This window comes from uncultured Phocaeicola sp. (genome assembly GCF_948499155.1).
Lineage (GTDB): Bacteria > Bacteroidota > Bacteroidia > Bacteroidales > Bacteroidaceae > Phocaeicola > Phocaeicola faecalis.
Genome location: NZ_CAOOSE010000027.1, coordinates 1 through 51924, shown reverse-complemented (window position 1 = coordinate 51924; position 51924 = coordinate 1). Strand labels below are relative to the sequence as shown.

At 42.3% G+C, this 51924-nt stretch carries 37 protein-coding genes and 1 pseudogene; 15 read left to right on the top strand and 23 right to left on the bottom strand.

Annotation, left to right across the window (positions count from 1 at the left end; genetic code table 11):
• The 6 genes from QYT14_RS15660 to QYT14_RS15635 form a co-directional block, all read left to right on the top strand.
• A partial coding sequence (locus QYT14_RS15660; protein ID WP_347280231.1) for a Fic family protein occupies positions 1-283 on the top strand: 283 nt, incomplete at its 5' end.
• A gap of 79 nt (positions 284-362) precedes the next feature.
• Positions 363-2405 carry a methionine--tRNA ligase gene (metG, locus tag QYT14_RS15655; RefSeq protein ID WP_237040719.1) on the top strand — a complete coding sequence of 681 codons (2043 nt, stop codon included), beginning with the start codon at positions 363-365 and terminating at the stop codon, positions 2403-2405.
• A gap of 81 nt (positions 2406-2486) precedes the next feature.
• The gene (locus QYT14_RS15650) at positions 2487-3941 is read left to right on the top strand and encodes a lipopolysaccharide biosynthesis protein (RefSeq protein ID WP_237040720.1); all 1455 of its coding nucleotides are present in this window, start codon (positions 2487-2489) and stop codon (positions 3939-3941) included.
• Complete coding sequence (locus tag QYT14_RS15645) at positions 3928-4884, top strand: glycosyltransferase (protein WP_237040721.1); 957 nt, start codon at positions 3928-3930, stop codon at positions 4882-4884. Before QYT14_RS15650 ends, QYT14_RS15645 begins: the two co-directional genes overlap by 14 nt.
• A gap of 9 nt (positions 4885-4893) precedes the next feature.
• Complete coding sequence (locus QYT14_RS15640; protein ID WP_288325577.1) at positions 4894-5883, top strand: glycosyltransferase family 8 protein; 990 nt, start codon at positions 4894-4896, stop codon at positions 5881-5883.
• Between the two features lie 9 nt (positions 5884-5892).
• On the top strand, positions 5893-7095 hold the full coding sequence (locus QYT14_RS15635; RefSeq protein WP_288325576.1) for a glycosyltransferase family 4 protein: 1203 nt from the start codon (positions 5893-5895) through the stop codon (positions 7093-7095).
• Positions 7096-7184: 89 nt separating this feature from the next.
• On the opposite strand, the gene wecB is transcribed toward QYT14_RS15635, so the two are convergent.
• The gene (gene wecB / locus QYT14_RS15630; RefSeq protein ID WP_288325575.1) at positions 7185-8312 is read right to left on the bottom strand and encodes a UDP-N-acetylglucosamine 2-epimerase (non-hydrolyzing); all 1128 of its coding nucleotides are present in this window, start codon (positions 8310-8312) and stop codon (positions 7185-7187) included.
• A gap of 31 nt (positions 8313-8343) precedes the next feature.
• Entirely contained in the window at positions 8344-9546 is a 1203-nt protein-coding gene (wecC, locus tag QYT14_RS15625) for a UDP-N-acetyl-D-mannosamine dehydrogenase (RefSeq protein ID WP_237040725.1), read from the bottom strand.
• A 122-nt stretch (positions 9547-9668) separates the two neighbouring features.
• On the opposite strand from wecC, the gene QYT14_RS15620 reads away from it, so the two are divergent.
• The 3 genes from QYT14_RS15620 to QYT14_RS15610 are packed head-to-tail and all read left to right on the top strand — an operon-like array spanning position 9669 to position 12771.
• Complete coding sequence (locus QYT14_RS15620; protein WP_288325574.1) at positions 9669-10751, top strand: glycosyltransferase family 4 protein; 1083 nt, start codon at positions 9669-9671, stop codon at positions 10749-10751.
• A 12-nt stretch (positions 10752-10763) separates the two neighbouring features.
• The gene (locus QYT14_RS15615) at positions 10764-12026 is read left to right on the top strand and encodes a glycosyltransferase family 4 protein (protein ID WP_237040727.1); all 1263 of its coding nucleotides are present in this window, start codon (positions 10764-10766) and stop codon (positions 12024-12026) included.
• Entirely contained in the window at positions 12019-12771 is a 753-nt protein-coding gene (locus QYT14_RS15610) for a glycosyltransferase family 2 protein (protein ID WP_288325573.1), read from the top strand. The genes QYT14_RS15615 and QYT14_RS15610 overlap by 8 nt, the downstream gene beginning before the upstream one ends.
• Positions 12772-12809: 38 nt before the next feature.
• On the opposite strand, the gene QYT14_RS15605 is transcribed toward QYT14_RS15610, so the two are convergent.
• A complete protein-coding gene (locus tag QYT14_RS15605) occupies positions 12810-15296 on the bottom strand; it encodes a YfhO family protein (RefSeq protein ID WP_288325572.1) in 2487 nt (828 codons plus the stop codon).
• An 83-nt stretch (positions 15297-15379) separates the two neighbouring features.
• On the opposite strand from QYT14_RS15605, the gene QYT14_RS15600 reads away from it, so the two are divergent.
• The gene (locus tag QYT14_RS15600; RefSeq protein ID WP_237040729.1) at positions 15380-16075 is read left to right on the top strand and encodes a 5'-methylthioadenosine/adenosylhomocysteine nucleosidase; all 696 of its coding nucleotides are present in this window, start codon (positions 15380-15382) and stop codon (positions 16073-16075) included.
• A 13-nt stretch (positions 16076-16088) separates the two neighbouring features.
• Positions 16089-16568, top strand: coding sequence for an S-ribosylhomocysteine lyase (locus QYT14_RS15595; RefSeq protein WP_288325571.1), 480 nt, complete (start codon positions 16089-16091; stop codon positions 16566-16568).
• Positions 16569-16670: 102 nt separating this feature from the next.
• Here QYT14_RS15595 and rpsO read toward each other — a convergent pair whose 3' ends face one another.
• Positions 16671-16940: a 30S ribosomal protein S15 gene (gene rpsO, locus QYT14_RS15590; RefSeq protein WP_005943869.1), complete on the bottom strand. Its 270-nt coding sequence runs from the start codon at positions 16938-16940 to the stop codon at positions 16671-16673.
• Positions 16941-17611: 671 nt separating this feature from the next.
• On the opposite strand from rpsO, the pseudogene QYT14_RS15585 reads away from it, so the two are divergent.
• Positions 17612-18469, top strand: a pseudogene (locus tag QYT14_RS15585) (DNA-binding response regulator); the annotation flags it as partial.
• Here the strand turns inward: QYT14_RS15585 and QYT14_RS15580 are convergent.
• From QYT14_RS15580 to QYT14_RS15520, 13 genes are all read right to left on the bottom strand, one after another.
• Complete coding sequence (locus tag QYT14_RS15580; RefSeq protein WP_289307068.1) at positions 18470-19414, bottom strand: DUF5106 domain-containing protein; 945 nt, start codon at positions 19412-19414, stop codon at positions 18470-18472.
• 241 nt (positions 19415-19655) lie between these two features.
• A complete protein-coding gene (locus QYT14_RS15575; protein ID WP_288325568.1) occupies positions 19656-21812 on the bottom strand; it encodes a hypothetical protein in 2157 nt (718 codons plus the stop codon).
• 19 nt (positions 21813-21831) lie between these two features.
• Positions 21832-22863, bottom strand: a complete 1032-nt coding sequence (locus tag QYT14_RS15570) for a FimB/Mfa2 family fimbrial subunit (protein WP_288325567.1) — start codon at positions 22861-22863, stop codon at positions 21832-21834.
• Positions 22864-22894: 31 nt separating this feature from the next.
• Positions 22895-23953 carry a FimB/Mfa2 family fimbrial subunit gene (locus QYT14_RS15565; RefSeq protein ID WP_289307190.1) on the bottom strand — a complete coding sequence of 353 codons (1059 nt, stop codon included), beginning with the start codon at positions 23951-23953 and terminating at the stop codon, positions 22895-22897.
• A gap of 276 nt (positions 23954-24229) precedes the next feature.
• Complete coding sequence (locus QYT14_RS15560) at positions 24230-24547, bottom strand: hypothetical protein (protein WP_237040367.1); 318 nt, start codon at positions 24545-24547, stop codon at positions 24230-24232.
• Positions 24548-24562: 15 nt separating this feature from the next.
• Positions 24563-24832: a hypothetical protein gene (locus QYT14_RS15555; protein ID WP_237040368.1), complete on the bottom strand. Its 270-nt coding sequence runs from the start codon at positions 24830-24832 to the stop codon at positions 24563-24565.
• Positions 24833-24857: 25 nt separating this feature from the next.
• A complete protein-coding gene (locus QYT14_RS15550; RefSeq protein ID WP_288326326.1) occupies positions 24858-27815 on the bottom strand; it encodes a hypothetical protein in 2958 nt (985 codons plus the stop codon).
• A gap of 21 nt (positions 27816-27836) precedes the next feature.
• Entirely contained in the window at positions 27837-28886 is a 1050-nt protein-coding gene (locus QYT14_RS15545; protein ID WP_288326327.1) for a fimbrillin family protein, read from the bottom strand.
• Between the two features lie 26 nt (positions 28887-28912).
• Complete coding sequence (locus QYT14_RS15540; protein WP_288325566.1) at positions 28913-29971, bottom strand: FimB/Mfa2 family fimbrial subunit; 1059 nt, start codon at positions 29969-29971, stop codon at positions 28913-28915.
• A gap of 100 nt (positions 29972-30071) precedes the next feature.
• Complete coding sequence (locus QYT14_RS15535; RefSeq protein ID WP_288325565.1) at positions 30072-31796, bottom strand: fimbria major subunit; 1725 nt, start codon at positions 31794-31796, stop codon at positions 30072-30074.
• Between the two features lie 708 nt (positions 31797-32504).
• Positions 32505-32840 (bottom strand): hypothetical protein, encoded by a 336-nt coding sequence (locus tag QYT14_RS15530; protein WP_288325564.1) that lies wholly within the window; start codon positions 32838-32840, stop codon positions 32505-32507.
• A 187-nt stretch (positions 32841-33027) separates the two neighbouring features.
• Complete coding sequence (locus QYT14_RS15525) at positions 33028-34494, bottom strand: DUF3868 domain-containing protein (protein ID WP_288325563.1); 1467 nt, start codon at positions 34492-34494, stop codon at positions 33028-33030.
• A gap of 13 nt (positions 34495-34507) precedes the next feature.
• Complete coding sequence (locus tag QYT14_RS15520) at positions 34508-35077, bottom strand: DUF3575 domain-containing protein (protein WP_288325562.1); 570 nt, start codon at positions 35075-35077, stop codon at positions 34508-34510.
• Positions 35078-35509: 432 nt separating this feature from the next.
• On the opposite strand from QYT14_RS15520, the gene QYT14_RS15515 reads away from it, so the two are divergent.
• The 3 genes from QYT14_RS15515 (at position 35510) to typA (ending at position 42548) form a co-directional block, all read left to right on the top strand.
• On the top strand, positions 35510-36115 hold the full coding sequence (locus tag QYT14_RS15515; protein ID WP_288325561.1) for a DUF5033 domain-containing protein: 606 nt from the start codon (positions 35510-35512) through the stop codon (positions 36113-36115).
• A 470-nt stretch (positions 36116-36585) separates the two neighbouring features.
• Complete coding sequence (locus QYT14_RS15510) at positions 36586-40680, top strand: two-component regulator propeller domain-containing protein (RefSeq protein WP_288325600.1); 4095 nt, start codon at positions 36586-36588, stop codon at positions 40678-40680.
• 65 nt (positions 40681-40745) lie between these two features.
• Entirely contained in the window at positions 40746-42548 is a 1803-nt protein-coding gene (gene typA / locus QYT14_RS15505; RefSeq protein ID WP_237040540.1) for a translational GTPase TypA, read from the top strand.
• Between the two features lie 60 nt (positions 42549-42608).
• Here the strand turns inward: typA and QYT14_RS15500 are convergent, their stop codons facing one another.
• The 6 genes from QYT14_RS15500 to QYT14_RS15475 all read right to left on the bottom strand — a co-directional run bounded on the left by QYT14_RS15500 (position 42609) and on the right by QYT14_RS15475 (position 51799).
• Positions 42609-44177 carry an arylsulfatase gene (locus tag QYT14_RS15500; RefSeq protein WP_237040541.1) on the bottom strand — a complete coding sequence of 523 codons (1569 nt, stop codon included), beginning with the start codon at positions 44175-44177 and terminating at the stop codon, positions 42609-42611.
• A 67-nt stretch (positions 44178-44244) separates the two neighbouring features.
• On the bottom strand, positions 44245-45885 hold the full coding sequence (locus QYT14_RS15495; protein ID WP_288325560.1) for a RagB/SusD family nutrient uptake outer membrane protein: 1641 nt from the start codon (positions 45883-45885) through the stop codon (positions 44245-44247).
• A 6-nt stretch (positions 45886-45891) separates the two neighbouring features.
• A complete protein-coding gene (locus tag QYT14_RS15490; protein ID WP_288325559.1) occupies positions 45892-49188 on the bottom strand; it encodes a TonB-dependent receptor in 3297 nt (1098 codons plus the stop codon).
• 101 nt (positions 49189-49289) lie between these two features.
• Entirely contained in the window at positions 49290-50324 is a 1035-nt protein-coding gene (locus tag QYT14_RS15485) for a FecR family protein (protein ID WP_288325558.1), read from the bottom strand.
• A gap of 44 nt (positions 50325-50368) precedes the next feature.
• Entirely contained in the window at positions 50369-50929 is a 561-nt protein-coding gene (locus QYT14_RS15480) for an RNA polymerase sigma-70 factor (protein ID WP_288325557.1), read from the bottom strand.
• A 213-nt stretch (positions 50930-51142) separates the two neighbouring features.
• A complete protein-coding gene (locus QYT14_RS15475) occupies positions 51143-51799 on the bottom strand; it encodes a nitroreductase (RefSeq protein WP_288325556.1) in 657 nt (218 codons plus the stop codon).
• Positions 51800-51924 lie beyond the last annotated feature (125 nt).

Below are 51924 nucleotides of genomic sequence, written 5' to 3'. Positions count from 1 at the left end.
AAGTAATGTTGCAAGTAATGTTGCAAGTAATGTTGCAAGTAATGTTGCAAGTAATGTTGCAAGTAATAGTACCAAACAAAGATTAAGTCAAGACGAACTATATAATTTGATTTGCAATAACTGCAAAGACTATACTTCATTGGAAGAATTAGCTCAAAGAGTCAATAAAAACAGCAAATATCTGCAAAATCATATACTAAAAGATATGATTAGCAATAATCTAATAGAAAGACTATATCCCGAAAGCCCCAGACATCCCAACCAAAAATACAGAAAGAAATAGCCTCATATTCCATTTACTTCACTAAAAATCATTACCTTTGCACCTTACTATCAGAAATAACAAAAAGCACATACATAATATGGAAAAGAAATTCAAAAGAACCACCGTCACCTCGGCACTGCCTTATGCCAACGGTCCGGTGCACATTGGCCATTTGGCAGGTGTATATGTTCCTGCAGATATCTATGTACGCTATCTTCGCCTGAAAAAAGAAGACGTACTGTTCATCGGAGGTTCAGATGAACATGGGGTGCCCATCACCATCCGTGCCAAAAAAGAAGGAATTACCCCTCAGGATGTGGTCGACCGCTATCATACACTGATTAAAGACTCTTTTAAAGAATTCGGAATTTCTTTCGATGTTTACTCCCGCACTTCATCAAAGACACATCACGAACTGGCTTCCGAGTTCTTCAAAACACTGTATGACAAAGGGGAATTCATCGAAAAGACATCTGAACAATATTACGATGAAGAGGCTCACCAGTTTTTGGCCGACCGATACATCACAGGTGAATGTCCCCATTGCCACGCAGAAGGTGCATACGGCGACCAATGCGAAAAGTGCGGTACTTCATTGTCACCCACCGATTTGATTAATCCGAAAAGTGCCATCAGCGGCAGTAAGCCTGTGATGCGTGAAACCAAACACTGGTATTTGCCGTTGGATAAGCACGAAGGCTGGTTGCGCAAATGGATTCTGGAAGACCACAAAGAATGGCGTCCCAACGTGTACGGACAGTGCAAGAGCTGGCTGGACATGGGCTTGCAGCCACGCGCCGTAAGCCGTGACCTGGATTGGGGTATCCCCGTTCCCGTAGAAGGAGCGGAAGGAAAAGTGCTTTATGTATGGTTTGACGCTCCTATCGGATATATTTCAAATACAAAGGAATTACTGCCCGACAGTTGGGAAACATGGTGGAAAGACCCCGAAACACGTCTGGTTCATTTCATCGGAAAAGACAATATCGTGTTCCATTGCATCGTATTCCCGGCTATGTTGAAAGCGGAAGGCAGTTACATTTTGCCTGATAATGTGCCAAGCAACGAATTCCTGAACTTGGAAGGAGATAAAATTTCCACTTCCCGCAATTGGGCTGTATGGCTGCACGAATATTTGCAGGACTTCCCCGGAAAGCAGGATGTGCTTCGCTATGTGCTGACCGCCAATGCTCCCGAAACGAAGGACAATGACTTCACATGGAAAGACTTTCAGGCACGCAACAACAATGAATTGGTAGCCGTGTACGGAAACTTTGTGAACCGTGCTTTAGTACTGACTCAGAAATACTTTAACGGATGCGTTCCCGCCTGCGGAGAGTTGACAGAATATGACAAGGATACACTGAAGGAATTTGCAGATGTAAAAGCGGAAGTAGAAAAACTGCTGAATGTCTTCAAGTTCCGCGATGCTCAGAAAGAAGCAATGAATCTGGCACGCATCGGTAACAAATATCTGGCAGACACCGAACCGTGGAAACTTGCCAAAACTGATATGCCGCGTGTAGCCACTATCCTGAATATAGCATTGCAACTGGTAGCTAATCTGGCTATTGCATTCGAACCGTTCCTGCCGTTCAGCAGCGAAAAACTTCGTAAGATGTTGAATATGGATACCTTTGAATGGGAGCAGTTGGGACGTACCGACCTCTTGGCAGAAGGCCATCAATTGAACAAGGCTGAATTGCTGTTCGAGAAGATAGAAGACGAAACAATTCAGGCACAGGTAGACAAATTGCTGGCTACTAAAAAAGAGAATGAGGCTGCAAGCTACAAAGCTAATCCTATCAAACCGACTATCTCTTTTGAAGAGTTCGAGAAGTTGGATATCCGTGTAGGAACCGTACTGGAATGTGAAGCAGTTCCCAAGATGAAGAAACTGCTGAAGTTCAAGATTGCCGACGGGCTGGAGAACCGTACCATTGTCAGCGGTATCGCCCAGCACTACGCCCCGGAAGAACTGGTAGGAAAACAAGTGTTGTTCATTGCAAACCTGGCTCCACGCCAGTTCAAGAATGGTCTGGTAAGCGAAGGCATGATTCTAAGCGCCGAAAACTTTGATGGTTCACTGGCTGTCACCTCTCTGTTGAAAGAGGTAAAACCCGGAAGTGAAGTAAAATAATACCCACCGAAATACAGAAAAGGCTGAAAGCAACCGAAACGTCCGCTTTCAGCCTGACTGTTTTTATAATCCATTTATAAGATGGCAGAACAATCCTTAAAAGAAAAGACAGCAAAGGGCCTCTTCTGGGGCGGACTGAGCAACGGCATACAGCAGTTGTTGAATCTTTTTTTCGGGATATTCCTTGCACGAATCCTTAACGCCGAGGACTATGGTATGGTGGGGATGCTTACCATATTTTCTGCTATAGCAGCAGTTTTACAAGAAGGCGGTTTTATCTCCGCACTAACCAATCGGAAAGATACCACCCACAAAGATTACAATGCTGTATTCTGGTTTAGCACTTTATGCAGCATCACTCTTTACATTATACTTTTTCTAAGTGCTCCATATATTGCCGACTTCTACAATATCCCCGAACTCACCCCGCTGGCACGTTACTCTTTCTTAGGCTTTATTATTGCCAGCCTCAGCATTGCACCACGCGCCCTACTTTTCAAACATTTAAAAACCAAAGAGAATGCCATTATTTACCTTACTGCTCTAATAATCTCCGGACTCATAAGTATCATAATGGCCCTTAACGGATTTGCATATTGGGGAATTGCAACACAGTCTTTGGTATATGTTACTATCATCACTATACTCAATTTCTATTTTGCCAAATGGAAACCGACATTGGACTTTGATTTTACGCCTATAAAAGAAATGTTCGGTTTCAGCAATAAACTATTGATTACCAACATATTCAATATTATCAACAATAATCTTTTCTCTGTACTATTAGGAAAATTTTATAATGAAAATGAAGTCGGAAACTACACTCAAGCCAATAAGTGGAACGGAATGGGGCATACCACTGTTACAGGAATGATAAACTCAATCGCACAGCCTGTTTTAACAGGAATCTCGGATGATGCAACACGCCAGCTGGCGGTTTTCCGTAAACTGCTCCGTTTTACGGCTTTTGTTTCTTTCCCGGCCATGTTAGGATTAAGCTTTGTTTCCAAAGAGTTTATTCTCATTACCATTACAGACAAATGGTTGGCAAGCGCCAATATCCTTCAATTACTTTGCATTTGGGGAGCATTTATTCCTATTTGCTCTCTCTTCTCCAATTTAATAATCAGCCGTGGCCGCTCTTCTATTTATATGATTAACACCATAACACTAAGCATCCTACAACTAATTACTGCATGTATAATCTATCCTTACGGCATAAACTGGATGTTACGCATATTCGTATCAATCAATATATTATGGCTCTTTGTATGGTTCTTCTTTGCACGTCGTGAAATATCTTTAACGCTCAAAGATATGATAAAAGATATTTCCCCTTATCTCCTTTTATCAGTGGCATTAATAATATTAGCCTATTACATAACTTTGCCCATTACGAATATCTATTTAAACTTTATAGCCAAAATCATAATAGTAGCAGGAGGATATGGGCTGGTATTATGGAAAATGAAATCAGTTATTTTCAGAGAATGTATTAATTTTATCTTAAGAAAAAGACAAGATGGCAACATATAATGAAAAGATACAAAAAGTATCTATTGCAATGTGTACATATAATGGAGAAAAATATCTTCGTGAGCAGTTGGATTCCATTGTCGCACAAACTTATCCCATCTATGAATTGATAATTCAAGATGACCAAAGCACGGACGGCACTATTACTATAATCAAAGAATATGCAGCTCATTATTCTTATATCCGATGGAAAATTAATGAAAAGAATTTAGGATATAATACGAATTTCCGCACAGCCATTCAGGATGCCAAAGGAGATTTAATCGCCATTGCCGATCAGGATGATATCTGGTATCCCAATAAATTAGAAGAACTGGTAAAGTGCATCGGCAGACATTCAATGTCATACGCGTATTCCACAACCTCTGTACAAAATACAGTAAGCAACATAAAGCAGGCAATCAACTACAACAATACGCTGGAACGTCTATTATTTACGAATGTTATTCCCGGACACGCCATGTTACTGCAAAGAGAATTCATAGAACAGATTCCGTGTTGGAATGACCATATTTTCTACGATTGGTGGTTGGCCGTAAATGCTTATCTGTTTAATGGAGCCGTTCAATGTGAACAAATACTCACTTATCACCGCCTCCATCAAGAGTCAGTGATGGCAGGCTATAAGAATAAAGCCAATAAAAAATATCTCCCCTATTTAAAGGGGTATACTAATTTCCAAAAACTTCAAAAAGGAGAGAACTGGCAATGGTTCTACCAATATATATATAATACGGCTCAAAATAAAAAAGGTTTAGAAGTTGCCCATCGTGTAGCAGGCTTGATGCTGAAACGAGGAATACCTTCATTCATATCTTTGTGTTGGCTTTCTTTAAAGTACAAGCATCTATTGATGCCAAGATTGTCAATCAATCTATTCCGTTCTTTCTTTTATCCATGCTTTGCCTTTTATAACAATCATCTATTTGACTCACGTAAATAAGAAGATTTTATGGAAAACAAAAAAAATCATATCGCTTTAGCTGCTGATTCAAATTATATAATACCTGTCACAGCTGTTTTACAATCTCTTTTCGACAATAACGAAGGGGAAAACATATCTATTTATCTGCTTTATCTGGAAAACACACTGAAAGAAGCCGATTTAGAGTTTTTGGCAAACTTCACCCGACAACGAAAAGGAACTTTTAACGGACTCCAAATTAGACAGGAACAAATTGAGGGTTTTCCTGAAACAAGACACGGAAAAGCTACTCTACTCAGGCTTTGCCTGCCTGAGTTATTGCCCGAACTAGATAAAATATTATATTTAGACGGTGATATCATTGTCAATGACAATTTATCATCATTATTCAATCTAGACATTTCCAACTATTATATAGCGGCAGCCAAAGACTCTGCAAGTGCTTACAATATAAATTATCAAGTATCTATGGGGATAGAAAAGACTCATGCATACTATAATGCCGGCATTCTATTATTAAACCTAAAGGCTTTAAGAGAAATAGATTTAGTCACTCTAATGAATGAGTTTGTACAAAAAAACTACAAACTGATAGGAGCACCCGATCAGGACTTTCTTAATTATATAAGTCAAAAAAAGACTCTATATATTCCTCCTAAATACAATATGAATTATCTTCTGGAAAAAGATATTGCTGCAAAAATATGGAGTAAAGAGGAAATAAAAGAAGCAAAGAAATCTCCGGTTATCGTTCATTATATCGGCCCGGTAAAACCTTGGTCCATCCTCTCTACCCATCCCCAAAGAAAGCTATGGTGGAGATATATAAGAAAAACATGTTTTGCCAACTATCGTCCTAAAGATGCAACGCTTCAGAACTATCTATATAGAAGTTATCTATTGCTTACACAACCCATTGAGCGGAAATTCTCATTAAGCGCAAAACAAAAAATAGGAAAGCTAATACCCTCTGCACTAAAAAAGAGGTTTAAAAGGTCATTACAAAAAAATATATAGGATACATCTATGAAAGTACTATTCACATTTGGCGGCATACCGCATTATCTCAGCTCTATGCTCAACAAGCTATGCGAAAAAGGTGTTGAAATTGTAGTGGTCACCCCACAAAAAGGAAATGCCACTATCGGGAAAGGAGTTAAAATGGTGGAGGGAGGGATGTACAAACACCTCACTGCGCTTGAGAAAAAAATGTTCTACGGTAAAAGTGGCTATCCTTCACTACCTGCAATCATCCGGGAAGAGAAACCGGATATTCTTGTGATGGGCTGGCCATACTTTCTGCAAGTATTCTTCCAACCACAACTAAGAAAAACCATAAAAAGGTGTGGCACCCGGCTCGTCATTCGGGAAATTCCCTTTCAAACGCCTCCTTACGGCAAGATAAAAGAATATTTCCGGAAGAATCCGATGATTGACGAAAGTATGCGTTTACTTAGCAGCGGCGCAGGGTTTTATCTACGCCAATGGCTAACAGCCAAAATACGCAAATATTGTTATGCCAAGGCAACAGGAACATTAAACTATTCCACTGCCGCCTATGATATATTACCTTCATACGGGGTAAAAAGGGAACAGATACATGTCACCTATAATGCCACCGACACGGAAGCTCTGCTGAAAGAAAAGAAAACCGTACAAACATCATCTCCTCTATTGCCGCCTTCAAGCAGAAGACTGCTCCACATTGGACGTTTGGTAAAATGGAAGCGGGTGGACTTACTCATCAATGCATTCGGCAAAATACTTCCCGACTTTCCTGATGCAGAACTCGTTATAGTGGGTGACGGCCCTGAGTCGGACAATCTGAAACAGCAGTCGGCCCTTCTCAAGCTAAACGACTCTATCCGCTTTATCGGTGCCGTATACGACCCTAAAACCTTAGGCGCCTACATGAACGAATCGACTGTTTATGTCTTAGCCGGCATGGGAGGTCTTTCTATAAACGATGCCATGACTTATGGAATGCCGATACTCTGCTCGGTGTGCGACAGCACAGAACGCGATTTGGTGACTGAAGGAGAAAATGGTTTCTTCTTTAAGGATGGTGATGTAAACAGTCTGGCAGAAAAAATCAACCAACTGTTTTCTTCGCCCGAACTATGCAAGCAGATGGGAAAAGAATCGGAACGAGTGATACAAGAAAAAATCAATCTCAATACCGTAAGCGAACGCTATCTGAAAGCTTTTCAAGACTTTATGGCACAATAAATCCAATCCGCCAATCTAAAATAAAAGCTCCATCAGTGCAGATAATATTTCAAACTGATGGAGCTTTTATTATAGCACACACCGGCCAATCATATCAAAGCTTTTACAATCCGCTCGCAAGCATGTCCGTCGCCATACGGATTATGCGTCTCAGACATTTGCTTATAGAGTTCTTTATCACGAAGCAGTTCTGTTACATTGTCTACAATAGCAGCAGCATCCGTTCCCACCAGTCTCACAGTACCGGCCTCTACCGCTTCGGGACGTTCAGTGGTATTACGCATCACTAATACGGGCTTTCCCAATGATGGCGCCTCTTCTTGCACCCCCCCACTATCCGTAAGCACTAAAAAAGAATGTTGCATGGCATAGATAAACGGCAAATAATCTAATGGAGAAATCAAATAAACGTTCTCCACGCCGGAAAGCAACTCATACACCGGTTTCTGTACATTCGGATTCAAGTGTACCGGATAAACAAAGTCCATATCCGGGTGCAGCTCTGCCAGTTCCTTGATGGCTTTACAGATATGCAAGAAGCCTTCTCCGAAGTTCTCACGCCTGTGCCCGGTCACCAGAATATACTGCCGTTCACCAATGGCATATCCTTTATTTTGAAGCTCCAGCTGAATCTCTTCTCTCATTCCCGGTTTCTTATCAATGATATCTACAGCCATAAGCAAAGCATCGATAACCGTATTGCCGGTTACATATATCTTTTCCTTGTTTATATTTTCTGCCAACAGATTCTGTTCAGACTTCCCCGTCGGAGCAAAATAATAGGTACAAATACGGTCTGTCACTTGCCGGTTCATCTCTTCCGGCCACGGCGAAAGCATGTCATAAGTACGCAACCCCGCTTCCACATGGCCTACGGCAATCTGCTGATAGAATGCGGCAAGAGACGCAGCCATAGAGGTAGTGGTATCGCCATGAACCAGCACAGTGTCGGGATGAAATTCTTTCAACACATCCCGCAATCCAAGTAATACCTTTGAAGTGATATCATATAAATCCTGGTCAGGTGCCATTATATTTAAATCATAATCCGGAACAATGCCAAATACCTCCAACACCTGATCCAACATCTGGCGATGTTGGGCAGTCACACAAACTTTTGTCTCAAAGTGCTCCGAATCCTTCTGCAAAGCTTTGACCAACGGAGCCATCTTTATAGCTTCAGGACGAGTTCCGAAGACCAATAAAATCTTTTTCATTTTCGCATTAACTAGTTGAATAATAATCCCGTTACTTTCTGACTCCGCAGAAATCCAATTCAAGTTTTCCTTCTTCTTCAGGCATCCCTACAAACACACTATGCCTAACCAGCCATACGATGATATCCGCCTTATGATAAGCCTCCTTATAGTCTGTCAGATGAAAACTGGGATGCGATGTAATATTAGGTTCTACTATCAACACATCAGCTCTGGACTCAGAGACGATGCGTGAAGCAATATATTTTGCAGGAGACTCGCGCAAATCATCAATATTGGGTTTGAAAGCCAATCCCATACATGCCACCACCGGTTCGCGCTCATTCTTTTCAACGAAGTTCTGACATGTTTCCAATACCTTATTGGCACACCAATCCGCCTTATAGTCGTTGGTTTCACGGGCACGCTTGATTAATTGCGCTTGTTCCGGATAATCGGATACAATAAACCACGGATCGACGGCAATACAATGACCACCGACACCACAACCGGGCTGCAAGATATTTACACGCGGATGTTTATTGGCCAATTCTATCAGCTCCCAAACATTGATTCCCGCCTTGTCACAAATCATAGACAACTCATTTGCAAAAGCTATTTGAGAGTCACGGGATGAGTTCTCTGTCAATTTGCACATTTCGGCTGTGCGGGCATTCGTCTTATGCAACTTTCCCTGTACGAAAGCAGCATAAAACTCAACCGCCTTATCGGTAGACGCCGGAGTGATACCGCCAATCACCCGGTCATTATGTACCAACTCATAAAGTGTATTTCCGGGCAAAACCCGTTCAGGACAGTAAGCAATGTATATCTTATCTTTCAACTCGGGACGTTCTTTATAAATAAGTTCCGCCATACGTTCCGTCGTATAAACAGGAGAAGTAGATTCTATCACAAACAAGTTGCCCTCTTGCAAATAAGGTATCACAGACCGTGTTGCAGCCTCCACATAAGTGATATCGGCACGGTGATTCTGCTTAAAAGGAGTAGGTACAACAATAAAAAAAGCGTCAGCAGCCTCGGGTTTGGATACGGCTCTGAAATGTCCGTCACGTACAACATCGTTTACAATTTTCCCCAAGTCCGGCTCTACAATATGTATTTTCCCCTGATTAATAGTTTCCACTACTGTAGGATTCACATCTACACCAACCACCTCATATCCATGAGCAGCTGCTACGGCAGCCGTAGGCAGGCCGATATAACCTAACCCTAAAAATACGACTTTCTTCATTATTAATTCTCCTTGTTTAGTATGTTGCGCAAAAATACAAATAATCTACGACTTTGTACGATGTTTCGCTGAAAACCACTACTTTTGCCCATATAATCAATACATGGATATTGCAAATTAATATGAAAATATATTATTATCATACCCGCCCCATCAAACCGGCACTTCAAGAATGGGAACAGTACCGGCATCCGGGACATATCTTATACGGATTGCCATTATTCAAAAAGAATGGCATCGACTGCATTCTCCACCGCTACAAAGCGATAAACGGCCGTTTAAAATTGGCCTTATACACAGCCAAAGAGATTCTATGCTGCAAGGAACACTACGATGCAATATATGGCACTTCTTTCAGAGGACTGGAGCTGATTATCTTTCTACGTGCACTCGGGCTATACCGGAAGCCTATCGCCATTTGGCATCACACAGCCGTAAGCCGTTCCTCAAATAAACTTAGGGAAGCAGTATCGCGTTTTTTCTATACCGGAATTGATAAAATGTACTTTTTCAGTCAAAAGCTAATAAAAGATTCTCTTCTGTCTCTGAAAGCTTCACCCCTAAAAATGGAATTAATCCATTGGGGCCCGGATTTAGCTTTTTATGACCATCTACTGGCAGAGATACCCGACCGGAAAACACTGGGTTTTGTCTCTACAGGAAAGGAAAACAGAGATGTAAGTACCCTCTTACAGGCTTTTGTAGCGACAGAAGAAGAATTTGATTTATATATCTCCCCCCAATGTGGACATATCAACTACAAAGAGATTATTGAAAGTTTCTCCCTCTCCGAATCGGTTCATATCCATTACACCGGCGGCATCATCCCTTACGAGCTGGCAAAAATGGTAGCCTGTAAGAGTTGCATCGTTATCTGTTGCCTCGACTTTCCTTACACAGTGGGGCTGACCACCCTGGTAGAAGCATTCGCACTCGGTCTTCCTGTCATTTGTTCCCGTAATCCCAATTTCGAAGTTGACATTGACAAAGAGGGAATCGGCATCACTGTAGAATACGGTGACGTACAAGGATGGATAAATGCCATCCGCTACATGGCAGACCATCCCGAAGAGGCACGAAAAATGGGAGCCAATGCACGCAAGCTGGCGGAAGAACGCTTCAATCTCGAAATCTTTTCGCGCGAGATAGCAGAAAGCTTATCAGAGATATCAAACATTTCTTCTAAAAAACGTACCTTTGCATAAACGTTAATGCACATGAGAGTACTTATCATCAATACGTCTGAGCGAACAGGAGGCGCCGCCATTGCAGCCCACCGCCTGATGGAAGCCCTGAGAAACAATGGGATAAAAGCCAAAATGCTCGTCCGCGACAAACAGACCGACCGGATTAGCGTGGTTCAACTGAAGAAATCATGGTGGAAAGTATGGCAATTCATTTGGGAACGCATCGTCATCTGGAAAGCGAACCATTTTAAAAAGCATAATCTTTTTGCCGTAGACATTGCCAACACAGGTACAAACATTTCCGCACTCCCCGAGTTCAATCAGGCAGATGTGATTCATTTGCACTGGATTAATCAAGGTATGCTCTCGCTGACAGATATACGCCGCATCATAGAGTCGGGTAAACCCATCGTGTGGACTATGCATGACATGTGGCCTTTCACCGGCATTTGCCATTATGCAGGCGATTGCGACAAATATACCCACGAATGCCATCACTGTCCTCTATTGTTTAAAGGAGGAAAGAAAGACCTTTCCTATCGCATTTTTGAGAAGAAAAGGAAACTGTTTGACGGGGCAAACATCACATTCGTGGCATGCAGCCGTTGGCTGGAAGCCATGGCAAAACAAAGCGAACTGCTGAAAGGGCAAACCATCACCAATATCCCCAATGCCATCAATACCAACTTGTTCAGACCGCGCAGCAAGCAGCAGGCACGAGAAAAATGCCATCTGCCGCAAGACAGGAAGTTATTGCTCTTTGGCTCGGTGAAAATCACCGACAAGCGGAAAGGCATTGACTATCTGGTAGAAGCATGCAAGATTCTTGCCTCTCAAGACCCCGGGTTAAGTAAACAATTGGGTGTCGTAGTGTTCGGTAAACAAGCCGAGCAGTATGCCTCCTTATTTCCTTTCCCCATTTATCCGATGAACTATGTGAGCAACGAAAAGGAACTGGTGGATATCTATAATGCTGTCGACCTCTACGTCACTCCTTCCTTACAGGACAATCTTCCCAACACCATTGTAGAAGCAATGGCATGCGGCATCCCCTGTGTCGGCTTTCATGTAGGAGGCATCCCCCAAATGATAGACCATCTGCACAATGGGTATGTGGCCGAATACCAATCGGCTAAAGACCTCGCCAATGGTATCCGTTGGACATTGACCGAAGGCGAATACGACAGCTTGAGCGAGGAAGCTTGCCGAAAAGCACTCTCCAGCTATTCCGAGAGCACTATTTCAATGAGATATATCGATATCTATAATAAGATTACAGGAAGCCATGCATAATATTCATCCTCATCCCAAGTTCTCCATCATCACCGTGACCTATAATGCGGAGAAAGTGCTGGAAGACACGATACAAAGCATTGTCACCCAATCTTATAAGAACGTAGAATATATTATCGTGGACGGAGGCTCCACCGACGGCACATTGGCTATCGTCAACAAATACAGGGAGCACATACATACCGTTGTCAGCGAACCCGACAAAGGTTTATATGATGCCATGAATAAAGGCATCAAACTGGCAACAGGAGACTACCTTTGTTTTCTGAATGCCGGAGACGGACTTCATGAAGATGATACACTTTTACAAATCGCTCATTCCCTGACCGGAACGATACTGCCGGATGTAATTTATGGCGAAACAGACATAGTGGACAGTGAAGGGCATTTCCTTTACAAACGCCGTCTCTCTGCTCCCGAAACGCTCCATTGGAAGAGTTTCAAGAAAGGCATGCTGGTCTGCCATCAGGCCTTCTTTGCACGCAGAGAACTGGCCTTAGAAGAACCATACGATTTACACTACCGCTTTTCGGCAGACTTTGACTGGTGCATCCGCATCATGAAGAAGGCGAAAGTATTGCATAATACACATCTCACCCTCATTGACTATCTGAGCGAAGGAATGACCACCCGAAACCATAAAGCCTCACTGAAAGAGCGTTTCCGCATCATGGTGAAGCATTACGGACTGGTCAGCACCGTGCTGCACCATGCTTGGTTTGTGGTGCGTCTGGCTTATAAATAAAAGCGATGGGCTCTGATTAAATACAACAAGGAAAATAATCAGGAGCGACATAAAGCTTTTCCCCGCAAAACCAGCAATAGCAACACCGCTACTGCCAATAATCCCAAAGCAATAAAAGCAATTGTTTCTGTCGTATGCAGCGACTTCGGGTCGAACTTAAACTCAACCGTATGTTTTCCTGCCGGCACATTCATAGCACGCAGAATATAGTCCGCCCTGCCGTGAGGTGCCTCAACCCCATCAATATAAGCCTGCCAACCCGGATAATAGATTTCGGAGAAAACAACAACGCCCCCCTTCTCCGAGTCAACCTCATACTTCAAGTCATTCGGTTCGTAAGCCACCAACGTAACGGAGCTCAACGAGTCAGGAGCCGCAGTCTGCTTTACCAGCTCTGCAAACTTCTTGTCGACCACCGCCACCTTTGCAGGTGCCACTTTATGTAAAGCGTCTATTTCCTCGTTCGCATTATTTACATACTGCACCTCGTCCACAAACCACGCATTACCCAATGTATAAGGATTTTGCAACGGCATAGTCTTCCCCCCCTGCAAAGGGAAAATGAAATAGCGCGTATTCAGCATATTCAGCACCGGGAAAGCAGACGCATCCACCTTTGCCATATCGCCACCGGCCTCAGACACGGCCTTGAACAGATTGCTCATTTCAGGACTGATATGTTCCTCTATCATCTCCTGATAACGACGCAACTTCGCAGCATGATAACCGCCTATGCTCTTATGCCAGTAAGAAGTATTATTCTCGTTAAATGTATTCGAAGCCAAATTCAGTACCCGATAGTCCAATGTCTTATCCTCCAAAATAGCCTTATCCGTATCGGTCGGCCGGAAGCCTTCCGTCCGGGCTGTTTGAGGCACAAACTGCGCATCATACAGATAACGCTTGTTCACATCCCACATCTCCACCAGACAAAGCAGCAACAATACACCAATCGTCAGCTTTGCTTTCAACTTACCCATTCCATAAAGCCACAGCAACGCAGCCCCGATTGCCACCACAAAGAAACTGCGCCAAGCATCCGAAGTGAAAATACTCACACGAATCTCTTCCAAATTGGCTATCAGTGGAGCCAACTGGTCAGCCGGGATGCTCTGCAAAGCCTGCATTTCCATGCTCGACACATAAGAAGGGAAGAAAAAACGCGGAGCCAGTGCAAACAGCAAAGCCACACCGCCTGTGAGTCCGAAGCTGATATAAAACGCCCTCGCCTGTTCTTTCACTATTTGCGGACGTGCAATAATCTGCTTTAACGCCAGCATTGCCAACAACGGAATTGTAAATTCGGCAATTACCAAAATAGAAGATACCGCACGAAACTTATCATACATCGGAATATAATCAAGGAAAAAATCCGTAAATCCCATAAAATTCTTTCCCCAAGAAAGGAGCACAGACAATACCGTTGCAGCTAAAAGTGCCCATTTCATCGGGCCTTTTACGATAAACAAGCCCAAAATAAACAGAAACATTACAAACGCCCCCACATATACCGGACCTGACGTTCCGGGCTGCTCGCCCCAATATTGTCCAAGCTGGTTGTAAATGCTTCCATACATCGGATTAGCCTTTTCCATTGCCTTCTCATTAGCAGCAAGAGGCACTGACGCACCACCTTTCACATTAGGCACCAGCAAAGAAAATGTTTCACCGATACCATAGCTCCATTGCGTAATATAGTCGCGTTCCAATCCACTTTTAGTCTGATTATGCGTATCCGGCTTTACCAATTCGCTCTTTCCACGCATCGTCTCCTTACTATATTCATAGGTATGATAAAGATTGGACAGATTGATACATACTCCCAATACACCCGCTACCACCAACACACCTGTCGCCTTGAAAAAACGAGGAAGTTCTTTCTTTTGATAAGCAGAAATTCCGAAAGCCACTGCCATAAACAACATCACAAACAAGAAATAATAACTCATCTGCACATGGTTCGACACAATTTGTAAAGCAACGAATATGGCTGTCAGCAAGCCGCCCGACAGGTATTTCCCCCTGTAGACCAGCACCATACCGGCAATGGTAGGCGGAATATAAGCCAATGTTACAAATTTCCAGATGTGACCGGCCGCAATAATAATGAAGAAATAAGAAGAAAAAGCCCATATAATCGCTCCCAATGAAGCAAGCCACACCGAGAAGTCAAAAGCGCGCAACAGAATATAGAAACCCAGCATCATCACAAACACATACCACACATAAGCGGGCAAATACAAATGATACAGACTCTCCACCCCTTTCAGCATATCAGTGGAATGGTAGCTGGGAGCCATCTGATAGGTAGGCATACCGCCAAAAATCGAATTCGTCCAGCGCGTACGCTCTCCTGTACGTTCCAAGTACTCTTTCGATTCCTCGCCGGCACCTATTCCCGCCACCGCATCATGCTGCGACAGAACACGTCCCTCGGTCACAGCCGGGAAAAAGTAAACAAACGAGATGACGGCAAATAAGATAATCACTACGATATCAGGTAGTATTCTTTTAAATAAGTTCATAAGTATATCTGTTTATTAACGCTGCAAAGATACGATATACTCTGATAAATTGCGTACATTTGCATCTGAAATAAAGTTGAATTATGAAAATAGGAATTATAACTGCAATGAGTGCCGAGCAAAAACAGGTGGAACAACTGCTCGACAACAAGAAAGAATATGCCGAAGGGCCGTTCCTGTATACAGAAGGAACAATTCAAAACAACACGATTATCCTGATGAAATGCGGTATCGGAAAAGTGAATGCCGCCGCCGGCACGGTAGAACTAATCCGCAACTTCCACCCCGATTGCATTATCAGCACCGGTGTGGCAGGAGGTATAGACAATTGCCTGAAAGTGATGGATGTAGTTGCCAGCCGCCAAATCGTCTACCATGACGTGTGGTGCGGCGAAGGAAATGCCTACGGACAAATCCAAGGACTTCCCGCCCTGTTTGAAGGCAACGAAACATTGTTCAACTGCGCCATGTCATTAGACACAGAAACAGCCATCCACGGCGGACTCATCTGCAGCGGAGACAAATTTATCACCGACCGCCAAGAACTCAATACCATCAAGTCAGCCTTCCCCGAAGGACTGGCCGTAGATATGGAATCAGGAGCCATTGCCCAGATTTGTTATATATATAAGGTACCGTTTATCAGTTTCCGCATTATCAGTGACACTCCGGGTGCCGACAATCATTGGGAACAATACACCAACTTTTGGGACACCATTGCCGACCGTTCATTCGAGGTAACTCGCATTTTCCTCCATTCATTACCAGCAAACTTATAATAAAAACAGAAATATGAAAACAATACCCAGTTTTACCATTGACCACATCCGTCTTCTGCGCGGCATCTACGTCTCAAGAAAAGACCAAGTAGGAGGCGACACCGTCACCACTTTCGATATCCGCATGAAAGAACCCAACCGCGAGCCGGCCTTAGGTCAGGGAGCACTGCACACCATCGAACATTTGGCCGCCACTTTCCTGCGCAACCACCCAGTATGGGGCGACAAGATAGTCTATTGGGGTCCGATGGGCTGTCTCACAGGCAATTATTTGCTGATGAAAGGCGACTTAGAATCAAAAGACATCGTAGAACTGATGCAAGAAACCTTCCGTTTCGTTGCTGAGTTTGAAGGCGAAGTGCCGGGTACCGCTCCCAAAGACTGCGGTAACTGCCTGCTGCACGACCTGCCTATGGCCAAATGGGAATCAGCACGCTATCTGCATGAAGTGCTCGAAAAGATGACCGATGAAAATCTGCATTATCCACTGTAAAAAGAACCGGAAGATATGCCCCCATTGGATAAAACGCCAATAAAAAAGCCGCTTCTCTTTTCAGAGTAGCGGCTTTTCTTAAGTCCTTTCCTAAAGAATGGATTACTTACGCAATCCAAGTGCCTTAACGATAGCACGGTATCTTTCGATATCGCGATCCTTCAAGTAGTTCAGCAACGCACGGCGCTTACCTACCAAAGTTGTCAAAGCTCTTTCAGTGCTATAATCTTTTCTGTTGAGCTTCAGGTGCTCAGTCAGGTGAGAAATACGGTATGAAAACAAAGCAATCTGCGCTTCTGCTGAGCCAGTATCAGTGTTAGACTTTCCGTACTTTTCAAAGATTTCTTGTTTTTTAGCTGCGTCTAAATACATAATTTTTAGATTTGTTGATATATAATTTATTCGTTTCGCGGGTGCAAAGATAGACATTATCTTTTATACCACAATGAATTAAGCAATTTATTTTTTATTTAATGCTCAGGTGCGAAAACACATTGCAGCCTCCTTTTCTTTATCGTCTTCGCTACTTGAATGAGACTACAAAGGTATTTTTTATCAAATACATAGGTATTTTAATCAAAAATATAGGTATATCATTCATTTTTTCTCTAAAAAGTTTGGTTTTCTATTTTTTATTCGTATCTTTGTATCGAAGAAATAAACGATGTATTTCTTCAATTATACTAAAGCCCCTTCATATCATTTTTTATTATAGAACCATCCTGAAGAATAAGCGATTCTCTGGATGGTTCACTTTTTTCCAAAAGTATTGCTTTCCCAACAAGAAAAACCGTATCTTTGTTCAGTCAAAACAAAATTCGACTCATAGGGGCATGATTTTCATCTATCTTTCGACAAGCAGTGCATGGAATCCCAACACTTGGGCTATCCTATGCGGTATATTGACAATATTCCTTGTCATAGTGCTGCTTATTGTCTATTTTATTTTCAGACGGCTCCATATTGACCTCGCTATTTTACGTGCAGCACTCCAAAAGCGGCCCTCCCCACCAATCATATCCCCGATTCCTGATTTGCCACCCCAGACTGAAACCGCCGATTCGGTCCAAACTCCGGTTTCCACAGTCGAAACAAAGAAACAGTACACCTTATTAATTATAGAAGACCATCTGGAGATACGTCTGTATCTGAAACTGATATTCGGTAACGAATACAACTTGCTGATGGCCGAGAACGGTGAAGAAGGCTTCAAAAAAGCGTGCGAAGAAATACCCGATTTAATCATTACCGATATCATGATGCCGGTAATGGACGGTTTCAAATGCTGCCAGTTGGTAAAAGAAAACCTTACCACCTGCCACATCCCCGTCATTCTGCTGACCGCCCTCACCGAAGAGGCGAATGTAATGAAAGGAATCGAGCTGGGTGCCGACGATTACATCCAGAAACCTTTCAACCCCAACATACTGCGCACTAAAGTCAAACGTCTCATCAAGAGCCGCGCAGAATTGAAGGAAATATATACCCGACTTCTTACTCCCGGTCCCGAGTCGGAATCATCATCGGAAGAGAAAACAGAAGAAGCCGGAATTCGGTTCCCCGAAGATCCGTTCATCATGGAAATAGTGAGAATTATCAATGAAAACATGAAAAACCCCGATTTCAACGTGAAAAAGCTGGCAGACATCATGGTCATCAGCCAACCTACCCTCTACCGTCGGGTGAAGATGATTACTAATTTCACCATCAGCGAATTTATTCGGGGCGTTCGTCTGAAACGTGCTGCCGAGTTGTTGCGCAGCCGGCGTTACACCGTTCAAGATATAGCCGAAATGGTGGGATACAGCGACCTTGCTACGTTCCGCAAACACTTTGTCGATTTCTATGGTACCACTCCGTCCACCTTCAGCAACAAAATGCTGATGGAAAAGCCGGAATAATTACTTGCTAAGCACTTGTGCCAAATATTGCTCCACTTGTTCCACCGGCGCATCCTTCAGCAATACTTTTTTATCTTTATCAAGCAAATAAAGGGTCGGCATAGCTTTCAAGTCATACAGTTCCCTGTTCAGTACAGTCAATTCCTTATCATAACCGTTTATCCACTTGGAGGGAATCATGTCCTGATGATTCTCCCATACCTCATGCTCTTCATCAGGATAAAAAGCCAGAATCCTGACCTGCTTCATAATCTCCTCATCAGTGAGCACAGGAGATGATTTCATGTGGGCCAACACCTCTGCACACCCATGACAATCAGGGTTATAAAACAACAGCAACGTATAAGGGGTGCGTAAATCATGCATACGCCGTTGTGCTCCCGAAGCCAGTGTATAGACAAAATCGGCAGCAACACCGCCCACCCGGTTCATGTTAATCAGCTTCAAGTCATAGCGTGCACGGCTCTGTGCCGCCTCATCCGCCGATGCATAAGCAGTAACGAAACGGCACACCGGCTCAAACAGCTCTTCATTTCTCATGGGAGAATTAGGGTCGAAAAGATACTTACGCAATGTTTCGACAAAATAGTCCAGCATTTTCGGTTCTGCAGATGCACTCTGCAAAGTGCGGGTCACACAAGAATCCGCCATTGCCTGTGGCACACGTGTCAGCAAATCAATATAATTGGCCATTGCCTGCTCCGTGACGTCGGGCACATGGATATAAGCCGTATCTTTAAACTCAAACTTATCCCAATAGTGATTCACCACAAAATGCAGCCTGTCTTCGGCAGACTGTAGCATAACAGGCACTTCGGGCAATGTAAAAGCCAATGTTTTCTTCTCACCGGCTTTGTCGGCGTTCCCATTTTCCTGCTTTTTCCCTCCGCATGAAGCAAGAAGAACCAGCAGCAGGGCTATGAATGTAAATCGATGCATCTTCATTATTGATTCGTCTGCAAAAGTTAGAACAAAGATAGTGTTTTTTGCCCGATATCCGATTGATTTCCAATCGTTTTCGAGCTTTGTTTCAGCAACTTATGTATCCGGAAAGACTGAACACCTTTCCGGATACTATGTCGACAGTTACGTTCGAGCCTTGACATCCTTTTAATTAGATAATACATTCACTTTCTCAGACTTTCAAGACCAAGAGAGTTTCATTATTCAACTTACGAAGAGGTTATCACCATTGATGATGTGTATAAACCGCTCTCACTCTCATCTTTTGGTTTCTATCAGGAGTAGAAGCAAAGCCGCTTCCATTCCAGTATCTCGTTTCCTTCTTAGCACCACTCAATACAGACGAAGTCCAATAATTACTACCACGGTATATAGGTTCAAATGGCCCCCACTCTTCCTTATGTTGATAATTTAGCATGGCTTGCATCGTTGCTTCATCAGGTAATGCATAATATAAAACCTCAGCACCTTGCCCATTGGTAGGTTTCTCTCCTTTTCTATAGCAATAATAAGCAGCACTTGAAGGTTTATTTATTTGTAAATAAGAAGTATTAAGACCTTCTTTTTCCTTTCCTACCCTGTCACCATAACTATATTTTGCACTAAGTCCGTACTTATCTATTAAATTAGACAATTCATCACCTTGCCATCCCCATTCAAAGCCATCTTTTGTATTATCATCTTCTCCAAACTCTTCAAAACGCTCCATAAAAACAATTTGCTCTATCCCATTATAAGTAACTTTTATAGGAATAGGTACATATTGTCTAACAATAATTTCTTGAGTTTTAGAATCTTTCTCCAATATAATCTTCATTTCTCTATAAAGTTTACTTCCTTCCAGAGATTTCTCCGTAAATGCTCCATCCGGATCCAAAGGCCCACTTCCATAAAATAAAGGTTGAATATGGAACATAAGTTTTCCATTTTTCCCAACCGTAAAGTTATTTAGGGTTGGATTTGTCCATCCTGTCCCAGAATCATCTGTAGCAAACTCTATCCACGAAGTACCTTGATTACCTACCTGTACGTTTTTTACTTTCCAACCATCACCCATCACAGCAAACGTACCGACAATATCATGTGCATCAAAATCAAACTTATCTTTCACAAAACCCCAGTCTCTTACATCCATATCGACGCGCCAACTCAAATCGTTCGGATTTACTACCAGCTTTCCATCTTCCACTTTTCCATCTTCCTTGGCACCACCAAAACCTTTTAAGTTCAAGGTCAATTTATAATAGTGATTCCCTTCCACATCAAAGTTAGATTTATCGTCCTTTCCCAAGAAGAAGCGATAGACAATCTTACCGCTAACCTTTACCGCCTGTGTAGCTGCATCGCGGTATGCATAGTCAGCATCAATTTCCACATAAGAATATTTATAGTTTTTCTCTCTGTTCTTGGCGTCATCCACAGAGCTACATCCGGCAGGATACTTTATTCTAGCTTCCGTATTTCCACTATTATTATCTCCCTGCATATTTTCAAACAGGTAAAGAGGCTGAAAATTTTCGGGTATACCGCTTGCATCAGCATGTTCGCCTACATGAGAACCTTGAGTGACCGCCCCCATATTTAAAGTCTGTTCTTGACTGACTTCAAGACTCTCACTTATATTTTCTATCGCATTCAGCGATGTAACCGCACATTGACTGGGCACATTGCGCAAACGAATCTTGGTCGGAGTAATCGTCACGCCCGGGTATAATCCTGCACCATCCAACTTCACTGAAAGCATGGCGCGGGTACGTTTCAAGTCGATATCAAACCGCTTACAATTCAAAGCACCATTAGGGTCATTATGCTGGGTATCATTTTTAATAGTAGACATACCATACATCATGCAATAACCATCCTTCAACTTCTCCTCACCTTCTTCCTTTATTGCATTCCACTGATTAATAGTAGTGTTATACAAATCTTGTCCATAGTTCGCTATCACTTCCACCTTCAGCACATGCTTTGCCGCCAAATCGTTGCAATGAATATGTACATCCGAATTGGTATCCATTTTGTCCACACTATGCCCATTGATATAATATGTCTTGGCAGCACCACCTACAGACTTACCATCCACATTAATAGCATCCCCTTTACAATAAATATGGGTATACGATGTTGCCTCTGTCCCTCCATGCTTATTTACATGAAATAAAATATTCAAATCATTGACCTTAGAGAGCAATCCGTCGATTCCTCCTGCCGCCCTACCATTCATATTGACAGGAAGCAAGTCATTGCGTGAGATTACAATCTGGGTAGCCGCTTCGCCATCCACACTGCCGCCCGAAGCGGAAGACTCCAAATCTTCTGCCGTGCACGCCGCCAACAGTCCGACCACAAAGAATAACCATATATACTTTAACGCTTTCATATCTTCTCCTCCTGTCCTTTTATTCGTAATCAGAATTTATCTCTTCCACCACCCATTTTTTTACTGTCGACTTAACGTCCGTCTTAATGTTACCGCTATCGTCTCCTTTGCTCAGAAGGAACTCATAAATGGTGTTTCTACGCACTTCATATTCCGATGAGCCGGCTTCATAATCCTTAAAACGAATTTCCACGGGAACATTTTCAACCGTGTTTCCCTTGCCGGTTGACATCACCAGCTCAAGAGAAGTGCCGCCGGGAGTCTGTTCGGGCAGATAGAACTCTTTCTGCTTGCCGGAAGTAATTTCATTGCCGGTAAATTTCAACACATTCTCTAGCGAAGCTCCTTCCGCAGGCACTGCAAAGGGGTCCTGCGCCAAGCAAAAGCCTTTATCCTTGGCACCTTTCGCTTGTAAGCTCGCAATCGAATAGTCACATCCATCTGCCACCTTTATGCGAACCTTTGCCACCGCACGCTCCAAAGGAATCTCTCCACTGTTGCCCATATTGCCGGCAACAGTCAAAACACACTCACCCGACATAGGGATATATTTTCCACTAGTTCCGTCAGCCACACTCCAAGATACAGTTCCATAGCCAAAAGTAGGATTCTTTTTCCAGTAGGCATACTTTGTACCTATTCCAGGCACAACAAGAGCAACACCTCTGCTTTCATAGTTTGCCATCATCACCAACCTCACACTTTTCCCATAAACATTATCAGGCAACACGCCTGTAATCTCTCTTGTTATATCATAATCGTTACCCGAAAGCTGCAAGCCGGTCACTTCGCCCATGCAACTACCATCACCATTATTGAAAACATAGATATGTATATCCGACGTACCCTTTATCGTGTTCTCATATTGCTCTTCGCCTGTAGTTTCCCTCGCCACACTATAAGGAGCCCCCTCTGCTGTGGGCATGGAAATCTTCAGTCTCACTGTCGCCTTTCCTTCAGGGCATCCCCCGCCTTCGTCCATCACGTCGGCACACGACGCAAGCCCGATGCAGAACATCGCCACCATTATATATGTTAACCATTTCTTCATGATTCCTCTGTTTTTAAGCGTTACACACTCATCACATATTCATATCATTGAAACGAACCACCCAGTCATTGATAATGATGCGGGTATTAATCCATTTCATACTTTCGTCTAAGAAGAAAGTCATGTTGTACTCATCTTGACGGTCGAGATACTCCTGGTTAGTCATGTCATGACCTTCGGCTTCGGTGAGCAACAGGTATTTCACTAAGGGGATGGAGAGAACCGTTTCGCCGGTCTCGGTGTTGGTAATAGTCAGCTTGGGGTTGTTTTCCTCCACCAACCGGCCCACTGTGATTTGGGCAATCGCTACGCTGATGTTGTCATCTTCGCCAGCCGTGTCGCCTTCGGCACGTGCCGACTTGCCTACCACCGTACCGCCCTGTGCACGGTAATAAGGATAATATGTCAGAGTTTCGTCCGAAATCAGTTTGTTGTCGTAGTTCATCAAACCGTTGTCGTCCGTAATCGTAAATTCAAATTTATCTACATCTACCGTTACCCCGTCCATTTGCTGGAGGATAACGCGGATGGTATTGGTGTTCTTCACCAAAGGAACAGTCACCACTTGTTGGGTTGCCGCGCGGGTAAACGACTGTTTGGTAACCTCGCCATGCCACAAAGAAGAAAGTTTGCTGCTTACCACAGCGCTTCCGTCGGCTGCACGAGAGTAAATGCGGTCCATTTTACATTGAAGCTCTTCCAACGAAGACACTCCCTGCGTAATCAAAGGAACGGAGAAGGAGGCCTCATCGCTCAGACCCGCCCATGTAATAAGGTGGTAATCGCCCGGCTCCATATCGACCACCATCGAGTAGCCGTCGGCGGCCAAAGCATCGCCTGCCTCAGTTTTCTGGTATACCAGCTTGCCGTTGTCATCAAAAGCATAAAGAGCAACACTGCTTACTTCGCGAGAGAAAGCATCGGCATACTTCATGTTATAATCATACTTAAACTTCACCCTGTATTCCACAGAGCAGTCCACATCGTCTTCGTCCAAAATACTGTCGCATGACGTGGCTGTGAACCCTACTGCCACAGCCATCATTGTAGTACATGCGAACGTTCTACTTAATAAACCCTTAATCTTCATATCTTTGTTCCTTTCCGGCCCAGCACTGAGCTCTTTCTTTTATTGTTCATCACTGATGCAAAGATAAAGACTTTCCACTACGGTGTCCGTCGGTGTTTTCGGCAAAATAAGGTTGGCAAAATGTGAAGAGTGGGTATTAACGGCATTATATGGGGCATTTCCTTCACTTTTGAATAATATGCCTGTCCTGATGAAAGAAAAGCCCCCCTCCGGTTTCTTATTTATTTTTGAAGAAACACGGAGGGGGACTTCTTTTTTACTTAACTGTTAAATCATTCAGCTGGGAATTACTCCATCCAGTTCCGAGAGCCACTCTTGGAAACCGTTTTGAAGAGTATATCTCAGCACATATTCTTTATGACTGTAACTGATAACCAAGTCTTGAGGTATACGGTCAATATCCACTATGGCACGTGCAAGCCACAGCGTATTGTCCATGACATAGCGTTCCAATGAAATGCCGGTCATTATCCGGCTCAAGAAATATGCAGACCGTTCGTAAACATACCATTTGCCTTCGTCCCCTTCCTGATAGATGTATATCAAGCCGGAGTTATCCAGTTCTCTTTCCAATACTTTTACGACCTCACACATGATAATTTTCCTTTTTTAATCGTTCTTTAGCAACAGCATTTCCGAATCAGAGCATAGAGCGACAAACCAGCTCGCATTGAGCAGCAGATTGAGGTCTACCTCCACCTTCTCCAGCATGACACCGTAGAAGGAACACACATGGTTTTTTAGCTCGACAGCCCCAGCAGCCAACTTCTTGAGCAGAACTGCCGAACGGTCGTATGCATACCATTTACCATTCTCTTCATACAAGTACACTTCCGAGCGACTTGATGATTCTCTATCCATGATTTCAAAAATATCCATAGTATCAATTTCTTCTAATTCTTAATTAATTTCCATCGCGTACACATCGAATCTTTCCTTGTATGTTTTGATCATTAGTCCCATCATTATAAAGTTTACCATGCCCATCCCGAGTCCAGTTATATGAAAAACCATTAGCCAGATAGAACAAAGACTTGTAAACATGAGCATAACGACCCGAATAACGATCTTGCCCCTTAGAATTCCATTTAGTCACAAGCGAGTTAGTTGGTATATTATCTTTGGTTTCTTGGTCGTTCCATTCCCAAAATTCAAATTTAGTACGTGTTAATAAAATTTCAGCATCTCCTTTAATCGTTTCTGAAGAAGTAGCCTGCATCATTATATTCACTTCTGTCAAAGTAGGAATACGCCATGAGTTTCCAAAAGTTTTACCACAAACAGTACTCCGCCCATCCTCAGCCTTTGTATTCTCGTCTTTGAATTTAACCTTTTCTGTTAGAGACTTATTATATGTAAATTTAATAGCCGGCCTATTATTTTCACTAAAAGTGGTACAATGCCCATCTATCTCTTTAGACTCCAAACTCTCACGTACAGACGCTCTATTCAAATAGGTCAATTCAATAGTCTCATCAGACTTGGTGAAAATATTCTGATATTGATTTTCATCATCCCACTTGATATTATCTCTATCCGTTTCAGATACATCTACACCGAGGTCACGCACACAGCGAACATAGAACTTTGAATCAAAAGAATCATTTTTAGAACCGTTCGACAATCCCTCCTCGGCCCATAATATTTGCTGATTGTAACTAGAAATATAATGTTTATACTCCCACTTTCTATTATCACCAATCGCTTCATTAAAGTACAGACGAGCAGCCTGGTCATTAATGCCATACATTCCTATATACATTTGCTGATATTGATACAGAGAAGGTACATACCAGCGAACCTCATCGGCTGTAATCTTTCCATCTCCATTCAAATCTCTATTACGCTGCATACAAGCATATATCATATTCTGTGCCTTCTTATCAATTTTAAATGTCAGATACCCTCTATCATCAATAAGGGTCGTCCAAGCATTTTCATTATTAGGATAATAAACCGTGCTAAGGGTATTCTTACGACCATATTTTTCATCCTGACCAGATGTAATGTTTGTACCTTTCGGCATTGTTTTACTTCCTTCTGTCAAATTCTCTTCTATTGATTCCAGTCCCCAAGCACGATTCAATCCCGACGCATCTTTATTATAAATGGTCAATATTGCCTTTTGGCGCAACACATAAGCAGCAGAAGTCACACTGCTCCGTCCATCCGAGCTTATTTTTGTGTTTGCCAAAATCAATAACTTACGGTCATCCGTATTCACAAATTCTTTCCATGAAGCAACATCATTTGTCTTCGGATTTTTCTCATAATAGTTTTCATCCACATAAACCGTATAACGGACTTTATTATTGCTATCATAACTGGTATTTTTCTTCAAATCATCCAAGAATTCCTTAACAGTCATTATTTTCTTATTATCTTTGCTAGCTTTCGTATACGGATATGGATAATACTTACCATCACTAGAAGTCGTTTTTTTAACAAATTTCACCCAATTGGAATAACGTTTCTGTTCTGCCGTTTCCGTATCATCTTCTCTATAAGCAATACTACCGTAAGGCGTATTGACAGCATAACCAAAACTCTTAAGTTTCTTAGCTGTTTCAATCTGTGCTTTTGTAAATTCCAAAACAGCGGTACCATAATGCGAATCAAACGGCACAGGTTGTCCTCCATCAAATATAACGACATCACCTTCCGCATCCGGGCGGTTCTCTGATTTAGTATTTACTTCCACTGTTATTTCATTCACACCTTTTACCCGAACGATATAGGTATATTGCGTATTGCGATTAGTAATGTAGCTATTATAATCATTACCTGAATTTTCTCCAAGCAGAATATAATATTGTACATCGGCATCTACCGTAACAGGAGCATCTGATTTTTTCCCATTTTCATCTGTTACATAAGACTTTCCGGAAAAATGTCCTTTCAACAACACGTATGTGGCATTGGAAGGCGCATTGGTGAAAACTTTCCTTTCACTCTCTTTGCCGGAATCCTTTACCTCACTCCATGCAGCACGATCACCATAAGCCTCCACCTCTTTTTGAGCCCCGGCACATCTTTCCTGCACATAAAAACTAAACTCTCCCTTATTGGCAAAGTCATAACTAGTCACAGAATTATAATACGCAGCCTCATCAACTTCTTCTCCGGTAGAAAACAAATGCACTTCACGTGGCGCATTCACTACCTGCCAGCTTGCCAACGTGAATTTTCCCTGACTGTCGCTACTGGTATCCACATCAAATTTTATACTTGCATCAACACGAACCAAATGAATCGTTCCATCTAATTGTCCATCCTTAGAAATGGTAACTTTACCATCATCAGACAAAGCAGTGCCGGCACTATAATATCCACTCATTGTAAATGTGGAAGGAGTTACAGTCGGTTCCTTTGCCAACGCAGTTTTAAGCCCGGTTACATTTGTCACTTCATTTAAATCATCAAGAATAGCTGAACCAACTTTCATATTCACATTGGCAACCCCCATAATAATCCGTTCGCCCGAGCTCGTGATAATATTTGACAACGTACCAGCTTCTCCATTTTCATTTCGTGAAATGACAGCATTTGCATTTGTACTATACTCAGAAACACTATTCGTTTCACCACTGGCAAAATAGTATTTGCTTACCAACTTCTCCGAACCTGCATCAAAAATAAACAAATAAAAATCTGAGACTTGAGCTGTCAAATCTATAGCACGAGTTGAAATATTTACCGAATCCCTTTCAGGTACAGACAACTCCATGCTTATTATAACTTCCCTGCCTCCTACCTGTGCATCAGGAACAAGCGAATCGTCAGCACACGAAATCATGCCCGATACAAGTAGAATCAGCAAAACTACATACTTAAACTGCATATATAAATTGTTTCTTTTCATACTTTTTCCTCCTCTACTTATTTATTCAAATGGCGGAACAGTTACACTGCCTACAGCCTGCCAAGCATAAACATCGTATGACAAAACGATGATGTTTTCATCCTTCACCGTAATATTATATATGTATGAATGGTTACGAATCACATTCTCAGAAAATTCTATATCTTTCTCCTTTGCTACGCCGTTTTGTTCGTAGGCTACAGTAATAGTCAAAGGTCTTTTAGCAATATCCTGTTCCGGCAGATAAATCTTATTTTCGTATGAAGTGGTGACATTAAGTCTTTCGTATTTGATAATTTGAGTTCCGGCATCAACCGGCACATCAGGAACTATATAATAATTGTTACTGAGAGTAGCATCAGACTTACATTTGCCTTTATTCATAGCCCCTTTAATGGTAATTCCGGTAATCTTAAATTTATTTCCATAACCCTTACCACCATCTATCAAGAATCCCAGTTTAGCCACCGCACGGTGCATATCGCAAGACTGAGTTAATTGGTTAGCAGATAAAGTAAATGCTGAGGTAGCTCCCCACATCGGAATACGACGATAATCCAATGACGTTTCATCAGTGTTCCACGGAGTCTGAGTTCCATCATAAGAATAAATCAAAGAGTTATAAAGGTCAGACTCTGAGATGCTTTCGCTGAAAGTAGTATTCACTTCATTCTGCTTTAAATTGGCTAAAACCACCAACTTCAAAGAACTGCCGAAAAGACCTGTTGCATCAAACGTACCTTCCAAAACCTTCACGTTAGAATTGCCTGACTGATTGGTAACAGAGGTAATTGGAACTCTCCCTTTAAAAGTATTTCCTTGGAATACCAATACATAGACATCATCTGCAATGATTGTCTTTTGTCCCTCCGTTGTATCATCCGTGCCACCATCCGTAAAGTCTCGTGCCTGTGCCCCCCGTTCTGCCGGGTCTCCCCCCGGCAATGCAATCTGCAAGTGCACGCTCACCCGTCCGTCGGTCTGCGGTTCGGGCACCGTGCCATTGTCCTGACACGAAGCAAACCCGATACAAACGAGGAGTAATATTATATATGAGTACCATTTCTTCATAATTTCTTTTTGTTATGCGTTACACATTACATATTCATATCATTGAAACGAACCACCCAGTCATTGATAATGATGCGGGTATTAATCCATTTCATACTTTCGTCTAAGAAGAAAGTCATGTTGTACTCATCTTGACGGTCGAGATACTCCTGGTTAGTCATGTCATGACCTTCGGCTTCGGTGAGCAACAGGTATTTCACTAAGGGGATGGAGAGAACCGTTTCGCCGGTCTCGGTGTTGGTAATAGTCAGCTTGGGGTTGTTTTCCTCCACCAACCGGCCCACTGTGATTTGGGCAATCGCTACGCTGATGTTGTCATCTTCGCCAGCCGTGTCGCCTTCGGCACGTGCCGACTTGCCTACCACCGTACCGCCCTGTGCACGGTAATAAGGATAATATGTCAGAGTTTCGTCCGAAATCAGTTTGTTGTCGTAGTTCATCAAACCGTTGTCGTCCGTAATCGTAAATTCAAATTTATCTACATCTACCGTTACCCCGTCCATTTGCTGGAGGATAACGCGGATGGTATTGGTGTTCTTCACCAAAGGAACAGTCACCACTTGTTGGGTTGCCGCGCGGGTAAACGACTGTTTGGTAACCTCGCCATGCCACAAAGAAGAAAGTTTGCTGCTTACCACAGCGCTTCCGTCGGCTGCACGAGAGTAAATGCGGTCCATTTTACATTGAAGCTCTTCCAACGAAGACACTCCCTGCGTAATCAAAGGAACGGAGAAGGAGGCCTCATCGCTCAGACCCGCCCATGTAATAAGGTGGTAATCGCCCGGCTCCATATCGACCACCATCGAGTAGCCGTCGGCGGCCAAAGCATCGCCTGCCTCAGTTTTCTGGTATACCAGCTTGCCGTTGTCATCAAAAGCATAAAGAGCAACACTGCTTACTTCGCGAGAGAAAGCATCGGCATACTTCATGTTATAGTCATATTTGAATTTTACTCTATATTCTACAGAGCAATCTACATCATCTTCATCGAGTATGCTGTCGCACGACACAACGGCACTTCCCAATGTCATGGCCATCATCAAGCCAAAAGAGAATTGTCGGGCGAATGTTTTTACTGTTTTCATGCTTTTATTGTTTTAATGGAATGTTAGAATAGTAATTTCTGAAAAAGGAGTGGAGGAGGATTACCTCCTCCACTTTATTTAGAGAGTTTTTGTGTTCGGATTAGAATTCAATGTTGTTGAAACGTACCTGCCAAGGAAGAATCTGAGCTGACAACTTCAGATAGAAGTTCTTGTCTGTATCCTCACCTTGTTCGTCACCTGTCGGGAATACAATTTCTGCACTACCAATCGATTTGAAACCTGTTACCTTCAACACATAAACATTGTTACGCATAATTGCACGTTCCATAGTTTCGCTTCCTTCATGGTGGAAAATATCTTCTGAACAATAGTAACAATGTCCACTTTCGTATGTAGTTAAGTTTTCCGTATCTGCTTTAACATCATTTATAGATTTACCGTTATTAGCAGCAGCTTCCGCAAGGCTCAAATAATATTTTCCCTTATATTTATATACGTCATTATTATAAGAGTCACCGTCTGCATTGCAAATCTGACCACGGAAAATCACACCTGTTACATAATTACCATTCTGGTTTGCCTTCTTTACGATGTTTTCAAAACAATAAGCTAAACGTTCTCCTATAATCCCCTCAGTTGTTTCTGTGGAAGGCAACTCCTGGAAGTATGCTTTAAATTCATCAGTTTCTTCATCATTTTTAATTACCTGCACGGCTTTCACATCATCTGCTACATTATAGAAATAGTTATTATACTCTGTTCCATTAGCATTTTTTGCCACGGTATTCGGATCCATCAAATAGTTCTTGGCGCCTAAAGATCCAAAGAATGTAGGATTCTCCCAAGTTGATTCAGTAGCAAGATGTCTTACAGCATATACAGAGTTAGAAAGATTCACCAAAGCAACTTTATCCAACTTAACATACCAATTTCTAGTACCGGATTCCTTCTGTGTTTTCCATACGATATCGTCTTCATTATCAACGGTTGTTTTTTCAAACAGTTCAGCCTCAGGATTACCATTTGCACCAGGATAGGTTTCACCTTTAGACACATAATAATCACCTTTATGTTCATAGATATCTTGTCCATCCAATGTACCATGAGCCATACCGGTCATATAGGTAGCAATCCCATTTTCAACACGCCAACCAACAGTTGTTTCAACTGTATATTTGTCAGTTGTATCTTCCACCTTATACAGATTGCTTTCTGCACCAGATGCATAAGTAATCTTGGAAACAACACGCTCTACATCAACAGAAGCAGTGGATGGGCTGCCTTCCTGATTTGAAACTACAATCGCTTGCCCCAGCACTTTATTAACCATCATAAAATGATTGTTGCTAGCAATAACAGATGTAGGTTCACCACTAGTAGCAGCATTTACTTCATAGCTAGTAATATAGTCATACATAGTTTTTTTGCCTGAAGGAAGAGTACCAGCGCTTTCAAACGTTTCCATTGCAGTTTTGATATCCTGACAAGGGTTCAAAATCACAATAACATCATAAGTACCCGATTCAGCAACTTTTAGTTGAGGCTCATAAGTAATATTTGTACCACTTCCTTGTTCATTCAATTCAGATTTACTCAAAGAGAAAGCAAACTCCTTACCCTCTTTGTGCAGCAAAACCACAGCATCAGTTACACCAGACTCGCCTTCCGTACCGAAATCTATTTTATCACCATTTTCATTATCAGCCGCACGTGATGAATCAGTAGTAGCACCAATTACCAATGTCAAGTTAGCCTTCACTTTTTCTTGTTCGCCATTACCATTGTTATCCACAATGTCTTCGTTTGTACATGCAGCTAATGCAGCGCATGCAAACAGTCCGAATAATAAACCCTTAATCTTCATAATTTTAATTTTTAAGTTTGCAATTATTATGTTTTGTAAATTTCATTCTCGCATTCGTTCTTGTCTTTCGACATTGCAAAGATAAGGGCGTTTTAGGATTGGTCTTAATCGGTGTTTTCGGCAAAATAGATTGGCAAATTCGGAAAAGTGCATTTCATGGGTAATTTCAAGGGCATTTAATTCAATTTTGAATGATACACACATTGCGATGCACAAAATACCCACTATCTTTTTTCCAATTATTTTTTGCGGGAAGAAGCTTTTTCAAGTCTCCTTTTTTCAATTGTTAAATTATTCAATGAATTGCCCACCACAAGGTAAAACGTTCAGTGTCTAAAGGTGGATTTGCCGACGCTTTCCTACTGCTTATCGCATACAAAGGGAAGGGTAAGGTGTTTCATGCCGTCAGCTAAGGTCTTTTGAGCGGAAGATTACTATAGTCTGCGGCAATGGACTGTATAGTCCATTACTGCAGACTGTACAGTCCATTGCAGCAGACCGTACAGTCCACTGCCGGAGACTGTAATAGTTCGACTTATAAAAGGGGATAATCTAAAGGAGGGAAACGCTTAGTCGGACTGATATAATCAGTTAGCTATCGGCAAGAACGAATGATACTCTTTTTACGGAAGACCGGAAATAAAAAAAGGTGAGACATTACGCTCACCTTTACTGAAAATATATTCTTTCTTATCAAAGGGAATCAATTCAGAGGGAATCAATTTCGGCAAGGGAAAGATGGGTGATGTTCATAATCTGCTCCGGTGTCATTCCCATGGATTTCAGATTGCGGGCAATTTCAAGAGCTTTTTTTTGTTCCCCTTTCTGCAAGCCTTTCTCGATACCTTCTTCAATACCTTTCTGAACACCTTCTTCAAAACCTTCCTCGATACCCTTCTTGGCAGCATAGTCAATAGTAGCCAAATAGTCACGGTAGGCATTGACACTATTTTCATAGCGCACAGGGTCTTGTTCGAATGCTTCCTGAGTGAATATCTTATCGAAGTCATAATCATCAATGAACGGATAAATTCTGTTATTCATTTTATTGCTTTTTTCGTTCGTAGTGTATTAACCGCAAATATACTGTTTTGTTTCAATTTCGGGATAAGCAGGAGTGCTTTTGTTGCTAATAATAATTCAAAATCCGGGTACAGCCTCTGCTGTCCCGGATTTTACCTTGCGCTTTTCACAAAGAGCAAGTTTCTTCTAACATCTTTTATTGTACTGTTTATTTCTTATTTCCAAATATAGCATTGTCTTTTCTTTTTTTAGCGACTTCTTCCAAGTTGGCACCGGCTTCGGAAGAACCTAGGCCCTGTGCCTTCTTGAAATTAGTCTCTGCTTGGTCGAGGTCTCCCTGCAACAGATTCAGCACGCCTCTGTTGTTCAGCGTTGCACTCGCTTGTGCATCAGCCTTGTCCAGATAACGGGCTGCCTGTTGCAAGTCACCTCGTTGGAGTTCGATAGCGGCAGCGTTTATATTCGCTGTTGGGTCATCAGGGAACATGCGCACTGCCACATCGAACACTTCGTTGAATTCCTTACTGCCCTTTGCATAGGTCTGAGCCACCAGGTACATTTCCTGCAAGCTCAACTGCTGGGGACGTGTCTTTATGATTTGTTTCGCTTCTTCTACATTAAATCCGCGCACCACATAGCGCACTGTGTAGTCTGAATGACGCAAGCCCGGATAGCAGTCCTGCAACAGTGAAGCGTATATCTTGCCACCATCCAAAGCTTTGATGCGTCCTTCTTTGAAATCAAAATCATTTTCATCCTTATCTATTATGAACAGTATTTCGTCTTTGCGCGGCAAATTGCTCTTTGCCACATAGTCACGCAGGCCGGCCCAGTCTTCGGCTACCGAATTAACCCGGAACAGGTCTGACTTGAAACCGTAGGAGTCCATCACATACTTCTTCAGCGCCTCGGCACGGCCTTGAGCCAGACGAGCATTGGATGCATAACGGCCTTCGGGAGATGCATAGCCGGTGATGTCTATCTCGGTAATCTGTGTATTGGCATCGTTCTTCACCACATCTACCGTTGCCTTAATCTTTTCGAGTTCGGAAGGATTGCGGCGGTAGTCGGGATAAATCTTTGTCTGGTTCACCGGAAAGTCGAGATAAGCCTGACCTTCTTCAGCACGGTTTTTGATGGCTTCGACAGCCGGAGATACAAAAGCTACCATCGGCTGCACGGTGTAACGTTCCAAGTTGGCACGAGCGATGAGGGCATTGCTCTCTTCCTTCTGGCAGTTGGCACAACCACGTACATCGGCCAACAGCTCAAGCTCTGCACCGTTCATCCACTTTTCGTAAGGGATGCGTGCCGAGTAATTCACCGTTTGTGATGTTCCGTTCTTGCGGCGCAACACCGAGAAGGCATCCGCAGGAATTTCATGATTGCGCTGCTGCACGATATTGCGTGTGCGGCCATACACCCAAATGGCAGGCAACACCTTATTATAACTGTTATCTTGAGTCTTCAGCACCGGAGTGAGTGTAGCCACACGGTTGGAAGATAGCTGCATATCGGCCGGAAGGGTAACATCCATTCCTATCATCACCTGGCCGTTGTCACCTATCAGGATAGAAGGGTTAGCAACCTGAACCCGGCTGCCGCACAGATTCTGTGCACCTGCCGGAAGCACCGGCAGCAACAATGTTAAAAGGATATAGCGTATCAGTTTCATAATTCATCTGTTTTTAGAATATATAAATAAGGTTGAGGGCAGCCTTGGTAGGACCGAAATAGTTCTTATGAGATTTCTCTACCATGTCTCCACATTCTTCACACTCATATTTCTTATAGCTCACGTATGCATAGCCGATACCTATGGTTGCGCCCAGGTTCCAATGACGCCCCAATACAAACTGGTAACCGTAACTGATGCCACCGCCATAGAACCGACCTTTATAACGATAGTCTTTCAAATCATCAAAAGGCGAGAAAGGTAAATCGATGCCGGTGGTGTGATAAGCGCCTCCCATCAGATGGGCACCAAAGAAGTGGCCGTTGAATTTATCACAAAGCCAATAGCGGAGTTCGGGTTGAACCATTGCCAGCTTCAGCATTTTATTGTCGCTGTACTTCCATGGATTGTAATACACCGGTATATCCAAGGTCAGTTTCTTGCTCAAACCCACTTCTACTCCCAGATTCGGTATGGCAACTGCATCCATCGCCACATTGGTCTTAACAGCTACCTGTCCATACATATATAAGGAAGAAGCCAGCAGACACATCAATACAAATAAAGTTCTTCTTATTACCATATTCATTTCACCTAAAGTTGTTTTCTACTGCTGCAAAGATAGGCTCTATTTTTTTAACAGGAAGTTGGCGAATTAGTCTTTGTTAAGAGGTAGTTTCGGCAAAATGCAAAGTAGCCCCGAAATTAATTCACCCCTCATCGGGATAAAGTGTCGGGAAATTATTCACGGAGAATTATTCATTGGGATGAAAGAAACACCGATGGCGTTTCTTTCATTCGGCACCTGTATTTCATTCATAGTGAATAATACGCCGCCTTATGCCTAAAACACCCCTGTTTTGTTCAACAAGGGGCGTTTAATTCATAAAAAGAGGGTGTTTTCTTCAAAAAATCTCTGAAATAATTTGTTTATTTGAAAATAATACCTACTTTTGAAGCGAATGATAATGGGTCAATCATTCAAACGTATAAGAAATAATAAAAAAATAGTTCTATGAAGGCAATTTATTTATTAATTGTCACACTCATCATGATGAGTTTGGCATCCTGCACTGCAGAAAGTAGTGACCCCGTTGACAACTCAAGTTCAACGTATTTTTTGGAAAAAACGTATGGCGCCAGAAGTGTTACATACGAGGAAAACAATTCTGACAATTTGAATCTAAACGATTTACCTGCTATCAGTTTAAAGGAAGCAGATGAAATCTTATCGAATCTTCGCAAACATACCAATGCGAAAGAAGAACATAATGTATTGGCTGCCGATAAGGGCAATCAAACTTTGCTGAAAGTGATTACCAGCCAGACAATCAATGGCAAATACACCTTCACAATTCAGCTTAACCTTACCAGCTATGCCGATGGTGACTTATATTATAACGGATATAATGCCGAATGTAGTTCCTCACTCATGAAATGGTATGTGAAAGGATTCAGCTTGGCCAGCGACAACAGTGAAGGCAATTTTATTTTCCAATCAGAAAGCTATATTTATATGAAGGTGGCAGACAACGGAATCAAATATATGCAGATTCCGGTTAGCATCCAGGGTACTTATAACCCGAAGAACCATGACGCTTCATTCACTTATAAACTATAGGTATCAGATTCTATAAATCAGTTAGGGCTGAAAAGATTGTGGGGTGATATTAAGCTCTATGAAGGGAAGGAAGAATCTGTATGCGTGATAGGTGCACATGGGTTCTTCACTTCCTTTCTTTTGAATTATTATTTAACGTATGACACTTCAATGGTATATCATTCAATCATAACACACTGATTTACAATACAGAAAAGAAAACTATGATTGATATACCACTCATCATGGCAGCAGCATGCGGCCTGACTTATCCGACTTTTTAAAAAGTTTCTAAGCTAAAATATTGATTATAACATATTAAAAGTCTATTTTTGCAGATATCCTTAAAATAGTCTAAGAAAGATATATGACATAAGCATATAGAACCGTAAGTGTACTATAGATTAAAATGAAATGAAGGGAATATGAAAAGAAGCGGAACATTAACGACACCGATTACAGGACTACTTGTAGCTGTCCTGTTAGTAGGTATGGGAGTAACCAAAGCTAAAGCACAAAGTTTTTTCCGACAGACGGGAATCCAGTTACTTACCAAACAAGAGGGATTAAGCAACAATACACTAACCGAAATCTATCAGGATAAAGATGGATTTCTATGGTTGGGCACGGATGTCGGTCTAAGCCGCTACGATGGAATACACTTTCACAACTATAATTCGGCAAGCAAAGAGCCTCATTCCATTACCGGTATTTACGAGACTTCCGACAAGATGATTTGGTCACGAATAACCAATCTGAACACATTGTCGTGTTTCGACAAAATGAGGGGATGTTATATGCCTCTCACCTCGTCTACCCCGGAGGTGCTGGAAGATATTCATGACTTATGTGTAGTAAAAGACAGGATATATGCCATCACCTCACAAGGAGCGGTAGAGCTGAAAGCCGAATATGAAATTGACAAGATGAACATTACACCCGCTCCCCTGCCAAATATAAAAGGTACACCCTCCAAATTTTACGGCTACAATAACAGCCTCTATATACTTACCCGCGAAAACAAACTCATATTCTATAACCTGACAGAAAAGAAAGGCGAATCACTGGACTGCACCGAACTGGGAATAACCAATGCAGAGGATATTGACAATATACATATATATAATGAGTACTTGTGGATTTGCAGCCACAACAATGGAGTGCTCTGCTATGACACAATAACAAAGGCGGCACGTAAACTGGACAAAGGAGACCATACGCACAGTGTGCAAGACGCATGCGTCCGTGATATCATACAAGCAGACGACACTACTTTCGTCATGGCATCGGGCACTTCATTGGCGTTAGTCAAATTTGAGAATAAAGAGTATCTGAAAGCTCCCATTAAAATAATCAACTTGATTGAAAATGATATTTATTACGAACCTATCATCAAAAACAGAATCACGCGCATTTATCTCGACAAGCAGAGCCAGGTGTTATGGGTTGGCACTTTCGGAAGAGGGTTGCTGAAATTAAATTTGTTGGGAGATAATGTAAACCGCATCCAACTGGACAATGAAATAAGGTCACTTAATGGAATAGCAGAAGACAGCAACGGATGTATATGGCTGGCTACCGACAACAAGGGTATATATAAAAGCCAAACAAAGAGTCTCTCGCCGAATATACAGTTCCTGCCATGGGAGAAAGCCGACAAAAACGGAGATTACTGTTTGTTTAAAGACAAAAACGGACACTTGTGGTTCGGAGACGAGAAAGGAGATATTCTCTTGATGAAACCTACCACCAACGAAATTGTTTCTTTTCACCCCCAGCCGGAAGAAACGGATAATCAGGTCTCTGCTATCAAAATACTTTTCCTCAACTCGCGCAACGATTTATGGATTGCAACAGAAAATGCCTTGATGGTATACGACCACCAAGGTAAAAACTGTCTGGCATATATGCCTTATACGAAAGAAATAGAAAAAATAACCGCCATCTGCGAGGATGGTGACGGCACCATGTGGCTGGGAACAGCAAAAGGATTGTTCCAGGCTGTGCGCGAAGGTAAGAAAGTAACACTGAGTGGAGGATACGAACAGAAAAACAATCTGGTTCCGGGAAAGGTTATGGCTATCTATATGAATAACTATAATCAATTATTCGTATCATACGCTAACAAGATTATCCAAATCGACGGAAAAGAAAAAAATGTGGTGTCGACCATGCTTCTTGACAGAGATTTACCCAACGGACACATCGACTGCATGGTAGACGACCGAAACGGAAATACCTGGCTGGGCACCAATTCGGGCATTATAACCGTCAACAATAAGAACAATTCTTTCTATCTGTATGCCTTCCCCGAGAACTATTATCAGGTTTGCCGGCTGAACAACGGAAAATTACTGTGGGTAAACTCTACGGGCTTACTTTACTTTGACCCCCGACAGCTGAAAGAAACTTCCAGCAACCGAAAATATTATATCGCCGACATTGATGTGAATTATAACAAAGTGGAAATAGGCGAAAAAGTAAACGGACAAGTCATTTTGGATAAACCGGCGCATTTAATAGACCGGCTTACCCTGAACTACAACAATAACAATCTCGTGCTTTACCTGAGTGACTTGCGTTACGGCACTTCTCCCAATAAGGTGGAATACCGCCTGCTGCCCAATGACAAAGAATGGCGTTTTGGTGATTATGACCAGGTAAGGCTAAGTAACATCAAACCGGGAGACTATATACTCGAAATAAAGCCCTCCTATCCGATAGAAGGAAATGAACAAATCACCCGCATCGCTATCACTGTCGGCAAGTATTGGGCTACTACCGGATGGGCGGTTGCAGGCTACATACTTATCATCATAATATCCATATTCCTGACTTGGCTCTACCTCAATAGGAAAGCACTGAAGCGGCAGCTGTATAAAGAAAAGGAAGTGCAAATGAAAGAGCGTCTGGAAGAGGCTACGGAGATAAGGGCGGAAGAAAAGAAGAATCAGCAAATGCGTGACCAAATCAGGTATATGCTGGCACGTGAACTGAGAACGCCCCTGTCACTGGTCACCGCACCTCTGAAAGAAATGATAGACAACTCGGCATTGCCGGAGTCGTTCCTGCAAAAAGTAAAAGTGGCCTATCGAAACTCAATCTGCATGCAGGACATTTGTAACCAATTGCTTAATATTCATCAGGAAGAAAACTATGGCCCTACGCTGAATGTAGCTCCATACGCGGCAAGCCGTATAGCCGACGAAGTGGTACGCTCTTCGTATGAGCTGCTGAATGTCAGCCCCATCAACTTGTATTACGACAAGGACAACAAGATAAACGCGGAAATATGGATTGACTGGCAAAAAATCATGTTTGTCCTCAAAAATATAATGTCGAACGCATACCGGCATATCTCTTATGCCGGTGCCGTCCGCTTTATTGTCAGCACCACAAACCTGAAAGGAAAAGAATACTGCCTTTTCACTATCGAAGATGATGGAAAAGAAGTGATTGAGGAATCATCTGTCACCTATCTGGGAGAAGATACTTATATCTCGCCGAGCAATTATCTGCATCCTGAACTGGGTATCGAGATTATGAGAAGAACGGCACTCGACCATCACGGAGATATTCAAATCAAGCAAGACAAAGAAACTGGTACTTCCGTCACCTTGTATATTCCGCTGGGCAAAAAGCATTTTGAAGGAGAAGAATATGTGGTATTCGTCAAACCGGGACACATGCAGGTAGACGACAGCCAGGCAAAGATTATCACTGTGGAGGACAAGAAGAAACAGGAACTGCAGGACAGCATCATCCCCCGACCGATTGAAAGTCCTGAAACGAAATATAAAATACTCGTTATCGAAGACCATGCGGATATCCGGCTTTATCTGAAAGTGTTATTCGGCGGAACCTATAATATCATTATGGCAGAAAACGGTGAAGAAGGAGTGAAAATAGCACGTAAAGAGATACCCGACCTGATTATTACCGATGTAATGATGCCTGTGATGGACGGATTCGAATGTTGCCGCATACTGAAAGAGGATTTAAAGACTTGCCATATTCCTATCATCCTGCTGACAGCATTAGTAGGCGATGAGGATGTGGTGAAAGGTATCGAACTGGGGGCCGACGATTATATCCTGAAACCGTTCAACCCGGAAATTCTGCGCACAAAAGTAAAACGACTCATCAAGAGCAGAGTGGAATTGAAACAAATCTATACCAAACTGCTGATGCCGTCTATCAGCACTATCGGAGATACGCAAGAAGAAAACGAAATTGCCATAGAAATTGAAGATCCGTTTGTCACACAAATCCTGAAAATTGTAAATGACAATCTGCAAAATCAGGACTTCAATGTGAAGAAACTTGCCGAAATGCTGAACATGAGCCAGCCCACCCTCTACCGAAGAGTGAAGCAACTCACCAACTTTACTATTATAGAGCTGGTAAGAGGCGTGCGCCTGAAACGCTCGGCAGAGCTGTTGCGGACTAAAAAATATAGCGTGCAGGAGGTAGCCGAAATGGTGGGCTATAACGACATTCCAACCTTCAGAAAGCACTTTGTCGATTTCTACGGAACAACTCCATCTACATTTAACAGCAAAGAAGAGACCGAAGATAAAAAATAAACGTTAACAGCCAAATATTTTTTCAACTAAAAATCGTACCTTTGCAGCCAAATATTAGGTATAGTATGCAAGACATTAGAAACATTGCCATCATCGCCCACGTAGACCACGGAAAAACAACGCTCGTGGACAAGATGATGTTGGCGGGACATTTGTTCCGCAACGACCAGACCAATGGGGAACTGGTATTGGATAACAATGACTTGGAACGTGAGAGAGGTATAACAATCCTTTCGAAGAACGTTTCAATTAACTACAATGGAACAAAAATCAATATTATTGATACTCCGGGACACGCCGACTTCGGTGGTGAAGTGGAACGTGTGCTCAATATGGCCGATGGATGTATCCTGCTGGTAGATGCGTTTGAAGGCCCGATGCCTCAAACTCGGTTTGTACTCCAAAAGGCATTACAACTCGGTTTGAAGCCGCTAGTGGTAGTCAACAAGGTGGATAAGCCCAACTGCCGCCCGGAAGAAGTATACGAAATGGTGTTCGACTTGATGTTCAGCCTCAACGCCACAGAAGATCAGTTGGACTTCCCGGTTATCTATGGTTCCGCCAAAAATAACTGGATGGGCACTGACTGGAAAACTCCGACCGACAACCTGACAGCACTGCTGGATGCTATCATCGAACATATTCCCGCTCCAAAACAACTGGAAGGTACTCCACAAATGTTGATTACCTCTTTGGACTATTCATCATATACCGGACGTATCGCTGTGGGCCGCGTTCATCGCGGAACATTGAAAGAAGGCATGAACATTACTCTGGCAAAGCGTGACGGCTCGATGGTGAAGTCTAAAATCAAAGAAGTACATACATTCGAAGGTTTGGGACGCAAAAAAACCGATGCGGTATCATCGGGTGATATCTGTGCCATTATCGGTGTAGACGGCTTTGAAATCGGAGATACAATCTGCGATTACGAAAATCCGGAACCATTGCCACCTATCGCCATCGACGAACCTACCATGAGTATGTTGTTCACTATCAACGACTCTCCTTTCTTCGGTAAAGAAGGTAAGTTTGTGACGTCACGCCACATTCACGACCGTCTGATGAAGGAATTGGATAAGAACTTGGCGTTGCGCGTTCGCAAAAGTGAATTGGAAGACGGAAAATGGGTAGTGTCCGGACGTGGTGTATTGCACCTCTCTGTCTTGATTGAAACAATGCGCCGTGAAGGTTACGAACTTCAGGTGGGACAGCCGCAAGTTATTTTCAAAGAAATAGACGGAGTGAAATGTGAGCCGGTAGAAGAACTCACAATCAGTGTTCCCGAAGAATTTGCCAGCAAGATGATTGACATGGTAACTCGCCGTAAAGGTGAAATGACCTCTATGGAGTCTCAAGGAGACCGTGTCAATATTGAATTTGATATGCCTTCACGCGGCATCATCGGCTTGCGTACCAATGTATTGACTGCTTCTCAGGGAGAAGCTATCATGGCACACCGCTTTAAGGAATATCAACCATACAAGGGCGATATCGAACGCCGCAGCAACGGTTCTATGATTGCAATGGAAAGTGGTACGGCTTTTGCTTACGCGATTGACAAATTGCAAGACCGCGGTAAGTTCTTTATCTATCCGCAAGATGAAGTATATGCAGGCCAGGTAGTGGGCGAACATGTTCACGATAATGACTTGGTTATCAATGTAACTAAATCAAAGAAACTGACCAATATGCGTGCGTCGGGCTCGGACGATAAGGCGCGTATCATTCCGCCGGTAATCTTCTCATTGGAAGAAGCATTGGAATATATCAAGGAAGACGAGTATGTGGAAGTTACTCCAAAGAGTATGCGTATGCGTAAAGTAATTTTGGATGAACTGGAACGTAAAAGAGCGAACAGAGGATAAGAGAAAACTGCTATATATCAAAGAGAGACGGCTCACTGTTGAACCGTCTCTCTTTTTTTATTATTCCATCTTAATGGTTTTATTACGTACTCTGCGAAGTATATTCTGCATATCATATACCACCTCAGGGTGCTGTAATGCCAGATTAGCACGTTCATTAATGTCTTTCCTCATATCATAAAGCTGAGGGGTACTTGAGTTACCGGTTTCAATTTTAGGCCCCCACTGTATCATTGCAGGACCATCATTCGGCTCAATGTATTTCCAGTCTTTGGTACGCACGGACAAAACATGATTAGCTGCCTGTTCAATTACCCAAGGACGGTCGGCATTGTCTGTTCCCAGCAAATTGCCGATGCGGTTATGGCTGTCCGAGGCACTGCCTTTGGGGAACTTGGCATTTACCAACGAGCCCAAAGAAGCCATCCAGTCAATCTGCGACATCAAAACATCCGACTCACGGCTTTCCTTAATCTTCTTAGGCCAACGCACGATGGCAGGAACGGCTGTACCTCCTTCGAATGCACTGTATTTATTTCCTCTCCACGGACCGGCAGGACTATGTCCGTTCAACAATTCTTCTGCTTTATCGTCATAACCGTCATCCACCACAGGACCATTATCGCTGGACAGGATAATCAGTGTATTTTCCGCCAAGCCCAGTTTGTCGAGTGTCTCCATAATCTGACCTACCGACCAGTCAAACTGCACAATAGCATCTCCGCGTACGCCCATCGGGTTCTTTCCACGGAAACGGTCGTGCGGGAAACGGGGAACATGAACGTCATTGGTTGCAAAATACATAAAGAAAGGTTCATCTTTATGCTGTTTGATGAAATCAATGGCATGAGTGGTAATGGAGTCTGCAATATTCTCATCTTTCCAAAGAGCTTTACCACCGCCTTTCATGAAACCGATGCGGCCAATGCCGTTTACAATAGCCATATCATGTCCGTGACTGGACTTCTGGTTATAAAGCAACTCAGGATTGTCTTTTCCGGTAGGTTCACCGGGGAAATTACCTTTATAACTCACCTCAATAGGTGCGGAAGGATCATAATTGGCCACCTTTCCATTCTCTATAAACACACAGGGAACACGATCGGCCGTAGCTGCCATAATGTAATGATAGTCAAAGCCCAAATCACCTAATGATGAAGGAAGAGGAGCATTCCAATCCTGCTCTGCAGTCTTGTCTCCCAACCCTAAATGCCATTTTCCGATGGCACAAGTGGCATATCCGGCGTTCTTAAACATATCTGCCATAGTATACTGCCCCGGTCGGATAATCATTCCCGCATTTCCGGCCGCAATATCTGTGTCGGGACGCCGCCACGCATATTCACCAGTCAGCAACGAGTAGCGGGAAGGGGTACTGGTAGCAGCTATAGTATGGGTATTGGTAAAACGAATACCTTCACTCGCCAAACGGTTGACGTTGGGAGTCTGTACATTCTTTGCACCGTAACATTCCAAATCGCCATAGCCCAAATCATCCGCAAAGATAATAATCACATTAGGTTGTTCACGATTGGTCACCTTATTGTCTTTAGGAGTCTTGGCCTCCGCTGTCAGAGCAGAGCACAACACCGGTGTCAAAAGAGATAAAGCCAAATACTGTTTTTTCATAATACTTTAATATTTTAATCAGAGACTAACCGCTTTACCAAAAGCAGTTAGCCTCATATTGTTAGAATTACTCACGCAAGTTAGGATTAATATTTTGTTCTGACAAAGGAATCGGCCATTTATAATCCTGAGGATTACGGAAATCTCTTCTTCCCACATACCAACGGCAATGTCCTGTCGGGTCTACAAACTTGGTAGAACCTGCATATTTTTCAGATTTGGGATAGGGAGCACCCCATACCTCACCGACAAGCACTGTTTCGGCAAGTTTCCAGCGCAACAAGTCCCAATATCTGATACCTTCAAAAGCCAATTCAACACGACGCTCGTTACGAAGCAATTCGCGCAATTTATCTGAGTTAGTTTCTGTAACAGGCGGCATTTTAACATCGGCACGTTCACGCACCTGATTAATGGTCTGGTTCAAAACGGTCTGATCAATGGTTTGTCCGCTTTCAATCAAACATTCCAAATAACTCAGCAAAACTTCTGCATATCTGATGACCGGAGTCACAGCACTATAGCTGTTCAAGTCATTGATTGGATTCTCATCAAAATATTTACGCCACATAAAACCGGTCTTAGATACTTCTGAAGAATAGTCCAAACGTTCTTTCTTTGACGCTTCGTAATCCGGGCTCATACGATATTCACTGCCCATGAAAGTCGCCCCATTATAATAAATGGTATAATCAAGACGCGGGTCACGGTTCTCACCTAAATTATCAGGGTTATAACGTGAATCGTCATAGCTGAACGGAGTTCCATCCTTAAACTCATAAGATTCAAATAATCCGGCCGAAGGATTGGACAGACTCCATCCACCGTCTTTTGCAGACAAGATATGCTGAGGAAGACCGCAACCGAAGTAGTTTTCAAGATAGGATATATAATAAATATTCTCTTTATTACCTACACCGGTCGAAGGATGGAAAAGTTCCCGATATACAGGATGAATTGAGTTATCACCATAGTCGATAATTTCCTTATAAGCGGCAACTCCGCCTGCCCAGTCCTGCATCAACATGCAAGTTCTGCCTAGAAATGCTAAGGCAGCCTGTTTGCAAGCACGTCCCGTCTCACTGTTTGATATGTCTTTAAAACGAGGCAGATCGGCTGCCGATTCTTTGAACTCTGTCACACACCACGACAGAATATTGGCTTGAGTCTCCTTTTCAACCGTATTCGCCTCTTCACCTGTCAGGGTTCTGGTCACTAAAGGTACATCCTTAAAATAGCTGGCCAGATAATGATACTGAGTGGCACGCAAGAAACGAGCCTCGGCAACCATTCGGGTTTTCTGTCCTGATTCAGGAGCATTGGCAATACCCTCCAAGAAACGATTACACAAACCGATACGCTTATAAGCCGATGACCAATAGTTCTTTACGAATCCATTGTTATTCAGTAACTTTCCACTGGATATATTAAAGAATGGATTATTTTCTCCGCGACGGTCATAAGCATTGTCTGTCAGATGCTCCATAAACAACATACCATGATAAGACCAAAAGTCCGAAACATTATATTCCAAACCATTCGTGATACTACCTCTATATAAAGAAGTCAATGCCAATTCAGCATTCTTATCATCATTCCAAAAATTATCTTCCGACAAATCTGTCAAAGGATAACGCTCCAAATCACATGATTGAAATGAAAATGAAGCTAATAAAACAGCAAAAGCTATATATTTTAATCTTTTCATAAGTCATTAGAATTTTAAAGTTAAGCCCAAAGTATAAGTTGACATAGTCGGATAATATTGTCCATTGTTGTTCGTGTTTTCAGGATCCCACCCTTTACGATAACTTTTGAAAGTCAAAGGGTTATCCAAAGATACATAAAAACGTAAACCGCTTGAACCAAACTTCTTAGCTATATGATCGGGCAATGTATAACCTAACTGAACATTACGCACTTTCAAATAAGAAGCATCCAATACCCAGAAATCAGAAGCTAACGTATTATTACTGCCTGCATTAGACATAACCTCCAGACGAGGATATTCCGGATAACGGTTGTCTTGCTGCACATTCCAGCAATTCTCCATTTGCCATTTCTGGATATTACCTTCCTGATAGAATGCATGACCTGCATAAACAGACAGCATACCTTTCACTTTAGCAACTCCCTGAAGCAATACGCTGAAGTCAAAACCTTTATATTCTCCGCCAAAATTCAAACCGAAAGTGCATTTAGGTATACGGGAACCCAAGAACACCTTGTCATCCGGTGTCACCTTGCCATCACCGGTGGTATCGATATAACGAATATCTCCGGCTTTAGAACCTTTGGCTATCGCAGTCTGATCATACCAATCACCTACTTCATCGTCGGTCAGGAATACTCCGTCCGTCTTATAACCATAGAACATCTGCATCGGATAACCGATAAACAAATCACTACCATTACCTACCATACCATTATTCTGGGTCACATTTCCCATACCCAATGTCAATACCTTATTGTCGATGATAGAGAAATTACCATTAATATGGTAATGGAACTTACCAATTGTATTTTGATGACCTATTTCAAACTCCCAACCTTTATTTTCCAACTCACCGGTATTTACCTGCGATACGCTTAATCCGAAGATAGAAGAGTAACTTGCAGCCGGCTTATACAATACATCCGTAGTCTTACGATAGAAATAAGAAGCATTAAATGTCAACTTATTATTGAAGAATGCTGTTTCGATACCGACATCGGTCGTACGAGTACGCTCCCACTTCAAAGCCGGATCTACATAGGTAGTAACAGCTGCTCCCTGTGTATATACTCCACCAAATACGTAGTTCTGTGCCTGGCCTAAAGAGTATACTGACTGATAAGGATAGTTACCGATATTATTGTTACCCAATACACCATAAGAAGCTTTCAGCTTCAAATTATTGATGAAAGACAGGTTTTCATTCTCTTTCCAGAACTTTTCTTCAGAGATACGCCATCCGGCAGCCACTGAAGGAAAGAAACCATATTTGCTGTCTGTCGGGAAACGAGAAGAACCATCATAACGCATCGTGGCTTCGAATAAATAACGTTGGTCATAATTATAAGTCAAACGACCGAATACAGACTGTATAGCCCAGTCGTAACCGCCACCGCCATTTGTCTGTCCATCTGCACCACCGGCATTCAGGAAAGGCACGTCATCAGAGGGGAAGTTATTACGGTTGCCCGATAAAGTACGCTGACCTTCGTCTTCCCAAGTATATCCTACCAATGCAGCAAGATTATGTTTACCAAAAGACTTATTATAATCAGCTACAGCCTGGAAAGTCTTATAGACTGTCCGTTTCATTTCATCCGACAAAGTAGAAGGACCTGTGCTCTTACCACCGGTGAGAATCAAATCGCAGCGGTAATTACGAACATGGCTCAAAGTATAATTATAACCTCCTATTACCTTCAGAGTCAACCCATCGATTGGCTGATAAGACAATTCTATATTATTCTTAAACTTATCAAAGTCTTCACGATAGGAAGAAGCACAGTCTACCCATGCCACCGGAGTTCCTTGCAACTTAGGTCCTAGACCGACTTCGCCATTCTGTAGATAGCTGGGAGTCATACCCGGGAAACGAACTGCATTGGCAATGATACCCTTGAAACCACCAGTATCCAAGATACCCGGTGTAGAAGGTTCGTGGCGGTCGGAAGTCACACCGCTCAGACGAACTTGCAACTTCAAGTTCTTAGCTAGCTCTGCACTGAGGTTTACACGGCCATTGTAACGGTTATAATAGTTGTTATCCAACAAACCATTTTGGCGCAAATAGCCCAGCGATACCATATATTGTACCTTTTCCGTACCACCGCTTACACTTAACTCGTGCTTGGTTTGCAGTGCATGACCACCCAAAAGGTCATCAAGATACATTTCATCAGCATAATTATCAGGATCAGAGCCATCACGATACTTCTGAATCATTTCAGGTGTATACGTTTCTGTACCAATCGCTTTATTATAGAATTCTGCATATTCATAAGAATGAGCCAGTTCCGGCAATTCAGTAGCTTGACTCATACCCACCGAACCATTATAAATAATACGAGCTTTACCTTCTTTTCCTTTCTTGGTTGTTACCAAAATAACACCATTGGCTGCACGAGAACCATAAATAGCGGCGGAAGAGGCATCCTTCAGAACTGAAATATTATCAATATCAGCCGGAGTCAAATCACTCAAAGAACCAGGAAGTCCATCCACCAAGACCAAAGGATTGGGAGTCGCTCCAAATGAACCGACACCGCGGATACGAATGGTACCGGCATCCTGGCCCGGATTACCGCTTTCCTGTGTAATGGTAACACCCGACATCTGACCGGTCAACATATTAGAAACGTCAGGCACTGCACGAGATTCCAGTGCTTTGCTGTCCACTGATGCAATAGAGCCAATCACATTAACTTTCTTTTGTGAGCCGTAACCTACAACCACTACTTCGTCTAATGTTTCTGTATCTTCTTTCAGAATAATATTAAGGAAAGATTTATTTCCTACCGGAACATCCTGAGTATTATAACCAATATAAGAAACTTGCAAAGTAGCATTGCCCGGAACGGACAAATCAAAATTACCTTCCACATCTGTAATACTTCCTACAGTGGCATCTCCTTTCAAGATTACATTGGCGCCAATAATCGGTTCTCCGGCAGAATCTTTAATGGTACCCTTGATTTTCTTAACCTTCTTATCATCTTTCAAAGTGATGACAATATAGTTGTCATTCACTTGATAGACACAATTTGTTCCTTTTAGCAAATCTGACAGGATTTGCAATACATCCTGATTCTTTTGATTCAGAACAACTTGTTTATTGACATCCAGTTGCGAAGTGTTATAAGCAATCTTATACTTCGAAACCGATTCAATTTTCTCAAACGCTTGCTTTAAAGAAAGGTGTTCCCCATTGAAGGAAACTTTCTGTGCATTGACAGAGAGGCTACCGGCCAGAAATAAGCCTACGCCAAGCCCCAACACTCGAATAAATTTCTTGTTCATTTCATATTAGATTTATTAACAACATAAGGTGTACGTACATAAGGAAGACAGCTTAAATAAATACTACACCCAAAGCCACGATGTTAATAAATACTAATATGCTATCTTAAGTAGATGCTCTTGCCAACAATTTCATATTCTATGCCGGGAACCAATATCTTAATAATTTGAAGTACTTGTTCCAACGACTCATTCCTATTAAAATGAACTCTCAGACTTTGATTCTGGTAAATGGATGTACGCACATGGAATTTCACGCCATACACACGCTCCAAGGTATGAAGAACATCATTAAACGGTACATTACCAAAGAATAACCCTCCCATACGCCAGTCGGAGTGGGAAACTGCATTCACTTTATGTTGCTGTACTTCCCCTGTGGAGGGAGTATATATCAGTTGGTCATTGGGCTCCAGGAAATACTCTCCCGACTGCTTATTCACCTTCACCTGTAGCCTGCCGGTCTCCAACGTAGCCATTATCTGATTGTTGTCCGGATAAGCCGAAATATTGAATGTAGTGCCAAGCACTTTCAATTCCAAATGATTGGTAGTAACGATGAAAGGGTGTTCTTTGTCTTTTGAGACTTCAAAGAAACCTTCTCCCGCAATATAAACATTACGAGACTCGGATATGAAACTAGAAGGATATACCAACAAAGTACCGGCATTGAGCCAAACCCTACTTCCATCGGGAAGAACCACTTCTTCGCGTGTTCCCATGGCTGCATAACGCTGCATATAAGTCACTTCCGACAAAGTCTCCTTCACATGCTCCTTTGCAGAATAATAATAATATGCGGAAAGACACATCATAATAAAAGGAATAGTCCAAATGGCAGCTACCCTCCCCCAATTTATTCTTTTCTCAATTCTTACATGTTCCTGTCCTGCTAATCCGACAGTCTCCCGTTCTTTTTTAAATCCTAAAGACGTCTCCAAATTATAAAAAGCCTTCTCTATTTTTTCATCAGAGCAAGAAGCACCGTCCAGTTCATCCCAGATTCGTGACACAGCTTCTTCCCTCGCTTTATCTTCCACAGGAAAAACCATACGATTATAAACACGTTCTGTTATCTCATCAGAAACTTCATGATGAAAGAAAAAGTCTATTATCTTATGTATATAGTTATTCATTTTCACATTTTATATAAAAAAGACAGTTCGATTTCATGTTACACCTAAACAGGTAGTATTAAATAAACTAAAATAGAAAGAGCTAAGGCGTCTCTAAGTTCATTTAAAGCAATATTCAAATGGTTTTCCACTGTTTTTTTCTGTATTCCCAGTTTTTCTGCTATTTGTTCGTTAGAAAGTCCCTCTATTCGACTTAATTGATATATCATTTTCCTTTTAGGGGGCATCTCACTCACTACCATATCAATTAATAATTGCAGGTCTTTCGCTATCAATTCATCATGGGGAGTACATCCATCAGAAATCTCGGGAATATTATCTTCACTCGTAAACCGGGATACGTTTTTAGTTGTAATATAATTGAAGACAGTATATTTGGTAAGCATGAACAAATAAGAATCAAAATGATGTACCTTGTGAAAAATCGCTCTTTTATTCCATAGTTTTATAAAGACAATCTGAGCCAAATCCTCAGAATCATCCAAGTCTTTTATAAATCCTCGTATAAAAGCATATACCTTAGGATAAAACAGCTTGAATATCTTATGAAAGGCTTCATGGCTGCCAGAGGCAAATTCTCCTACAACTTCCGGTCCTACAATCATTTATTGAGATTAATTCAAATGAAACGGTGTAAATGTAGGCAATTTATTAGAGAATACCAAAAATAGATTCTAAAAGTGCAATTTTAGTTTATAGAAATAAAGAAGTACAAAACAGGCTTTGTTATATCAAAACTACAACGCAACTGTCACATCACCTTCTATATTCGGACGGAAACATACCGCCCGAATACAGACAATAATCGGAAAGGAGAATCAGTCAATAAATCTCACCTTTGAAGCATCGCGGAGCTTAGCAGCCGGAGCCTCATCGGGATAGCCGAAAGCAATGGCATACAATAGCTCATATCCGTCCGGAAAATCCAGTTTCTTTAGATAATCGGCAGCCGCAGGAGACTTCATAAAACGGACAGGGCCACCTAAACAGCAACTTCCTATGCCCATAGATTGAGCTGTAAGAATCATATTGGCCCCTAGAAGTCCACAGTCCACTTGAGACATATCATACTGAGGATTATAAGCAATAAAAGCAACGGTAGGGGCATTATTGAACATATTCTTAAATCCGACGCGTTCGGCAGCCTTGGGATTTTCTTTCTTGAAGATTTCGGTCAACTCATTAATAAAATCCTGATTATCTACCACACGCACTTCCCATGATTGTTTATTCATTCCATTGGGAGCATGAATGCCACAGTCCAAAATGGTTTGCATTTTATCCCGCTCCACAGCTTCCGGTTTATACTTCCGAATACTACGGCGCGCCATAATCGTTTCAATAACAGGATTACCTTGATCTTTAACAATGCTATCGGATACTCCGACCTCTTTTTGTGAAGACTGCGACGTACAGCCACACAATGCCAGAGTAAACAATCCGGCACCTAATAAAAGAACACTTAGTGATTTCATTTACTTTCATATTTTTGATTTGCAACAAATCTAGTTATTTTCAAGCATAAAAAAAAGTGGCTCCTTATTCAGGAACCACTTTTTATATGTTAAATCTGTAAAATTCAGATTACAATTTCGGACCG

What these genes read in the sequence shown, in the direction of transcription:
- metG (WP_237040719.1), top strand. Translation starts at nt 363, where the DNA reads ATGGAAAAGAAATTCAAAAGAACCACCGTCACCTCGGCACTGCCTTAT.
- QYT14_RS15650 (WP_237040720.1), top strand. Translation starts at nt 2,487, where the DNA reads ATGGCAGAACAATCCTTAAAAGAAAAGACAGCAAAGGGCCTCTTCTGG.
- QYT14_RS15645 (WP_237040721.1), top strand. Translation starts at nt 3,928, where the DNA reads ATGGCAACATATAATGAAAAGATACAAAAAGTATCTATTGCAATGTGT.
- QYT14_RS15640 (WP_288325577.1), top strand. Translation starts at nt 4,894, where the DNA reads ATGGAAAACAAAAAAAATCATATCGCTTTAGCTGCTGATTCAAATTAT.
- QYT14_RS15635 (WP_288325576.1), top strand. Translation starts at nt 5,893, where the DNA reads ATGAAAGTACTATTCACATTTGGCGGCATACCGCATTATCTCAGCTCT.
- wecB (WP_288325575.1), bottom strand. Translation starts at nt 8,312, where the DNA reads ATGAAAAAGATTTTATTGGTCTTCGGAACTCGTCCTGAAGCTATAAAG.
- wecC (WP_237040725.1), bottom strand. Translation starts at nt 9,546, where the DNA reads ATGAAGAAAGTCGTATTTTTAGGGTTAGGTTATATCGGCCTGCCTACG.
- QYT14_RS15620 (WP_288325574.1), top strand. Translation starts at nt 9,669, where the DNA reads ATGAAAATATATTATTATCATACCCGCCCCATCAAACCGGCACTTCAA.
- QYT14_RS15615 (WP_237040727.1), top strand. Translation starts at nt 10,764, where the DNA reads ATGAGAGTACTTATCATCAATACGTCTGAGCGAACAGGAGGCGCCGCC.
- QYT14_RS15610 (WP_288325573.1), top strand. Translation starts at nt 12,019, where the DNA reads ATGCATAATATTCATCCTCATCCCAAGTTCTCCATCATCACCGTGACC.
- QYT14_RS15605 (WP_288325572.1), bottom strand. Translation starts at nt 15,296, where the DNA reads ATGAACTTATTTAAAAGAATACTACCTGATATCGTAGTGATTATCTTA.
- QYT14_RS15600 (WP_237040729.1), top strand. Translation starts at nt 15,380, where the DNA reads ATGAAAATAGGAATTATAACTGCAATGAGTGCCGAGCAAAAACAGGTG.
- QYT14_RS15595 (WP_288325571.1), top strand. Translation starts at nt 16,089, where the DNA reads ATGAAAACAATACCCAGTTTTACCATTGACCACATCCGTCTTCTGCGC.
- rpsO (WP_005943869.1), bottom strand. Translation starts at nt 16,940, where the DNA reads ATGTATTTAGACGCAGCTAAAAAACAAGAAATCTTTGAAAAGTACGGA.
- QYT14_RS15580 (WP_289307068.1), bottom strand. Translation starts at nt 19,414, where the DNA reads ATGAAGATGCATCGATTTACATTCATAGCCCTGCTGCTGGTTCTTCTT.
- QYT14_RS15575 (WP_288325568.1), bottom strand. Translation starts at nt 21,812, where the DNA reads ATGAAAGCGTTAAAGTATATATGGTTATTCTTTGTGGTCGGACTGTTG.
- QYT14_RS15570 (WP_288325567.1), bottom strand. Translation starts at nt 22,863, where the DNA reads ATGAAGAAATGGTTAACATATATAATGGTGGCGATGTTCTGCATCGGG.
- QYT14_RS15565 (WP_289307190.1), bottom strand. Translation starts at nt 23,953, where the DNA reads ATGAAGATTAAGGGTTTATTAAGTAGAACGTTCGCATGTACTACAATG.
- QYT14_RS15560 (WP_237040367.1), bottom strand. Translation starts at nt 24,547, where the DNA reads ATGTGTGAGGTCGTAAAAGTATTGGAAAGAGAACTGGATAACTCCGGC.
- QYT14_RS15555 (WP_237040368.1), bottom strand. Translation starts at nt 24,832, where the DNA reads ATGGATATTTTTGAAATCATGGATAGAGAATCATCAAGTCGCTCGGAA.
- QYT14_RS15550 (WP_288326326.1), bottom strand. Translation starts at nt 27,815, where the DNA reads ATGAAAAGAAACAATTTATATATGCAGTTTAAGTATGTAGTTTTGCTG.
- QYT14_RS15545 (WP_288326327.1), bottom strand. Translation starts at nt 28,886, where the DNA reads ATGAAGAAATGGTACTCATATATAATATTACTCCTCGTTTGTATCGGG.
- QYT14_RS15540 (WP_288325566.1), bottom strand. Translation starts at nt 29,971, where the DNA reads ATGAAAACAGTAAAAACATTCGCCCGACAATTCTCTTTTGGCTTGATG.
- QYT14_RS15535 (WP_288325565.1), bottom strand. Translation starts at nt 31,796, where the DNA reads ATGAAGATTAAGGGTTTATTATTCGGACTGTTTGCATGCGCTGCATTA.
- QYT14_RS15530 (WP_288325564.1), bottom strand. Translation starts at nt 32,840, where the DNA reads ATGAATAACAGAATTTATCCGTTCATTGATGATTATGACTTCGATAAG.
- QYT14_RS15525 (WP_288325563.1), bottom strand. Translation starts at nt 34,494, where the DNA reads ATGAAACTGATACGCTATATCCTTTTAACATTGTTGCTGCCGGTGCTT.
- QYT14_RS15520 (WP_288325562.1), bottom strand. Translation starts at nt 35,077, where the DNA reads ATGGTAATAAGAAGAACTTTATTTGTATTGATGTGTCTGCTGGCTTCT.
- QYT14_RS15515 (WP_288325561.1), top strand. Translation starts at nt 35,510, where the DNA reads ATGAAGGCAATTTATTTATTAATTGTCACACTCATCATGATGAGTTTG.
- QYT14_RS15510 (WP_288325600.1), top strand. Translation starts at nt 36,586, where the DNA reads ATGGGAGTAACCAAAGCTAAAGCACAAAGTTTTTTCCGACAGACGGGA.
- typA (WP_237040540.1), top strand. Translation starts at nt 40,746, where the DNA reads ATGCAAGACATTAGAAACATTGCCATCATCGCCCACGTAGACCACGGA.
- QYT14_RS15500 (WP_237040541.1), bottom strand. Translation starts at nt 44,177, where the DNA reads ATGAAAAAACAGTATTTGGCTTTATCTCTTTTGACACCGGTGTTGTGC.
- QYT14_RS15495 (WP_288325560.1), bottom strand. Translation starts at nt 45,885, where the DNA reads ATGAAAAGATTAAAATATATAGCTTTTGCTGTTTTATTAGCTTCATTT.
- QYT14_RS15490 (WP_288325559.1), bottom strand. Translation starts at nt 49,188, where the DNA reads ATGAACAAGAAATTTATTCGAGTGTTGGGGCTTGGCGTAGGCTTATTT.
- QYT14_RS15485 (WP_288325558.1), bottom strand. Translation starts at nt 50,324, where the DNA reads ATGAATAACTATATACATAAGATAATAGACTTTTTCTTTCATCATGAA.
- QYT14_RS15480 (WP_288325557.1), bottom strand. Translation starts at nt 50,929, where the DNA reads ATGATTGTAGGACCGGAAGTTGTAGGAGAATTTGCCTCTGGCAGCCAT.
- QYT14_RS15475 (WP_288325556.1), bottom strand. Translation starts at nt 51,799, where the DNA reads ATGAAATCACTAAGTGTTCTTTTATTAGGTGCCGGATTGTTTACTCTG.